Annotated in this window: 51 protein-coding genes and 1 pseudogene; 31 read left to right on the top strand and 21 right to left on the bottom strand. The window is 62.2% G+C overall.

Annotation, left to right across the window (positions count from 1 at the left end; translation table 11 throughout):
* The 4 genes from VBE63_RS09300 to queE form a co-directional block, all read left to right on the top strand.
* Positions 1-1,146: phosphoglycerate kinase (locus tag VBE63_RS09300; protein WP_323682736.1), on the top strand; the 1,146-nt coding region annotated here is incomplete at its 5' end.
* An 87-nt stretch (positions 1,147-1,233) separates the two neighbouring features.
* Positions 1,234-2,682, top strand: coding sequence for a pyruvate kinase (pyk, locus tag VBE63_RS09295; protein WP_323682735.1), 1,449 nt, complete (start codon positions 1,234-1,236; stop codon positions 2,680-2,682).
* Between the two features lie 81 nt (positions 2,683-2,763).
* Positions 2,764-3,828, top strand: a complete 1,065-nt coding sequence (gene fba, locus VBE63_RS09290; RefSeq protein ID WP_323682734.1) for a class II fructose-bisphosphate aldolase — start codon at positions 2,764-2,766, stop codon at positions 3,826-3,828.
* A 107-nt stretch (positions 3,829-3,935) separates the two neighbouring features.
* Positions 3,936-4,589: a 7-carboxy-7-deazaguanine synthase gene (queE, locus tag VBE63_RS09285; RefSeq protein ID WP_323682733.1), complete on the top strand. Its 654-nt coding sequence runs from the start codon at positions 3,936-3,938 to the stop codon at positions 4,587-4,589.
* Positions 4,590-4,651: 62 nt separating this feature from the next.
* Here the strand turns inward: queE and VBE63_RS09280 are convergent, their stop codons facing one another.
* The gene (locus VBE63_RS09280; RefSeq protein WP_323682732.1) at positions 4,652-5,758 is read right to left on the bottom strand and encodes a transglycosylase SLT domain-containing protein; all 1,107 of its coding nucleotides are present in this window, start codon (positions 5,756-5,758) and stop codon (positions 4,652-4,654) included.
* A gap of 139 nt (positions 5,759-5,897) precedes the next feature.
* Between VBE63_RS09280 and VBE63_RS09275 the strand changes: the two genes are divergently transcribed.
* Genes VBE63_RS09275 through dnaQ form a run of 3 tightly spaced genes read left to right on the top strand, consistent with a single transcriptional unit; the run spans position 5,898 to position 7,924 of the window.
* Positions 5,898-6,665: a class I SAM-dependent methyltransferase gene (locus tag VBE63_RS09275; protein WP_323682731.1), complete on the top strand. Its 768-nt coding sequence runs from the start codon at positions 5,898-5,900 to the stop codon at positions 6,663-6,665.
* The gene (gene rnhA / locus VBE63_RS09270; protein ID WP_323682730.1) at positions 6,655-7,134 is read left to right on the top strand and encodes a ribonuclease HI; all 480 of its coding nucleotides are present in this window, start codon (positions 6,655-6,657) and stop codon (positions 7,132-7,134) included. Before VBE63_RS09275 ends, rnhA begins: the two co-directional genes overlap by 11 nt.
* A 46-nt stretch (positions 7,135-7,180) precedes the next feature.
* Positions 7,181-7,924, top strand: a complete 744-nt coding sequence (gene dnaQ, locus VBE63_RS09265) for a DNA polymerase III subunit epsilon (protein ID WP_323682729.1) — start codon at positions 7,181-7,183, stop codon at positions 7,922-7,924.
* Between the two features lie 111 nt (positions 7,925-8,035).
* On the opposite strand, the gene fnr is transcribed toward dnaQ, so the two are convergent.
* Complete coding sequence (gene fnr, locus VBE63_RS09260) at positions 8,036-8,794, bottom strand: fumarate/nitrate reduction transcriptional regulator Fnr (RefSeq protein WP_323682728.1); 759 nt, start codon at positions 8,792-8,794, stop codon at positions 8,036-8,038.
* Between the two features lie 300 nt (positions 8,795-9,094).
* A complete protein-coding gene (locus VBE63_RS09255; RefSeq protein ID WP_323682727.1) occupies positions 9,095-9,496 on the bottom strand; it encodes a sulfur globule family protein in 402 nt (133 codons plus the stop codon).
* Between the two features lie 257 nt (positions 9,497-9,753).
* On the opposite strand from VBE63_RS09255, the gene VBE63_RS09250 reads away from it, so the two are divergent.
* The 7 genes from VBE63_RS09250 (at position 9,754) to truD (ending at position 16,374) form a co-directional block, all read left to right on the top strand.
* On the top strand, positions 9,754-11,448 hold the full coding sequence (locus VBE63_RS09250) for a CTP synthase (protein ID WP_323682726.1): 1,695 nt from the start codon (positions 9,754-9,756) through the stop codon (positions 11,446-11,448).
* Positions 11,448-12,281: a 3-deoxy-8-phosphooctulonate synthase gene (gene kdsA / locus VBE63_RS09245; RefSeq protein WP_323682725.1), complete on the top strand. Its 834-nt coding sequence runs from the start codon at positions 11,448-11,450 to the stop codon at positions 12,279-12,281. The genes VBE63_RS09250 and kdsA overlap by 1 nt, the downstream gene beginning before the upstream one ends.
* A gap of 77 nt (positions 12,282-12,358) precedes the next feature.
* A complete protein-coding gene (eno, locus tag VBE63_RS09240) occupies positions 12,359-13,639 on the top strand; it encodes a phosphopyruvate hydratase (RefSeq protein WP_323682724.1) in 1,281 nt (426 codons plus the stop codon).
* A gap of 75 nt (positions 13,640-13,714) precedes the next feature.
* Positions 13,715-14,008: a cell division protein FtsB gene (gene ftsB / locus VBE63_RS09235; RefSeq protein WP_323682723.1), complete on the top strand. Its 294-nt coding sequence runs from the start codon at positions 13,715-13,717 to the stop codon at positions 14,006-14,008.
* A complete protein-coding gene (gene ispD / locus VBE63_RS09230) occupies positions 14,005-14,736 on the top strand; it encodes a 2-C-methyl-D-erythritol 4-phosphate cytidylyltransferase (protein ID WP_323682722.1) in 732 nt (243 codons plus the stop codon). Before ftsB ends, ispD begins: the two co-directional genes overlap by 4 nt.
* Before the next feature lie 67 nt (positions 14,737-14,803).
* The gene (ispF, locus tag VBE63_RS09225; RefSeq protein WP_323682721.1) at positions 14,804-15,295 is read left to right on the top strand and encodes a 2-C-methyl-D-erythritol 2,4-cyclodiphosphate synthase; all 492 of its coding nucleotides are present in this window, start codon (positions 14,804-14,806) and stop codon (positions 15,293-15,295) included.
* Positions 15,292-16,374 carry a tRNA pseudouridine(13) synthase TruD gene (truD, locus tag VBE63_RS09220; RefSeq protein ID WP_323682720.1) on the top strand — a complete coding sequence of 361 codons (1,083 nt, stop codon included), beginning with the start codon at positions 15,292-15,294 and terminating at the stop codon, positions 16,372-16,374. Before ispF ends, truD begins: the two co-directional genes overlap by 4 nt.
* A 75-nt stretch (positions 16,375-16,449) precedes the next feature.
* Here truD and nhaD read toward each other — a convergent pair whose 3' ends face one another.
* From nhaD to VBE63_RS09175, 9 genes are all read right to left on the bottom strand, one after another.
* Positions 16,450-17,871, bottom strand: a complete 1,422-nt coding sequence (gene nhaD, locus VBE63_RS09215; protein ID WP_323682719.1) for a sodium:proton antiporter NhaD — start codon at positions 17,869-17,871, stop codon at positions 16,450-16,452.
* 28 nt (positions 17,872-17,899) lie between these two features.
* Entirely contained in the window at positions 17,900-19,279 is a 1,380-nt protein-coding gene (locus tag VBE63_RS09210) for a V-type ATP synthase subunit B (protein WP_323682718.1), read from the bottom strand.
* 185 nt (positions 19,280-19,464) lie between these two features.
* Entirely contained in the window at positions 19,465-21,306 is a 1,842-nt protein-coding gene (locus VBE63_RS09205) for a V-type ATP synthase subunit A (RefSeq protein ID WP_323682717.1), read from the bottom strand.
* Positions 21,307-21,311: 5 nt separating this feature from the next.
* Positions 21,312-21,956 carry a V-type ATP synthase subunit E gene (locus tag VBE63_RS09200; RefSeq protein WP_323682716.1) on the bottom strand — a complete coding sequence of 215 codons (645 nt, stop codon included), beginning with the start codon at positions 21,954-21,956 and terminating at the stop codon, positions 21,312-21,314.
* A gap of 167 nt (positions 21,957-22,123) precedes the next feature.
* Positions 22,124-22,423, bottom strand: a complete 300-nt coding sequence (locus tag VBE63_RS09195; RefSeq protein ID WP_323682740.1) for a V-type ATP synthase subunit F — start codon at positions 22,421-22,423, stop codon at positions 22,124-22,126.
* A gap of 136 nt (positions 22,424-22,559) precedes the next feature.
* On the bottom strand, positions 22,560-23,018 hold the full coding sequence (locus tag VBE63_RS09190) for an ATP synthase subunit C (RefSeq protein WP_323682715.1): 459 nt from the start codon (positions 23,016-23,018) through the stop codon (positions 22,560-22,562).
* Positions 23,019-23,114: 96 nt separating this feature from the next.
* Entirely contained in the window at positions 23,115-25,349 is a 2,235-nt protein-coding gene (locus VBE63_RS09185) for a V-type ATP synthase subunit I (RefSeq protein WP_416274530.1), read from the bottom strand.
* A 51-nt stretch (positions 25,350-25,400) separates the two neighbouring features.
* Positions 25,401-26,450 carry a V-type ATPase subunit gene (locus VBE63_RS09180; protein ID WP_323682714.1) on the bottom strand — a complete coding sequence of 350 codons (1,050 nt, stop codon included), beginning with the start codon at positions 26,448-26,450 and terminating at the stop codon, positions 25,401-25,403.
* Between the two features lie 23 nt (positions 26,451-26,473).
* Complete coding sequence (locus VBE63_RS09175) at positions 26,474-26,791, bottom strand: ATPase (protein WP_323682713.1); 318 nt, start codon at positions 26,789-26,791, stop codon at positions 26,474-26,476.
* A gap of 401 nt (positions 26,792-27,192) precedes the next feature.
* Here VBE63_RS09175 and VBE63_RS09170 point away from each other — a divergent pair, with 401 nt between their 5' ends.
* The gene (locus tag VBE63_RS09170) at positions 27,193-28,167 is read left to right on the top strand and encodes a 5-bromo-4-chloroindolyl phosphate hydrolysis family protein (RefSeq protein WP_323682712.1); all 975 of its coding nucleotides are present in this window, start codon (positions 27,193-27,195) and stop codon (positions 28,165-28,167) included.
* A gap of 42 nt (positions 28,168-28,209) precedes the next feature.
* Here the strand turns inward: VBE63_RS09170 and VBE63_RS09165 are convergent, their stop codons facing one another.
* Positions 28,210-28,539 carry a hypothetical protein gene (locus VBE63_RS09165; RefSeq protein WP_323682711.1) on the bottom strand — a complete coding sequence of 110 codons (330 nt, stop codon included), beginning with the start codon at positions 28,537-28,539 and terminating at the stop codon, positions 28,210-28,212.
* A 248-nt stretch (positions 28,540-28,787) separates the two neighbouring features.
* Between VBE63_RS09165 and VBE63_RS09160 the strand changes: the two genes are divergently transcribed.
* A complete protein-coding gene (locus VBE63_RS09160) occupies positions 28,788-29,939 on the top strand; it encodes a toxic anion resistance protein (RefSeq protein ID WP_323682710.1) in 1,152 nt (383 codons plus the stop codon).
* 21 nt (positions 29,940-29,960) lie between these two features.
* Here VBE63_RS09160 and VBE63_RS09155 read toward each other — a convergent pair whose 3' ends face one another.
* Both VBE63_RS09155 and uvrB read right to left on the bottom strand, forming a co-directional pair.
* On the bottom strand, positions 29,961-31,127 hold the full coding sequence (locus tag VBE63_RS09155; RefSeq protein WP_323682709.1) for an ATP-binding protein: 1,167 nt from the start codon (positions 31,125-31,127) through the stop codon (positions 29,961-29,963).
* Positions 31,128-31,425: 298 nt separating this feature from the next.
* Complete coding sequence (uvrB, locus tag VBE63_RS09150) at positions 31,426-33,432, bottom strand: excinuclease ABC subunit UvrB (protein ID WP_323682708.1); 2,007 nt, start codon at positions 33,430-33,432, stop codon at positions 31,426-31,428.
* A gap of 218 nt (positions 33,433-33,650) precedes the next feature.
* On the opposite strand from uvrB, the gene VBE63_RS09145 reads away from it, so the two are divergent.
* Positions 33,651-34,847, top strand: a complete 1,197-nt coding sequence (locus VBE63_RS09145) for a pyridoxal phosphate-dependent aminotransferase (RefSeq protein ID WP_323682707.1) — start codon at positions 33,651-33,653, stop codon at positions 34,845-34,847.
* 144 nt (positions 34,848-34,991) lie between these two features.
* Here the strand turns inward: VBE63_RS09145 and VBE63_RS09140 are convergent, their stop codons facing one another.
* The 3 genes from VBE63_RS09140 to VBE63_RS09130 form a co-directional block, all read right to left on the bottom strand.
* Positions 34,992-36,089 (bottom strand): ABC transporter ATP-binding protein, encoded by a 1,098-nt coding sequence (locus VBE63_RS09140; protein ID WP_323682706.1) that lies wholly within the window; start codon positions 36,087-36,089, stop codon positions 34,992-34,994.
* A gap of 52 nt (positions 36,090-36,141) precedes the next feature.
* Entirely contained in the window at positions 36,142-37,779 is a 1,638-nt protein-coding gene (locus VBE63_RS09135) for an iron ABC transporter permease (protein WP_323682738.1), read from the bottom strand.
* Positions 37,780-37,844: 65 nt separating this feature from the next.
* On the bottom strand, positions 37,845-38,921 hold the full coding sequence (locus tag VBE63_RS09130) for a Fe(3+) ABC transporter substrate-binding protein (protein WP_416274529.1): 1,077 nt from the start codon (positions 38,919-38,921) through the stop codon (positions 37,845-37,847).
* Positions 38,922-39,227: 306 nt separating this feature from the next.
* On the opposite strand from VBE63_RS09130, the gene sufB reads away from it, so the two are divergent.
* The 4 genes from sufB to VBE63_RS09110 all read left to right on the top strand — a co-directional run bounded on the left by sufB (position 39,228) and on the right by VBE63_RS09110 (position 43,460).
* On the top strand, positions 39,228-40,712 hold the full coding sequence (sufB, locus tag VBE63_RS09125; RefSeq protein WP_323682705.1) for a Fe-S cluster assembly protein SufB: 1,485 nt from the start codon (positions 39,228-39,230) through the stop codon (positions 40,710-40,712).
* Positions 40,713-40,861: 149 nt separating this feature from the next.
* A complete protein-coding gene (sufC, locus tag VBE63_RS09120; RefSeq protein WP_323682704.1) occupies positions 40,862-41,614 on the top strand; it encodes a Fe-S cluster assembly ATPase SufC in 753 nt (250 codons plus the stop codon).
* Positions 41,611-42,981, top strand: a complete 1,371-nt coding sequence (gene sufD, locus VBE63_RS09115; protein WP_323682703.1) for a Fe-S cluster assembly protein SufD — start codon at positions 41,611-41,613, stop codon at positions 42,979-42,981. The genes sufC and sufD overlap by 4 nt, the downstream gene beginning before the upstream one ends.
* Positions 42,982-43,019: 38 nt before the next feature.
* Complete coding sequence (locus VBE63_RS09110) at positions 43,020-43,460, top strand: SUF system Fe-S cluster assembly protein (RefSeq protein WP_323682702.1); 441 nt, start codon at positions 43,020-43,022, stop codon at positions 43,458-43,460.
* Between the two features lie 42 nt (positions 43,461-43,502).
* Here the strand turns inward: VBE63_RS09110 and VBE63_RS09105 are convergent, their stop codons facing one another.
* On the bottom strand, positions 43,503-44,711 hold the full coding sequence (locus VBE63_RS09105; protein ID WP_323682701.1) for an AI-2E family transporter: 1,209 nt from the start codon (positions 44,709-44,711) through the stop codon (positions 43,503-43,505).
* 164 nt (positions 44,712-44,875) lie between these two features.
* Between VBE63_RS09105 and VBE63_RS09100 the strand changes: the two genes are divergently transcribed.
* Positions 44,876-45,301, top strand: coding sequence for a hypothetical protein (locus VBE63_RS09100; RefSeq protein ID WP_323682700.1), 426 nt, complete (start codon positions 44,876-44,878; stop codon positions 45,299-45,301).
* 11 nt (positions 45,302-45,312) lie between these two features.
* Here VBE63_RS09100 and VBE63_RS09095 read toward each other — a convergent pair.
* Both VBE63_RS09095 and ettA read right to left on the bottom strand, forming a co-directional pair.
* Positions 45,313-45,497 (bottom strand): annotated as a pseudogene (locus VBE63_RS09095) (DUF815 domain-containing protein); the annotation flags it as partial.
* A gap of 96 nt (positions 45,498-45,593) precedes the next feature.
* Positions 45,594-47,261, bottom strand: coding sequence for an energy-dependent translational throttle protein EttA (ettA, locus tag VBE63_RS09090; RefSeq protein WP_323682698.1), 1,668 nt, complete (start codon positions 47,259-47,261; stop codon positions 45,594-45,596).
* A gap of 215 nt (positions 47,262-47,476) precedes the next feature.
* On the opposite strand from ettA, the gene mobB reads away from it, so the two are divergent.
* The 9 genes from mobB (at position 47,477) to VBE63_RS09045 (ending at position 55,916) form a co-directional block, all read left to right on the top strand.
* Complete coding sequence (gene mobB / locus VBE63_RS09085) at positions 47,477-48,577, top strand: molybdopterin-guanine dinucleotide biosynthesis protein B (protein ID WP_323682697.1); 1,101 nt, start codon at positions 47,477-47,479, stop codon at positions 48,575-48,577.
* Between the two features lie 339 nt (positions 48,578-48,916).
* Entirely contained in the window at positions 48,917-50,362 is a 1,446-nt protein-coding gene (locus VBE63_RS09080) for a Na(+)-translocating NADH-quinone reductase subunit A (RefSeq protein WP_323682696.1), read from the top strand.
* A gap of 81 nt (positions 50,363-50,443) precedes the next feature.
* Positions 50,444-51,664, top strand: a complete 1,221-nt coding sequence (locus tag VBE63_RS09075; protein ID WP_323682695.1) for an NADH:ubiquinone reductase (Na(+)-transporting) subunit B — start codon at positions 50,444-50,446, stop codon at positions 51,662-51,664.
* Positions 51,654-52,502 carry a Na(+)-translocating NADH-quinone reductase subunit C gene (locus VBE63_RS09070; RefSeq protein ID WP_323682694.1) on the top strand — a complete coding sequence of 283 codons (849 nt, stop codon included), beginning with the start codon at positions 51,654-51,656 and terminating at the stop codon, positions 52,500-52,502. The genes VBE63_RS09075 and VBE63_RS09070 overlap by 11 nt, the downstream gene beginning before the upstream one ends.
* Before the next feature lie 65 nt (positions 52,503-52,567).
* Complete coding sequence (locus VBE63_RS09065; protein ID WP_323682693.1) at positions 52,568-53,230, top strand: NADH:ubiquinone reductase (Na(+)-transporting) subunit D; 663 nt, start codon at positions 52,568-52,570, stop codon at positions 53,228-53,230.
* Positions 53,230-53,838, top strand: a complete 609-nt coding sequence (gene nqrE, locus VBE63_RS09060) for an NADH:ubiquinone reductase (Na(+)-transporting) subunit E (RefSeq protein WP_323682692.1) — start codon at positions 53,230-53,232, stop codon at positions 53,836-53,838. The genes VBE63_RS09065 and nqrE overlap by 1 nt, the downstream gene beginning before the upstream one ends.
* Before the next feature lie 85 nt (positions 53,839-53,923).
* Positions 53,924-55,144 carry an NADH:ubiquinone reductase (Na(+)-transporting) subunit F gene (nqrF, locus tag VBE63_RS09055; RefSeq protein ID WP_323682691.1) on the top strand — a complete coding sequence of 407 codons (1,221 nt, stop codon included), beginning with the start codon at positions 53,924-53,926 and terminating at the stop codon, positions 55,142-55,144.
* A gap of 67 nt (positions 55,145-55,211) precedes the next feature.
* Positions 55,212-55,412, top strand: a complete 201-nt coding sequence (locus VBE63_RS09050; RefSeq protein ID WP_323682690.1) for a hypothetical protein — start codon at positions 55,212-55,214, stop codon at positions 55,410-55,412.
* A gap of 87 nt (positions 55,413-55,499) precedes the next feature.
* Positions 55,500-55,916: a CBS domain-containing protein gene (locus VBE63_RS09045; RefSeq protein ID WP_323682689.1), complete on the top strand. Its 417-nt coding sequence runs from the start codon at positions 55,500-55,502 to the stop codon at positions 55,914-55,916.
* Positions 55,917-56,073 lie beyond the last annotated feature (157 nt).

Raw genomic sequence — 56,073 nt, 5'->3', positions numbered from 1 at the left:
GGCAAGCGGGTTCTGATCCGCTCCGATCTCAACGTCCCGGTCAAGAACGGCAAGGTCACCTCCGATGCGCGGATCACCGCGTCGCTGCCGACCTTCGAGCACTGCCTCAAGGCCGGCGCTAAGGTCATGGTGATGTCACATCTGGGGCGTCCGGAAGAGGGTGTCTACTCGGAGGAAAACTCGCTGGCGCCGGTCGCCGCCGATCTTGGCGCGAAGCTGGGCCGCGAGGTGCGCCTGGTCAAGGAGTATCTGGAGACTGCCCCTGAGGTCGCCGACGGCGAGTTGGTGCTGCTCGAGAACGTGCGCTTCAACAAAGGTGAGAAGAAGGACGATGAGGCGCTCTCAAAGCAGTATGCCGCGCTCTGTGATGTCTATGTGATGGACGCCTTCGGCACCGCCCACCGCGCCCAGGCCTCGACCCACGGCGCTGGCAAGTTCGCCCCCACCGCTTGTGCGGGCTTGCTGCTGGCCGAGGAGCTGGACGCGCTGCAAAAGGCGCTGGCCGAGCCCAAGCGGCCGATGGTTGCGATCGTCGGCGGCTCCAAGGTCTCGACCAAGCTGACCGTGCTCGAGGCGCTGTCGACCAAGGTTGACCAGCTGGTGGTCGGCGGCGGTATCGCCAATACCTTCATCAAGGCCGCTGGACATGAGGTCGGCAAGTCGCTCTGCGAGGACGACCTGGTCGAGACCGCCAAGGCGCTGATGGAGAAGATGACCGCCAACAACGCCACCATCCCGATCGCGACCGACGTGGTCTGTGGCAAACAGTTTGATGAGAACGAGCCGGCGGTGACCAAGCCGGTGGCCGAGGTTGCCGCTGACGATATGATCTTCGACATCGGCCCGGATAGCGCCAAGGCGCTCGCCGAGGTCATCAAGAACGCCGGCACCGTGGTCTGGAACGGCCCGGTTGGCGTGTTCGAGTTCGATCAGTTTGGCGAGGGCACCAAGACCATCTCGATGGCGATCGCCGAGACCGATGCCTTTACCTTGGCTGGCGGTGGCGACACCATCGCGGCAATCCAGAAGTACGACATCTATGATCGCGTGTCGTACATCTCCACCGCTGGCGGCGCCTTCCTCGAATATCTCGAAGGCAAGACCCTGCCGGCCGTGGCGATGCTCGAAGCACGCGCGAAGGACTAACCAACCTAGATTATCGCTCGATCCTCGTCATCGCTGAATCTTCGCGTCTGCGCAGAGCGCGATCTTTCTGAGTGAAACAAACACACTATGCCAAGACGTACCAAGATCGTTGCGACCTTCGGCCCTGCTACCGATGCGCCTGGTGTGCTCGAAGCCATGATGGATGCGGGCCTCAATGTGGTGCGGCTGAATATGTCGCACGATTCGCATGATCGCCATCTGGAGCGCGCGCGTAGGGTTCGTGAGGCGGCGAAGGCGAAAGGACATCCACTGGGACTGCTCATCGACTTGCAGGGGCCCAAGATCCGCATTGGCCGCTTTGTCGATGGCGCGGTCGAGCTTGCGGATGGCGCTGCCTTTGCGATCGACGCTGAATGCCCGCTGGATGCTGGTGACCGTACGCGCGTCGGGACCACCTTGCCGAGCATGATCAAGGATGTCGCCCCAGGAGACGTCCTATTGCTTGATGACGGGGCTATTGAGCTGCGGGTCGAGTCTGTATCCGGGTCTCGGATCGACTGTACCGTCATGTTCGGCGGCCGTCTGTCGAACAACAAGGGCATTAATAAGAAGGGCGGCGGGCTTTCGGCTCCGGCGCTGACCGAGAAGGATCAGGCCGACATCCTCTTTGCCGCCGAGGTGGAGGCCGATTACCTGGCCGTTTCCTTCGTCTCCAATGGCGACGATATTCGGCTCGCGCGGCAACTGCTCGAGGAGGCGGGCGGCAAGGGCGGGATTGTTGCCAAGATCGAGCGCGCGGAGGCGCTGAACGCACTCGAGGATATTATCGACGCCTCGGATGCGGTGATGGTGGCTCGCGGCGATCTCGGGGTCGAGATCGGCGATGCCGAGCTGCCGGCAGTGCAGAAACGACTGATCAGCATGGCCCGTGATCGCAATAGTGTGGTGATCACCGCCACGCAGATGATGCAGTCGATGATCGAGAACCCGATCCCGACTCGGGCCGAGGTCTTCGACGTCGCTAACGCGGTGCTCGACGGCACTGACGCCGTCATGCTGTCGGCCGAGACGTCCGTGGGCAAGAACCCGGCCAAGGTGGTCGAGTCGATGTCACGCATCTGCGCCGAGGCCGAGAAGGAGCGCCTAGTTCGGCGGTCCAGCCATCGGCTCGACACGGTCTTCGGGCGCGTCGATGAGGCCATCGCGATGGCGACCATGTATACCGCCAATCATCTTGGCGTGAAGGCCATCGCGGCGTTGACCGAGTCCGGCTCCACGGTCAAATGGATGTCGCGCATCAGCTCCGGCATCCCCATCTACGCGATGACCCGCCAGGTGCCAACCCGCCGAAAAGTGACCCTTTTCCGAGGCGTCTATCCGGTAAGATTCGATGTCTCGAGCACCAACATCCATGAGGTCAACAAGGAGGTCATCGAAGAATTGCTGCGTCATGGTACCGTCCAAGAAGGCGATCTAGTGCTCATTACCAAGGGCGATCGCAGCGGGGTCGAGGGACAGACCAATATCATGAAGATCATGCGCGTCGGCGAGCATCGGTTGCTCGCCGGCGAGTGATGAATCGGCCTCCAGCTGATTGATCGGCAGCCGACTGTTTTTAAGCCAACCGCCTATTTTCAACGACAGAGGAGAACCGCAATGGCCCTTATTTCGCTTCGCCAATTGCTAGACCACGCCGCTGAGTATCAGTATGGCGTTCCAGCCTTCAACGTGAACAACCTCGAGCAGATGCGGGCCATTATGGAGGCGGCCGACGAGACCGATTCTCCAGTGATCTGCCAGGCTTCTGCGGGTGCCCGCAAGTATGCTGGCGCCCCCTTCCTACGCCACCTGATCTTGGCCGCGACCGAGGAGTTTCCACATATTCCCGTCGTCATGCATCAGGATCATGGCTCGTCGCCAGCGGTTTGCATCCGTTCGATCCAGCTGGGCTTTAGCTCGGTGATGATGGATGGCTCGCTCGGCGAAGACATGAAGACGCCGATGGACTACGACTACAACGCGAGCACCACCCGCCAGGTGGTCGATATGGCGCATGCCTGCGGTGTCTCGGTTGAGGGTGAGCTTGGCTGCCTCGGCTCACTCGAGTCTGGCATGGCTGGCGAAGAAGACGGCTCCGGTGCCGAGGGCGTGCTGGATCACAGCCAGCTGCTGACCGATCCGGAAGAGGCGGCCAAGTTTGTTGCCGATACCAAGGTTGACGCCCTGGCGATCGCCATCGGTACCAGCCATGGCGCCTACAAGTTCACCCGTCCGCCGACCGGCGACATCCTGGCCATCGAGCGCATCAAGGAGATCCATGCCCGCATCCCAGATACCCATTTGGTCATGCACGGCTCCTCATCGGTGCCGCAGGAGTGGCTGAAGATCATCGACCAGTTCGGTGGCGCCATGGGCGAGACCTACGGCGTGCCGGTCGATGAGATCGCCGAGGGCATCAAGAACGGCGTGCGTAAGGTCAACATCGACACCGACCTGCGCATGGCCTCGACCGGCGCCATTCGCCAGCATCTGGCCGAGAACCCGAAGAACTTCGACCCGCGCAAGTATCTTGCGGCCTCAACCAAGGCCATGAAGGAGATCTGCCGGGCGCGTTATGAGGCCTTTGGCACCGCTGGCAACGCGAGCAAGATTCGTGCACTCTCACTCGAGGCCATGACCGCGCGTTACGCGAGCGGTGAGCTTGACCCCAAGGTCAACTGATCCTAGGTCGCGTTCTTGGCGATCGCAAAGGGCGCTTCGGCGCCCTTTTTGCTGCTGGCCATGCAATGACAAGCAACCTTACCAACACCGGCTCGGCGAGTGAAGCCATGGCTGCTGTCTACCAGGTCAAAGAGGTGTTCCATACCTTGCAGGGTGAGGGCGCGCGCGCTGGCCGCGCGGCGGTGTTTTGCCGCTTTTCGGGCTGTAACCTCTGGTCTGGACTAGAGCCTGACCGGGCGAGCGCAACCTGTCGCTTTTGCGATACCGATTTTCGCGGCACCGATGGCCCTAGCGGCGGGCGGTTCGCCGACGCCGAGGCACTCGCCGACCATATCCAGGCGCAGTGGCAGGCTGTTGCCGGAGGCCGGGCCCGGGAAGCTCGCTACGTCGTCTGCACCGGCGGTGAGCCGCTACTGCAGCTCGACGCGGCCTTGCTTGCCGCCCTCCATGAACGCGACTTCGAGGTTGCGGTCGAGACCAACGGTACGCGGCTTGCGCCATCTGGCATCGATTGGCTCTGCGTCAGTCCAAAGGCGGATGCACCGCTGGCGCTGAGCTCCGGGGATGAGCTGAAATTGGTGTTTCCGCAGCCTGAAGCACCGCCGGAGCGCTTTGTGGATTTCGATTTCGCGCATTTCTTCCTGCAACCCATGGATGGACCGCAGCGGGTCGAGTACACCCAGCGCGCGATCGACTATTGCAGACGTCATCCACAGTGGCGTCTAAGCCTGCAGCTACACAAGCTGCTCGGTATCCCCTAGCAGAGAGGGTCTGAATGGCTGGGTGTTCTGTCGGTTGCTGAGATCAAGCCCAATGCTGGCCGTTAGCTGCCACCGGCGCGCTGCGCTGCCGATGGCTCGTTTGTCGCCGCCAAGTTCGGTGCCTTGAGCGTACCGCCCTGCGCCAATGCGCTGCGGAGTCTGTCACCGGTACCCGCAGGGACTAAGACCAGGTGTGGGCCGTTTGGCAACGTCTTGCCGCGCTTCAGTCCAGGGTTGAGTCGTTTTAGCTGGGTCAGGGTGACGCCGCAGGCATGCGCGGCCTCAGCGAGATCGATCTGTTGCCCGGACTCGACCACCTCGACCAGCGGTCGATTGGCGATTGCTGGCATGGAAAGCCCGAGCGCATCATGTTCGCGCACGAGCTTCGCGATCGCGAGTAGCTTGGGCACGTAGTTCTCCGTCTCGGTCGGCAGGTCGAGGGACCAGAAATCAACCGGCTTGCCGGCTGCTTTATTGGCCCGCTGCGCCGCCCGAACGCGCGCGGGACCAGCGTTGTAACCGGCCAGTGCGAGCGCCCAGTCGCCGCCGAGCTCGCGATGCAGTTGCTGTAGATAGGCGATGGCCCCTCGCGTCGAGGCCAAGATATCGTTGCGGCCGTCGTACCAGCTGTTTTGTCTGAGGCCCATCTCGACGCCGGTATAGGGCATGAACTGCCACATGCCGGTCGCGCTTTTAGGCGAGACTGCGTGCGGGTTATAGCGGCTCTCGACCTCGGGCAGCAGGGCTAGTTCGGCCGGCAGACCATGGCGCTCGAGCTCTTCAATGATCAGGTGCAGATAGGGCTGCGCCCGCTTGCTCAGATCCGTGAGATAATGGCTGTTCTGCTTGAGTGTGCGCACCGCCCGCTCGACGCGCTCATGATGGTGGATCCCAAGGCGTTCGCCATGACGGACGCGATCCCAGAGATCGCCGCCCGCTCCGCGATCGACATAGCGATGTCGGCTCCTAGTCTTGCCGTCGTCGCGACCGATGACCCGGACGTCGATCGCGGGGCGAACATAGCCGTACTCTCGAGCTGAGACCGAAAAGGTCTGGCCACTACTGGCGATGGTATCCTCGGGCGGCTGGTGGCTGGCGCAGCCGATGAGCTGGAGCGGAAGGCCGATCGCGACGCAGGCAAGCAGGGAGGTTCGAGCAGCACTTTGCATAAAAGACCGAGCAGCGACTGGAGAAAAAGATGCGCTTCGTTCTTGTTTTGTCGCGCTTCGCGGCTCAAATATACGGGAAAACCCGGAGGCTTTCCAGCGCACTTTCCAGCGCAAGGTGCGATCCATGTCGAGCCCTTCAATGATGTCCCGCCAGCAGGACGACAGCGCGGCTCTGGATGACCTTGCTGAGTGGTTCAAGACGCCAATTGGCCGCGAGGTCGTTCAGCTTGAGCGTGAATGTATCGAACGGATGATCGAGAATTCCTTTGGCCATTTTCTGGTGCAGGTCGGCTGCATGAGCGACTTCCGTGGCGCCTTCGAGCATAGCCGTATCCGGTCGCATGTGGTGCTCAGCGAACCCCCCTGCTCGGACTGGTCAGGCTCGCCCCTGCGCGCGAAACCGGCTGAGCTTCCATTAGCGCCGGTGAGTGTTGATGCCTTGCTGCTGCCGCACACGCTCGATTTCGCCTTGCAGCCGCAACGCGTGCTGCGCGAGGCCGAGCGTGTTCTGATCCCGGAGGGGCGTATCCTGATCATCGGCTTCAATCCATTGAGTCCTTGGGGCCTGATGCGTGGGGCGCTGCGCCATCGGCAAGCACCCTGGGGTGGCAATCAGTTAACCTCATCCCGCCTCATCGACTGGCTCGACCTGCTGGGCTTTCAGTTGGAGGTGCGACACTGGTTATTATTTCGGCCACCTCTGCGGTCCGCCTTTAGCCAGCGCCTCAATTGGCTCGAAGAAGCCGGTACACGCTGGTGGCCCCTGTTTGGTGGCATCTATGTGGTGCGCGCGGTCAAGCGCGTGAGCCTTTCCACTCCGCTGCGACCGCGCTGGAGACAACGCCCAGCATTTCTGCCCAGCGGCGCCGTGAAGCCAACCGCCCGTGAAGGTCATCATGTCCGCTAGTCAGTTGTCTGCCGCAAAGGCGCAGAATGAACGCCCAACGGCCGTTGAGGTCTTCACCGATGGCGCCTGTAAGGGGAATCCGGGGCCCGGTGGTTGGGGGGCGTTGATGCGTTATGGCGCACACGAGAAGGAGCTCTTCGGAGGTGAGTCGCAGACCACGAATAACCGGATGGAATTGATGGCAGTGATTCAAGCACTTGAGACCCTCAAGCGGCAGAGCAGCGTGATACTGACCGTCGATTCGCGCTATGTACAGGATGGGGTCGAGCGCTGGATGGCGCGTTGGAAGCGCAATGGCTGGATGACCAAGCAGGGGAGTCCGGTGAAGAACCAGGATCTCTGGCAACGTCTCGATCAGGCACTGGCTGGCCATCGCGTGAGCTGGCGTTGGGTCCGCGGCCACAGTGGACATGCGGAGAATGAGCGTGCCGACCAACTCGCCAACCGGGGCATCCCAAAGCGGGCCTGATCCCCAGGCTCAGATCTCCCAGGCTAAACAGTTTAGGAAGGGTGTGATGCGACAGCTTGTTGTCGATACGGAAACCACCGGGCTTGAGCCCAGCGAAGGGCATCGGGTCATCGAGATCGGCTGTGTCGAGGTGGTTGAGCGCCAGCTGACCAAGGCCAACTTTCACCGCTATCTTCAACCGGATCGCGAGATCGATGCCGGAGCAGTTGCGGTGCATGGGATCTCGAATGCCTTCCTCGCCGACAAACCGCGCTTTGCCGAGATCGCCGAAGAGTTGATTGACTATCTGCGTGGCGCCGAGCTGATCATCCACAATGCCGCGTTTGATGTCGGATTTTTGAATCATGAGCTGAGCCAATGGCGTCCAAATGCCCCCCGCATCGAGGATTTATGCACGGTTGTCGACACCCTCGCATTAGCGCGGCAGCGGCATCCTGGGCAACGCAACAGCCTTGATGCGCTCTGTCGGCGCTACGAGATTGATAACAGTCGCCGCGATTTGCACGGGGCCTTGCTTGACGCCGAGATCCTTGCCGACGTCTATCTGGCGATGACCGGCGGTCAGGTCGCGCTGGCGCTCGGCAGCGAGTCCACCCCTGATCATCACGGCGGGCAGGCCGAGGCTGGGGTCTTACCGAGACGGGTGCGGAAGGACAGGCCGCCACTGCGCATCCTGCGTGCGACAGATCTTGAACGCTCTGCACACCTCGCCCGTCTCCAGGCGATCAACGCTGCGAGCGACGGCGGCTGTGTCTGGATGTCGTTGTCGGGCAAGACCAGAGCACCCTAGGCCCATCGTCCATGCCGGAGTCTTACCTACCTGGGTTCGGCAAACAGACTCCGGTGTGCCGAGGGGCTTGAACCCGGCAAGGCGTTTGAATCTGGCAGGACGGTGCCGCGGTCAATTCGAGCGCTGTTTATGGGCACTGGATGGCGGTGCACCGGCCATCATCTCGAGCGCGCTCAGGTTGAGTACCTCGACGTGCTTGCGATCGACACGGAGCATGCCGTCTTCTTGGAAACGGGTGAAGAGCCGGCTGACGGTTTCGACCGCGAGACCAAGATAGCTGCCGATCTCATGCCTGGACATGCTCAGGTAGAAGTCGGTTGGCGACAAACCACGCTTGCTGAGTCGGCTCGACATGCTGGTGAGGAAGGCCGCGAGTCGCTCCTCGGCATTCTTCTTGCCGAGCAGCAGCAGCATATCGGCGTCCTGCCCGATCTCCTTGCTCAACAGACGATACATCTGGTGCTGCAGCGAGGGGATCGAGGCCGCGAGCTCCTCGAAGCGTTGGAAAGGCACCTCGCAGATCGCTGAGGTCTCGAGCACCTTGGCAGAGCAGGCATGGCAAGACTTGTCGATCGCATCCAGGCCGATGATCTCACCGGGAAGATGGAAACCAAGCACCTGCTCGCCGCCTTCCTCACTCGGCGCATAGGTCTTCACCGAGCCCGTCTTGACGACATAGAGGGAGCGGAAACGCTCGCCACCTCGGAACAGGTGGTCGCCGCGATGCAGTGGGCGAGAGCGTTTGATGATGGAGTCGAGGCGATCGACATCTTCCGGCGCGAGTCCCATCGGCAGACAGAGCTGCGATAGTGAGCAATTCTTGCAGGCGACTCGGATCGTGTCGAACGAGATAACTTTTCGCTGAGTCAAAGCAAGCTTCCAGTGTGTGGTTTAACCGTATTCTGCAACTCAAGTTGACATGCATCAAGCGTCAATCTGATTTGCATACACGCGCGTTGCGTATTGAAATTAACGGTCAGGATTTCGCGGGGCACACGCAAACGCTGTCGCGAGGGGCGGCAAGCGTGACGATGAGGGCGTTACAGTCCGGTGCTCGCTTCCGATCAGGGCCATCTGCGCGCTCGCTGACAGCCCTTGGGCACGGCCGGCGGAAAATAGAAAAAGCCGCGCCGAGGCGCGGCTTGGGCAGAAACGGTAATGAGCCGTTACTTACTTGGCCTCAGGAGCAGCCGGGGCGGCTGGAGCCATCGGCGCGCCGTAAGGCATGCCATAAGGGGCGCCGTAGCCGTAAGGGGCACCATAGCCGTAACCTGGATAGCCGTAGCCATAGCCGGGGTAGCCATAGCCGTAACCGTCGCCATAGCCGCGACCATAGCCATAGCCGCGCCCGCGGCCATAACCCCGGCCACCACCGCTCATGCTCATGTTGAAGTCGCCGTAGCCGTCACCCAACATGTCGCTGAACATGTCGCCCATGCCGTCGCCCCAACCGTTGCCGTAGCCAGGACCACCGTAGCCGGGGCCGCCCCACCATGCCTGGGCAGCGCTCATCGAGAAGGCAGCGCTGGTGGCAATGGCGGCAATGCCCATGACCTTTGCAAACTTGTTCATTGTGATGCTCCGTAAGGGTGGTAAATCGATCCGCCGCAGCCCCTGCGATCTGTGTGGGTCAGCTCCGCGTCGAGCTGCGATGGAGGTCCGCAGAGAACGAACGCCGCGGAGTATACGTGCAGCGGATACTGCTTGTGAAGTCCATGATCGACGCCATGGCATCGGACCTTTCTCGGTCGGAATTGTGAGGTCGCAGCCAATTTGCTACCTTGAGAGGGGTATCCTATCCAGACCCAAGTCGTCTGCCTCCACAGGTCATGCCCAAGTTTATTTTCGTTACCGGCGGCGTTGTCTCGTCGCTCGGCAAAGGTATTGCGTCCGCGTCCCTGGCTGCGCTGCTCGAAGCGCGCGGTCTCAAGGTGACGATGATCAAGCTCGATCCCTACATCAATGTCGATCCGGGCACCATGAGTCCGTTTCAGCATGGTGAGGTTTATGTCACCGATGATGGTGCCGAGACTGATCTTGATCTCGGACACTATGAGCGCTTCCTCCGCACACGGATGGGGCGCAACAACAACTTCACCACCGGCCAGATCTACGAGAGCGTGATCCGCAAGGAGCGCCGGGGCGACTACCTCGGTCGTACCGTGCAGGTGATCCCGCACATCACCGACGAGATCAAGGCGTCGATCCGCCTCGGTGCCGACGAGACCGATGTCGCCATCGTTGAGATCGGTGGCACTGTCGGCGACATCGAATCGCTGCCCTTTTTGGAGGCGATCAGGCAGATGCGGGTCGAGGTCGGCGTCGAGAACGCGCTGTTCATGCACCTCACCCTGGTGCCGTTCATCCCGGCCGCCGGCGAGATCAAGACCAAGCCGACTCAGCACTCGGTCAAGGAGCTGCGCTCGATCGGTATCCAGCCGGACATCCTGCTCTGCCGCGCCGAACGCGACCTGCCAGATGAGGAACGGCGTAAGATCGCGCTCTTCACCAATGTTCCGGAGCGGGCGGTGATCTCAGCGATCGATGCCGATCATATCTACCGCATTCCAATGCTGTTGCACGCGCAGGAGCTCGATGCGCTGGTGGTCAACCAATTCCGCCTCGAGGTTCCGGAGGCCGATCTGTCCGAGTGGCAGCGGGTGCTCAAGGGGCTCGAGCATCCGCAAGAGCGGGTCACCATCGGCATGGTCGGCAAGTACATGGGGCTGACCGAGGCCTATAAGTCGCTCTCTGAGGCCCTGATCCATGCCGGCGTGCAGACCAGCACCCGGGTCAATATCCGTTATCTCGACGCGGAGGAGATCGAGACCAAGGGGCCGGGCTGCCTCGATGGGCTTGACGCGGTGTTGGTTCCAGGCGGCTTTGGCGAGCGTGGCATCGAGGGTAAGATCGGCGCGGTGAGCTATGCGCGCAAGCAGCGCATCCCCTATCTGGGAATCTGCCTTGGCATGCAGGTCGCCGTCATTGAGTACGCGCGCAATGTGGCCAAGCTGGAGGGCGCCCATAGCACCGAGTTCCAGCAAGAGACGCCGCATCCCGTGATCGCCTTGATTACCGAGTGGCAAACCGAACAGGGCAAGCGCGAGACGCGCAATGCGGAATCCGATAAGGGCGGCACCATGCGCCTTGGCGGGCAGAACTGCCGGTTGGAGCCGGGAAGCCTGGCGCGCGCAACCTACGGCACCCCCCAGGTGCGCGAGCGGCACCGGCATCGCTATGAGTTCAACAACCGCTATTGTGATGTCTTGAAAGACGCTGGGCTGCGCTTCTCTGGCTGGTCGTTGGACTCGAAACTGGTCGAGATCGTTGAGATCCCCGATCATCCCTGGTTCGTCGGCTGTCAGTTCCATCCTGAGTTCACCTCGACTCCGCGTGACGGCCATCCGCTGTTCCGTGGGTTCATCGAAGCGGCCTTGGCGTATCAACAGCGCAAGGGCCGCGAGCTGACCGGCACCCATGCCAGTGCATCGCGGCCACTTAAAGGGCCGAAGGAGCTGGTCTGATGCAACTCTGCGGCTACGAGGTCGGCCTTGAACATCCGCTATTCCTGATCGCCGGTCCCTGCGTGATCGAGAGCGAGACGTTGGCGCAGGAGACCGCCGGGCGACTGCAAGAGATGACCCAGGCCTTGGGGATGGCATTCATCTTCAAGTCCTCCTTCGATAAGGCCAATCGTTCATCGATCGACGGTTTTCGCGGCTTAGGTGTCGAGAATGGACTGAAGATCCTTGAGGGGGTTCGCGAGCGCATCGGTGTTCCGGTGCTGACAGATGTGCACGAAGAGACGCCGCTAGCTGAGGTCGCCGCCGTCGTCGATGTATTGCAGACGCCGGCATTCCTCTGTCGTCAGACCAACTTCATCCTGGCGGTCGCCTCGCAAGGACGGCCGGTGAACATCAAGAAGGGCCAATTCCTGGCGCCTTGGGATATGGCGCTTGTGGTCGAAAAGGCGCGTTCAACTGGCAACCAGGAACTGATGGTCTGTGAGCGCGGGGTCAGCTTCGGCTATAACAACCTGGTCTCGGACATGCGCTCGCTGGCGGTGATGCGCGAGACAGCCTGTCCGGTCGTGTTCGATGCGACACACTCGGTGCAGCTGCCGGGTGGCCAAGGGCGCAGCTCGGGCGGCCAGCGCGAGTTCGTGCCTGTCTTGGCGCGCGCTGCTGTAGCGGCGGGCGTTGCCGGCCTCTTCATGGAGACCCATCCGAATCCGGACCAGGCAAAGAGTGATGGACCCAATGCCTGGCCACTAGATCGGATGGCCGAGCTCTTGGGAACCCTTGCGGAGCTTGATCGGCTGGTTAAGATCCATGGATTTCCGGAGCAACGGCTCTAACAGACCCAATCGCGAATCGAGCGTCGCGCTGGTCCCTGAGCTACACCCTTTTTTGCGCTTTCAAAGAGGTTCACCCCATGTCTGAAATCGTTGATGTCCGCGCCCGTGAGATCCTGGATTCGCGCGGTAACCCCACTGTTGAGGTGGATGTGATCACGGCCGAAGGTGCCCTCGGTCGGGCCGCGGTGCCGTCCGGCGCCTCGACCGGTTCGCGCGAGGCCCTTGAGCTACGAGATGGTGATCAATCGCGCTATCTTGGCAAAGGCGTGTTGACTGCCTGTGCCAATGTGAATGGCGAGCTGCGTGATGTGGTCGCAGGCCTTGAAGTGACCCATCAGGAGGCGCTGGATCGGGCCATGATCGAGCTCGATGGCACCGAGAATAAGGCGCGGCTCGGAGCCAACGCCATCCTTGGCGTGTCCATGGCCGCGGCCCACGCGGCCGCGCAAGAAAAGGCTGTGCCACTCTATCAATCCCTGGGTAACGGCGATTATCGCCTCCCGGTGCCAATGATGAACATCATCAACGGCGGTGAGCACGCCGATAACAGCGTCGACTTCCAAGAGTTCATGATCTTACCAGTTGGCGCACCGAGCCTGCGTGAGGCCGTGCGCTGGGGCGCCGAGGTCTTCCATGCACTGAAAGCCGTGCTGAATGGGCGCGGACTGGCCACGGCCGTGGGTGATGAAGGGGGATTTGCGCCAGACCTGCCGAGCAACGAGGCCGCGATCGAGGTCATCCTTGAGGCCATCGAGAAGGCTGGCTATAAGGCGGGGCAGGACATCTACTTAGGCATGGATGTCGCCGCCTCCGAGTTCTACGAGGACGGTGTCTACAATCTGAAGGGCGAGGGCCGCAAGCTCGACGCTGCCGGCATGACCGATCTGCTACTGGACTGGGTTGGCAAGTATCCGATCATCAGTATCGAGGACGGCCTAGCCGAGGGTGATTGGGATGGCTGGAAGGATCATACCGAGCGGCTCGGCGGCAAGGTGCAGCTGGTTGGCGACGATCTTTTCGTTACCAACACCAAGATCCTGAAAGAAGGGATCGACAAGGGGATTGCCAACTCGATCCTGATCAAGGTCAACCAGATCGGCTCCTTGACTGAGACCCTAGAAGCCATTCAGATGGCGCAGAAGGCCGGCTACACCGCCGTTGTCTCGCATCGCTCGGGCGAGACCGAGGACACCACCATTGCCGATCTGGTCGTCGCTGCGGCAACGGGTCAGATCAAGACCGGCTCGCTCTCGCGCACCGATCGGGTGGCAAAATACAACCAGCTGATGCGGATCGAGGATCAGCTTGCGGATGCCGCCTTGTATGCTGGCCGCGATGCCTTCAAGCAACCCTTATGACGCTGAAGGCGCGGCAGCGATGCGGCCGCGCCTGCTGTGGTTCTGTAAAGCTATCGAAGCAGAGGATGTGACTCGATGCGCTGGCTCCTGTTGGTCATGGTGGTCCTCCTCGGGCTCCTTCAGTTTCGCCTCTGGGTAGGCGATGGCAGCCTTGCCGAACTGCATGAGCTGCGCGGGCTGATTGCTGAGACCGAGCAGGAACTGCGTCATTTACAGGCCCGCAACTATGCGCTCGCGGCAGAGGTCGAGGACCTGAAGACCGGCCTTGATGCGATCGAGGAGCGGGCACGCAGTGAGCTCGGCATGATCCAATCCGGTGAGGTCTTTTTGCAGGTGGTTGAGAAGCCGGTCGAGGGCAAGTCACCATGACAGCAGCCCGGCAACATTGGGTTGTGCTCCCGGCGGCTGGCGCGGGCCGTCGTTTTGGCGGCCCAATCCCTAAACAGTATTTGCCCCTGGGGGGTCGCCGCGTGATCGAGCACAGCCTGGCTGTCTTCGTTCAGCATCCGCTGATGGCAGGTTGTGCAGTGGCGTTGAGTCCTGAAGATGAGTGGTGGCAAGAGACGGCTTATGCGCATCATCCGGCAGTCAAGCGCGTGGCCGGTGGCGCTGAACGGTCCGATTCGGTTGCGCATGCCCTTGCTGCCTTGGCGGATCAGGCGTCGGATGATGATTGGATCTTGGTGCATGATGCGGCCAGGCCCTGTTTGACGACCGGGGATCTCGATCGGCTACTTGCGGCCTTGCTGGACGAGCCCGTCGGCGCCCTGTTGGCGGTGCCGATGCATGATACGGTCAAGGCCGCCGAGGACGCCTTTGGCGCTCGGGTCGAGCGTACGCTGCCGCGCCAACAGTTGTGGCGCGCCTATACGCCGCAAGCCTTTCGGCTCGGACAGCTCCGCGAGGCACTGGCCTATTGCCGAGCACAGGGTATTGCCATCACCGATGATGCCAGCGCCATGGAGCAGCTTGGGCTTCGCCCGCTACTGGTCGAAGGCCGCGCTGACAACATCAAGATCACCCGGCCCGAGGACCTTCCCTTGGCCGAGTTCTTCCTTGAACAAGCGCGCCACCGGAAGCGCGACCAGGAGCGATGATGAAACAGATAGACCCCATGTGGGATCGGCTGACCGATACCGATGCGCAGATGCTTGGTGCGAGCCGATGCTAATCGGCCAGGGCATCGATGCCCATCGCTTCGCTCCCCATCGCCGGCTGATCTTGGGTGGTATCGAGGTTCCGCATCCCCTCGGGCTCGAGGCCCACTCGGACGGTGATGTCGTGCTGCATGCGCTCTGCGATGCGCTGCTCGGTGCTGCCGGCCTGGGTGATATCGGTCACCACTTCCCTGATTCTGATGATGCCTTTAAGGATATCGATAGCCGCGTCTTATTGCGACGTGTGGTGCAGGCACTTGCTGAGCGCGATCTGCGCGTCCATAACGCGGACCTGACCGTCGTTGCGCAGGCGCCCAAGCTGGCCGCTTATATCGACGCGATGCGCGAGTGCATCGCCGCTGACCTCGACTTGCCAGGGGCGCGTGTGAACATCAAGGCGACGACCAGCGAGCGTATGGGCTTTACTGGCAGGGGTGAAGGGATCGCGGCCTTCGCCGTGGTTCTGCTCGACGACTCCGAGGCCGCGATAGCGCTGTGAGCACAGCGCCGAGTCCGACCATCGATTCGACCAAACCATGGCGCTCGTTTTCCGAGCTGCCCTATGCCTTCGGCGGACCCCGTCTCAGTGCTCAGCTGCGCACCGAGCCAGCCGATTTTATCGTCGATGAGATCCTCGCCTTCGGTCCTGACGGCGATGGGGAACATGCGCTGCTGCGTATTCGCAAGACCTCGGCCAATACCGACTGGGTCGCTCGACGCATTGCCTCGTTAGCCGGGGTGTCGGTCAAGATGGTTGGCTACGCCGGACTCAAAGACCGGCATGCAGTGACCACGCAGTGGTTCTCGGTGCACCTCGGCAACGCGCCAGAGCCACGCTGGCGATTGCTCGCCGAAGATGGCATCGAGGTCTTGGAGCAGCATCGGCACCGGCGCAAGCTCAAGCGTGGCTCCTTGGCTGGAAATCAGTTCCGCATCCGGCTGCGTGAGATTCGCGGTGAGCTCGATGCAGCAGCGGTACAGCTCGATCTGATGGCAACGACCGGCGTACCCAACTATTTTGGGCCGCAGCGTTTCGGACGCAGTGAGGGTAATTTGCTCAGGGCTCAGGCCCTGTTTGCCGGCGTTGCGCAGCGGGCGAGTCGACATCAGCGTGGGCTATGGCTCTCGGCAGCGCGCTCGCAGCTGTTCAACGAACTGCTTGCGCGTCGAGTCGAACGCGGCGACTGGACAAGCGCCTTGGTCGGTGATCGCCTTCAGCTGCGCGGTAGTCATTCGCACTTCCTCGTCGACAGCATCGATGAGCGCATCTCGGAGCGTCTGGATGCTGGCGATCTGATCCCAACCGGCCCACTATTCGGCGATGGTGAGCCGCTGACTGATCACCTGGTGCGGGAACTCGAAGAGCAGGTGGCTGCGGATTACAAGGACTGGCTAGCAGGTTTGGTGGATGCCGGGCTCAAGCAAGAGCGACGCGCCCTAAGGCTGGATATCGAGCAGCTTGAGCTCGAACAGCTTGCGCCGACCGAAGCCATCATGACCTTCACCTTACCTGCTGGTAGCTATGCGACCAGTGTCTTGCGCGAATTCACCACATGGACGGAGCCGAGCCCAGGCTAAAACTGCGTTCCCAGGCTCGTTGACATGACTAAGCCGGTGGGCAAGACACCGGCTCCGATTCCAGCCTCTTGCCCCTCAACTGCTGACTGGGATCGAGAAGGTCCAGAAGTTGACGATGAAGTGGGCGACGATACTGGCAAAGTAGCCAAGCGCGATGTATTTGGTCCAGCGCAGATGCTCGAAAAAGGTGTAGACACCTTTTGCCTGGCCCATCAGCGCAACGCCGGCAGCTGAGCCGATCGACAACAGGCTGCCACCGACACCAGCGGTCAACGTGACCAGCAACCAGTGTCCCTGCGTCATCTCCGGATTCATCGTCAATACCGCGAACATGACCGGAATGTTATCGACCAGCGCCGATAGGATGCCCACCATGGTATTGGCAAAGACCGGACCGACATCGATGTAGGCGAACGCAGATAGCAATTCGAGGTAGCCGATAAAGCCGAGGCCGCCGACGCAGAGAATGACGCCATAGAAGAACAGCAGCGTATCCCATTCCGCGCGGGCAATCTTGTTGAAGATATCGAACGGCATGGTGTCTTCCAGCGAGCCCGCCTTCACCGTTGCCAGCTCACCGCTCATGTAGAGGTAGTAGCTGAAGAACTTGAGATAGGCCAGGCCGGTCATCATGCCGAGCACGGGCGGCAGGTGGAAGAAGTTGTGTACGCTCACCGCCGTGGCGATGGTGAGCAGGAACAAAAAGACGATGCGCTTGGCCCCGCGCTTGGTCTTGACCACCTCGTCACTCGGGGGCGGGATCTCGTCGGGGATCGCCTGATGCATGAAGTAGGCGGGCACCAGATAGTTGACCAGCGCCGGGATGAACAGCAAGAAGAAGGTCTGGAACGGCAAGATGCCCTTCTGCCAGACCATCAGGGTGGTGATATCACCAAAGGGGCTGAAGGCACCGCCGGCATTGGCAGCGATGACGATGTTGATGCAACCGAGGGCGACGAACCGGGGTTTGTCGGCACCAACCGCCATCACCACAGCACACATCAACAGCGCTGTGGTCAGATTGTCCGCGACTGGGGAGATGAAGAAGGCGAGAAAGCCGGTCATCCAGAACAGCTTACGGTAGCTGAAGCCGCTGCGGATCAGCCAGGCGCGCAGCGACTCGAAGACGAGGCGCTCCTCCATGGCGTTGATATAGGTCATGGCTGCGAGCAGGAAGAGGAACAGCTCGGCAAATTCCATGATGTTGTGGTGTACCGCGTCGGCCACGGCGTGCGGGTCACCGCCATGACCGGTGTAGAAGAAGGCGATGAACACCCAGATCAAGCCAGCCGCCAACACCACTGGTTTCGACTTGCGCAGATGGGTGAATTCCTCGGCCATGACCAGCGCGTAGGCGATGACGAAGATCAGGATTGCGGTGTAGCCGACCCAGTGGCCGGTCAGGTCAATGTGCTGTCCGCCATCAGACGCCAATGCGAACGATGAGAGTGAGAGCAGGAACAGGCCAAACGCGACCTTGAGAGCGGGATGGTGCATGGAGAGACTCCTTAACGGCTGAGTCGCGTCAGTCGTGACCCTGATAGTACTTCGCCAGCTCGGTCTCCGAGAGGCGGGTGAGGCTGTCGCGCGGAAAGGCGCTCATTAATTCCCAGGCCAGGTTAAGCGTGGCCTCGATACTGCGGTCCTCGGCCTCGCCTTGGCCGACAAAGCGACGATCAAAGTCGTCGGCAAACTTGAGATAGCGGCGGTCACGCTCGGAGAGTTCATCGGCGCCGATGATACTAGCCAGGTTGCGGGTCTCGAGCGCGCGGGCATAGAGCGCATAGAGCTGGGCCGCGACCTTGGGATGATCCTCGCGCGTGTCGTCCTTGCCGATGCCGTCCTTCATCAGCCGCGAGAGGCTCGGCGAGATATGCACCGGCGGATAGATACCCTGGTTGTGCAACTCGCGCGAGAGGACGATCTGACCCTCGGTGATGTAACCGGTCAGATCGGGGATTGGATGGGTGATGTCGTCGGACGGCATCGAGACCACCGGCATCATGGTGATCGAGCCATGGCGCTCATGGATGCGCCCGCAGCGCTCGTAGATCTCGGCGAGGTCCGAGTAGAGGTAGCCGGGATAGCCCTTGCGCGCGGGCACGTCGCCTTTGGCGGTGGCGACCTCGCGCAGCGCCTCGGCGTAGTAGGTCATGTCGGTCATCACCACCAGCACATGGCGATCGAGATCATAGGCCAGGTACTCGGCGACGGTGAGCGCGGTACGCGGCAGGGTCAGGCGCTCGACCGGCGGATCATCGGCCAGGTTGACGAACATCACCACGTTGCGCAGCACACCGGAGCTGGCGAACTCGTCGCGAAAGAACTTGGCATCGGCATAGCTGACGCCCATCGCCGCGAACACGATCGAGAAGCTCGAATCCTCATCCTTGAGCTTGGCCTGACGCACGATCTGCGCCGCCAGCCGGTTGTGCGGCAGGCCGGAGCCGGAGAAGATCGGCAGCTTCTGCCCGCGCACCAGCGAGTTGAGCCCATCGATGGTCGAGATGCCGGTCTGGATGAACTCGCGCGGATAGCTGCGCGCGGCCGGGTTGATGGCCGAGCCGCCGACCGCGCGGCGGGTGTTGGAGAGGATCGGTGGGCGCCCATCGCGTGGCTCACCGAGGCCGTTGAACTCGCGGCCGAGGATCTCAGGCGAGAGGGCGATCTCGACCGGCTCGTCGAGGAAGCGGACCCAGACCGCTTCCAGGTCGAGATCATCGGTGCCCTCGAACACCAGGATCATCACCTCCTCGTTGGAGGCGCGAATCACCTGGCCATCGCGGCTGCCGCCACGGCCATCGGAGATCCGCACCCGATCGCCAAAGGCGACCCCCGGCGTATCGCGGACCAGGATCAGCCCGCCGCGAACCTCGCTGGCGGTTCGGTATTCTTTGATGCTCATGACAGGCGATTCATGCTGCTAGGGGCTGGAGTCCAAAAAGAGAGGGCGCGGCTTATCGTGAATCTCAGGCGATTCATTCTCGCGGGTGGCGCCGCGCCTTGAGCGTTAGCAACTGTCCATCAACCGCTTCCCGACGTGATGCCCCTTGTTGGGCCATGATCGAGAAATAGAACATGGATAGCCACTTAGTCATCGCTGTGCTGCTTCGCATACTGGAGCCGGATGGCCTCGAAGGCGTCCTCGATCTCGCGGCCGAGGTCGGTGATGCTCGCGACCTGATCGCTGTTGTAGATCGATTTGCAGCGCCGGACCTTGGCCAGCTGCGGCAAGTCCTGCAGATGGCTGACCGGCACGCCCAGCTCGATCAGGGTCATGCCCTTGTCGTAGATCGAGAGGGCCAGATCGAGCAGGGCGAATTGCTTCTGCGGTGAGCAGAAGGTGTCGACCTCATCGAGCGCACTCTGCTGCAGCACGCCCTCCTTGATCAGCGAGGCACCTTCCAGCTGCCAGCGCTGGGCATCGGAGAGGGCCTCGGGGCCGACCAGGTTGACGATGCGCGAGAGTTCGGCATCGCGCGCCAGCAGTGCCAGCGCCTGGGTGCGGCGGGCCTCCCAACGGCGATCAACCTCCTTGTGCCACCACTCGGCCGCAGCATGGACATGGGCCGAGAAGCTGGTCACCCAGTCGATACTCGGGTAATGCCGCGCGTCGGCCAACTCCTTGGACAGCGCCCAGAAGGTCTCGATGATGTCCTTGGTATGGCTGGTCACCGGTTCCGAGAAGTCACCACCGGGCGGCGAGACGGCGCCGATCAGGGTCACCGAGCCAGGGCCGGCATCATAGGTCTCGACCCGACCGGCGCGCTCATAGACCGCCGCCAGGCGTGAGGACAGATAGGCCGGATAGCCTTCCTCGACCGGCATCTGCCCGAGTCGACCGGACACCTCGCGCAGCGCCTCGGCCCAGCGGCTGGTCGAGTCGGCGAGCATGACCACGTCGTAGCCCATGTCGCGATAGTACTCGGCCATGGTCAGGCCGACGTAGACCGAGGCCTCGCGCGCCACCACCGGCATGTTGGAGGTATTGGCCACCAGCAGCGTCTTCTCCATCAGCTTGCGGCCGGTATAGGGGTCTTCGAGCTGCGGGAAGGTCTCGAGCACATCGACCAGCTCGTTGCCGCGCTCGCCGCAGCCGACGTAGATGACGATCTCGGCATTCGACCAGCGTGCGATCTGCTGCTGCACCACGGTCTTGCCCGCACCAAAGGGGCCAGGGACCGCGCCCTTGCCGCCCTTGAGCTGCGGGAAGAAGCTGTCGATGACGCGCTGACCGGTGATCAGCGGCGAGATGCCATCATCGCGCTTGCGATAAGGGCGCGGCTTGCGCACCGGCCAGCGGTGAAACAGCTTCAGTCGATGACTATGGCCCTGCTTGTCGCGCAGATGGCCGATGGTGGCCTCGATGTTGTACTCGCCATTCGGCGCCAGCTCGGTCAGCTCACCCTCAAGCCCCGGTGGCACCAGGATCTTGTGCAGCACGGTCTCGGTCTCTTGCACTGTGCCGAGCACCGTGCCGGGACCGATCTGCTTGCCTGGCTCCAGCTCCGGATTGGGCTCAAATTCCCATTCCCGCTCGCGATCCAGACCGGGCAGGCTCAAGCCGCGGCGAATGTAATCGCCCGACTGCAGTGCGATCTTCTCCAGCGGCCGCTGAATGCCATCGAAGATGCCGCCCAGTAGTCCAGGTCCCAGCTCGACCGACAGCGGCCAGCCGAGGCCCTCGGCCGGTTCGCCAGGCCGCACGCCATCGGTGCTTTCATAGGTCTGCACCGTCGCCTCGCGGCCATTCAGCGAGATCACCTCGCCGACCAGCCCCAGCTCGCCGATCTTGACCTGCTCACCACTGCGGATACCGGGCAGATCGATGGTGACGATCGGGCCGTTGATCTCGCGGATGAAGCCGAGGTTATTGCGCTCGGACTGATCGCGCCCGGAATGACCGCGCTCAGAATTGTTTCGCTCACTCATCGTGATCATCCCCCGAAGATGCTGCCGGTCTCGAAGCCGCTCGGCACCAGCCGCTCCAGGATGACTTGCTGCAGCCGTGCCTGCAGCCGCGTGACGCGCCCCTCAAAGGTATTGTCGACGCGAATCCGGCCATCGTTGCTCTCGATCATGACCCCGCCAAGGGTCTCGATCGGCTCCTCACTCAGCTTGACCTGGGTTCCGCTCGGTAGCCTGCTAACGAGGTCGGCCCAGTGCGTTTTCAGCAGTTTCCGATCGGCGTTGTTGGCGCGCACCGCGACCTCATCGTGCTCGATCTCAGCCAGGGCCGCCTCGATGAAGCCGGTGAGGGTCTGCAGATAGGCCGCGCTGTCCTTGGCATAGGCGAGCATCTGCTCGGCTAGGCGGCCCTCGACCTCGCGTACCAGGTTCCAGCGCACCAGATCCAAATGGCTCTGTAGCTTGAGCTCCTCGGCCTGGACCTGCTGGCGGTAGGCGCGATCGCCAAGGGTCTTGGCGATCGCCTCCTCGCGTTGCTCGCGCAGGCGCAGCTTCTCCGCTGCCTCGCGCAGGATGCTGTCGCGCGAGCGTTGGGCGCGCTCGCGATATTCTTTGGCCAGGCGCTCGGCGCGGGCCAGGATGGCGTTCTCGAGCTGATCTGCTTGGGTCGTCACGTCGAGTCCTAGATGGCGGTCGGTTGTCTATCGTTCAGTTGCTGACGTTCGGTTTCATGGCGCTTGGGCGCAGGGCGCTTTGGCACAGGGCACTTGGGCTCAGGGCATTCGGGCGCAGGGCATTTGGATGCGCGGCGGTCGCTAGCATGGTCCGCGGCAGCATGAGACTAAAGGCCGGCGCCGAACATGCTGGCGAGCCGATCGGCGACCTCGCTGCCGAGCTTCGGCGGCGCGGCCAACGGCGGCACGGCGACGACGACGATGCGGCCGCCTTCGCGACGGACACGCTTGAGGTGTTCGACATCCATCTGCATCACCTCTTCATCGACGATCACAAAGGCCTGATCGCGTGCCGCGAGCAGCTCGCGAAAAACCCGATCGACATCGGCTGGAGCCGGATTCGGATGCGTCTCGAAGCCGATCACGCTGAAGCCCTCGGCGAGGCTATCCTCGCCGAGGAATAGCATCCGCGTCGGCGGGGCTTGCGCGCTGGACGCTGCGCTGGTGGCTGCGCTGGAGGCCAAGGTAGAAGCCGCCGGGCTGTCGCTGGGTCTGTGCTCGCTCATCAGGGCTCAGGGCTTTGCAGCGGTTCGGTGCAGCGGCTCAAATGCGATTCAACAGCAGGATCGAGATGACCAGACCGTAGATCGCGATACCCTCGGCCAGACCCAAATAGATCAGCGTGCGGCCAAGGTTCTCTGGTTTTTCGGTGATTGCGGCGAGTGAGGCGGCGCCAATGGGGCCAACAGCGATGCCCGCCGCGATGGTCGAAAAGGCGGTTGGGATGCCTGCACCGAGGATGGCCAAACCCATGCCGACCGACATCTCCCGCAGGGTCTCGTTGACCACGACCTCTGTCGTCGACTCAGCAAAGGCCTCGCTGATACCGAAGCTCAATAGCGCGATCTGGGCGCCGACGAAGACCACGAGTTGGACCCCCATGGCTGGGGTGGCCCAGGTTGGTAGACGCAGCAATGGTTTTGCTGGGCGCAGTTCGAGCGCAAGGCCGGTCAGGATGAGACCGATGATGGCGAAGGACATCAGGGCAACGAGCCAATACATGGGGGACTCCGTGGATGCTGAATGGGGATGAGATGGCAGGACAGGGTTCAAACTGGGTTGATGTCAGGCGCGCGCGTCGGTGCCTCTGGTCAACGCTCACTGAGTGGTTGTGCTCGCGGTTGAGGTTTGTGCCGTGCGCAGGCGCAGTGGCGTGAACTCATGGCCGTCGCCAGAGAAGTAGCGCGAGAAGCCCTCGTAGTACTGCAAGCGCATGACCTGGATGGCGACGATCGCACCCTCGAGCACCAGCACGAACAGATTGCCGAGGATCACGGTGATCAGATGGCCGGTGGCACCCATCATCGCGGCGAGGGTCAGCACAGCGATCGAGAGCGCAGCGTGATTGAGGCTGAAGGCCGCGACGCGCAGGAACGAAAGGGTATTAGAGATATAGCCGATCACAGTTTCGAGGGTTTCAATGAACACCACGAGGATCTTCTCGCCGATCGGCGCCTTCATGTGCGACCAGGCGTAGCCGGCGAGGACCAGTAAGCTGCCGATCACCAGCGCCAAGGGGAGGGTTCCAAAACGGCTGCTGGTGGCGATGCCAACGGCGCCCCAGATCAGCGCCAGATAAAAGATCAGATTGACCAGGCCATGATGGCCGAACACCGCAGCGGCAAGATCCTTGACCGCCATCCGGTTGTAGATCGCCAGTCCGCAGGCGATGGCGATGAACAGCACCCCGTAGCCGAGGGCGATCTGCAGCATCAGGATCGGATGGTGGATCGGACTCATCCAGAGCGCGGGCAGGATCTCCTCGTAGCCAAAGAGGCTGCCATAGAGGACGCCAAAGAACATCGATGAGAGGCCAGCCATGATGCCGAAGCGATAGAAGCGTCCGAGCTTGGCGCGGAACGCCCAGGCAACGCCGGCGATGACGGCACCTTGGCCGATATCGCCGAACATCGAGCCGAACATTAGCAGGAAGGTCACCGCGAACAGCGGCGTTGGGTCGACCTCCCCGTATTGCGGGATGCCATACTGCTTCACCAGCATCGAGAAGGGCGCGAGAAAGCGATTGTTGGTCGCCACCGTCGGCACTAGGGGGCGCTCGGCCGGCCTGGGATCACGGCTCTCGAGCTCAAAGGGGAGGGCCAGGCTGGCGCGCAGGCGCGCCTCTAGTTTGTTGAGCTTGCGTGCGGGCACCCAACCGCAGACGACGGCGAGATGTCCGGCACTGCGGATTGATGGATCGAGGGTGACGAACGGGGCGGCCATCTGTAGGGCCTGCCGCGCTGAGCGGAAAAACCCGCGATGCCGCTGCTCCCAGGCATCCACCTCGGTACTCAGGGCGCTGCGCTCGGCTTGCAACTGTTCGCGCTTGGTTTCAAGCTCATCCCGCTTTTGCTCGGGACTGGCATCCTCGAGTCCCGCTGGGATCGGCAAGGGTTGAAAACTGGCGGAACTGAGCACGGAGGCCAACTGACTCTCTTGCTCACCACGCGGTCCGACGATCACCACATGGGTGCTTTGGTCGCGCTCCAGATAGGTGAAGAGCAGATGGTCGGCGAGGGTCACCGCACCCTGCAAGCGGCTGACGTTCTCACGTGGGACGACGCCGACATAGAAGTCGAGGAAGCGAGTCTTATTGCGCAGCGCGCCCAGGTCGATCTTGAGGTTACTGAAGTTCTCCAGCGCGGCCTGTTGCTCGCGCAGAAAGCGATCTTGCTCATCGATGCGCCGAAATCCCTCCTCGAAGCGCGAGGCCTCGGCCCAACGCTCGGTCAGCTGTTCGTTGATCCTGCGCAGCTCGTCCGGCTCGATCACCCGCACATCATCGAGATCGGGTGCTGCATCGACGGCGACCACCTTGGCGATCTTCTCGAGCCGGCCATGGGCCTGCTGATAGATCTCGCGGTAGTCACGTCCGGGGATGCCGCTCAGCAGTTGCTCCTGGGGTGGGCGGGTGTCTGGGTGGAAGCTCTCGGTCTCGGCCAAGGTCAGCGAGGCTTGCGGGAGATCGTCGGTGATGACTAAGAGCCGGACATGCTTCATCGGCAACGGGCGCAGTCTGATCTCACGCCAACTGTCCGGTGACCGCAACGCTCGCCAGACCTGGCCGATCAGGGTGGCGGCTTGACGCAAGGCAGGGCCAGCCTTAGCGGCGATGGCCCGGATTTGAGGCTCAACCTTGGCGGCGATGGCTCGGAGCTGCGGCTCAACCTTGGCAGCAATGGCTCGGATCTGCGGTTCAGCCTTGGCAGTAATGGCCCGGATCTGCGGCTTGGCCTCTGCCAGCAGCTTCGCCCAAAACCCACGCAGCAGAGCCCATAGCGACAGCAGGTGTTGCTGGATGGCTGACAGGCGCTGTTGTGTGTTGGCTGACATATGGGCTCAATGGTGATCGGCTTTGCGAGGCGGGGCGAGCGTGATCAGTGATCAGGCAGCGGACGGCAAGGGCAACGCACAATCCGGTGGATGCGCCTCGACGGCGATTTCCACGAGGTCGCGCGGTAGGCCAAGCAGTTGCCCTTGCACCAAGGCGAACAGCATGAGCACGCCATGCTCGCGCAAAATTAAATAGGCGAGGCTGCGGGCGACACCGGAGTGGCCTCGCGAGAGCAGGCGCCGGGCCTCTTGGGTGACATAGCCGCCAAGGCGTTGCTGGACCTCGATGAGGCTCTGACTGCCGGCAAGCGCGCTGTTCAAGGGCTCCGGTAGCGCGGCGACAATCTCCTCGAGGCTGTCGAGGTTAACCAGCGTCAGCAGTCGGTCGCGATGCAGCAGGCTCACCGAGGGCACCAGCTGGTAGAAGGTCTCACTCGGCGAGAGCGCATACGAGAAGCGAAAGCGTAACAACCACATCAGCGCAACACGATCGAGCACCGCGCCGAGCAGTTGTTTCAGCTCGGGCTGGCTGCTGTCGTGCACCTGCTGCAGCCGACGCGCCATTTCGGTGTAGTAGCGTTGATCGATGGCGGCTTCGAGGGCGAAGGGATCGCGTTTCTGCTCGAAGACCTCGCGTCCCTGTTTCGCGATCAGGCTGTAGGGGCCTTGCTCTAGCTTACGCAGTAGCTCCAGCACACCTTCAGCTTGGAACAGGTCCTGTTGAGGCAGGCGCACATGCTCTGGCAATTCGTAGAGGTTGGCGCGGATCTCGGCTTGGTTTAAGTCGTAGAGCTTGCCGCGCAGTAGGGTCTTGAGGTTGAAGAGGGCGTACTTACGGCCCCATGCCAACACTAAACCGGCCTCCGCTGCCGCCATTGGGCGGATCAGGATGCGCAGTTCGTTCAGAAGGGTATTGATCAGCGCCTGCTTGACGCTCCGGCTCTTGGCGCGGCGATCGGGCGATGCGTCTAGCAAGCCATCAAGCCCGAACCGCTGGGCAAGCTCTGGCAGTGAGAGTCCGCACAGGACCGTCACCTCATCAGGATCGATCAGGTGTTCGGCCATCGCCGAGACACGGGTGTTGAGGTAAGGCTCGCGCATACGGCTACTGCGATCAGGAGCGCTTAACGTCGCGTATCGAGGAGGAGGGCGAAGGCGGCATCGAGGGCCTCCTGTTCGCGCGCCTCCGCGGATTCACGAAGATGCACATGGCGTTCTTCGTAACGGCGTTTGAGCTCGGCGACGGTCTGCTCTGCGCGCTCCTCAGCCTTGTTGATGAAGCCTCGGTGCAAGTCCGGGATACGCGCGGTGAAGCGCTCATCTTCCGCGCGGGCATCACGCAAGGCGGCTTGGATGATGCGCTCTTGCTCTTGCTCGGCCTGTTGAGCGAGGCTTTCAGCCTTCATCTCGGCATCAAGGAGGCGTTTCAGCGTATCGTCCATCAGTGCCTGAGGATCTCGTCAGTGGGTGGGCGCGGGGTTCGTCCGCGTTGGCGGGGTGCAGGGTAACCCATTCTGGCGGGTTGCTGCCCATGCTTCGCAACGCCTGTTGCCTTGCTAATATTCACATGCTGAGCGCCAACTGCCAAGCCTGACCGATTCATCGCCTCTTACCGGGCCATGCGATTGATCAACGAGATCGTCCAACGAGATTGCCGATGCCAAACAGTCCCACCAACAGTCCCGCCGTTATTGAGACCCCGCCGCAACTGCCGTCGCGACCTAGCCTTGGCTCCCGTCTCCTAGGCGCCTTTTTACTGTTCTGGAGCTTGGGCTTCGTCTCCTGCCAGTCTTTGTTTTTTCTGTGACGATAATCTTTACTGTAACGATCTTCATCTGCAATCATGCGTGACGTGCAACAAGACCAGCAAGACCTGCAAGCACAGCTCAATCGGCTTGGCGTGACCGGTCCTGCTGCGCAGTGGTTGATGGCGAAACGCCAGGCCATGGCGTCAACGACAGCGGACCCCGCCGTTGCTTCAGTGTCCCATGCGGCAGTAAGGCGTCCGCGCCCCGTGCGTGCTTGGCTGCTCTGGCTGTTCTCATCACCGCTGATACTCGCCACCTTGAGTGCGCTAGTCGCCGGGCGTCTCGACGGCTTCATCGCCGACGCTGCGGCCTGGGGCTTGGTGGCCTTGGCCGCCTTGCTGACAAGGCGGGCGTCGCTCCAGCCTGCTGCTGAGGCCGAACAGCGGCGTTTCAGCCAACTTGGGCAGCGCTGGCAGTTTCCACTGCGCAATCAGGCAGCGGTCTCTTTGGCAGCCGGTACCTGCATTGCTGCGGTCTATGGCGTTGGCCATCCGCTCGGGGTCGGCTTGGGCTTCGCCGCGGTCGCCGTGCTGGCCTACCACCTGATCTACCGGCTAGAGCCGTTGCGAGTGGGTAGGCCGCTGACGGCCCAGGACAAGGAATCGCGGGCAGTGATCGAGGCGCTGGCCGAGGCCGAGGATCGACTCATCACCATCGAGCGCGCCGCTGCCGCGATCGGCAATCGCGAGCTGAGCCAGCGGCTGGCGCGCATCGCCGAGCTGGGGCGGGGCATCCTGGCGCAGATTGCCGAGCGTCCCTCCGATCTACGCCGCGCTCGGCGTTTCTTGACGGTTTTTCTGGAAGGCGCCGAGCAGGTATCCGACGGCTATGCGCGCACCCATCGGCATGCCGATTCGGCCGAGCTCGAGCAAAGCTTTCGCACCGTGCTGATCACCATCGAAGAGCAGTTCCAACGCCAACGCGAGCGCTTACGCGAGGCCGATGTGCTCGACCTCGATGTGCAGATCGAGGTGTTGAAGAAGCAGCTCGATCAAGAAGGCATTGGCTAGTGTTTCCATGCCCCTGGCGGTTCGAGGTGCGCTTGGCTGGGCCTATTCGACGAGGCCGATCACGCAGTCGATCGCGGCTTGATTGTTGCCCGAGGGGTAGAAGCTATTGATGTCGCTGGCATAGGTCTCGGCATCGATGGTGCCGGCGCCGAGCTTTGCCGTTTCATCCATAAAGGTGGTGTCATCGCTGCTCATATCGAGCAGATAGCCGATCGGCTGTGAGCCGACGCTGAGCTTGCCACAGCGCGCATCCACCTGGTTTAGAAAGGCATTCGAGGCCGGGCCTTCGGGAGCAACGAGGCTACCGCTGCATCCACCGAGCAGCAGCGCGGCGCTCGCGAGTGTGGCGAAGGTGACTACATGCGGCATCATGGCATCCTGAGTGTTGCGGGTTGAGGATTGCGGGTAACTAAGGTGGCTCAGTGTCTGATCGCGGCTTGGAGGCGTCAAGAGATCATTCTGGCGCGTGTGAACCTACAGACTGTTGAGGCCGAACTCGAGTCGTCCGAGCGATGTCGGGCGTTTAGAATCACCGGCTCGGTCGCCTTTTGCTCCGCTAGTCTGAGGATGACCGCGATACCCGAGGCCCCAGCCCCCATTCGATGCAGGAGTACCAAAAGATGAGCGATAACCCCCAAGCCCCCGCCGCAGCCGAGCCGCTTGCAATGGCGAAGGCGAAGGCGCCAGCACCGACGGCGAATCAAGCGATCGTCGGGCTCGCTGAAGCGCCACCCGCCGAGCAGACGCAGATCAAGGCCCTGCTGGCCGAGCTCGACCTCACCGACAGTAGCGCCATCATGCACTTCGGCGCCAAGGCGCAGCAGCAGCTCACCACTGTGTCGGATCAGATGCTCGAGGGCGTGCGGAGTAAGGACACCGGCGGCGCCGGGCAGACCCTCAGCGAGATGGTTGGGACTCTGCGCGGCTTCGACGTCGATGCGCTTGATCCCAACGCCAAGCCGGGCTTTTTCAAGCGGTTGTTCGGCGCCGGCAAGCCGATCATGCGCTTCCTGCAGGAATACGAGGCGGTACGCGATCATATCGATCGCATCACCATCGATCTCGAGCGCCACAAGACCCGCTTGCTGACCGATGTGACCTCGCTGGATCGGCTCTATGACGCCAACCTCGACTATTTCCGCGAGCTCGAGCACTACATCGCGGCCGGCGATGCCAAGCTCGCTGAGCTCGACCAGGAGACGATTCCGGCGCTGGCGGCCAAGGTCGAGCAGGCCGAAGACATGGTACAGGCGCAGAACCTGCGCGATTTGCGCAGCGCGCGCGATGACCTCGAACGGCGTGTGCACGACCTGCGCCTGACGCGCCAGGTGGCGATGCAGGCCTTGCCGAGCATTCGATTAGTGCAAGAGAACGACAAGGGTCTGATCAACAAGATCAACTCGACCCTGGTCAACACGGTACCGCTGTGGCGCCAGCAGCTAGCGCAAGCGGTGACCATCTACCGCTCCGGCCGTGCCGCGGAGACAGTCAAAGCCGCGACCGATCTGACCAACGATCTGCTCAAGGCCAATGCGACTAACCTCAAGACCGCCAATGCCGAGGCGCGGCGTCAGATCGAGCGCGGGGTGTTCGACATCGAGACCGTCAAAGAGGCCAATCGCGCCCTGATCGAGACCATCGAAGAGAGCCTGCAGATCGCCGACGAGGGTAAACGTGCCCGAGCCGCCGCCGGTGTCGAGCTGCAGCAGATGGAGACTGAGCTGCGCAAGACGTTGGCGGCTGCGAGCGCGCCGCCTCCGCGCGGTGCCTGATCAAGGGAGCGCTTGCATCCTTTATGCGAAACCGAACAGCTCATCGACCGAACGGTAATCCATCGCTTGCACGCCGTCTTCAAAACGCCAGGGTTTGCCGCGATAGATGACAGCTTGGCGATGCAAGGGGTGGAGTGTTGCAGAAAAACGCTGCAGGCTGGCCTTGAAGACGGTGTGCCAGGTCTCTGCCGCCTTGATTTCAACGCCCGTCATCTCGCCGCCGCTCTTGTGCAGCAGATCGATCTCATTGCCGTGGCTGTCGCGAAAAAAATAGAGATTGGCAGTTCGGCCCCGGTGAAAACGCGCCTTGAGTGCTTCGACGACGACCAGATTCTCAAACAGGCTCCCCAGTAGGGGGTCGCGCGCGATCTGCTCCGGTTTTTCGATATCCAGCAGATAGACCAGCAGGCCAGGCTCGATGAAATAGTACTTGGGGGACTTGATGACGCGCTTGCCGAAGTTCTCGAAATAGGGCGAGAGTTTGAAGATGACAAAGGAGGCTTCCAGAATCGATAGCCAGTCCTTGATGGTTTTGCCGTCGACGCCGACATCATTGGCCAGCGACTGATGATTCATGATCTGGCCGACACGCCCCGCTAGCAATTTGATGAATTTCTCAAACAGGCCGGCATCCTTGAGCTTGATCAACTGCCGCACATCGCGTTCGACATAGGTTTGATAGTAGTTGGCGTAAGCGGTGCGCGGCCGCTGCGACTGGTCATGAATGCGCGGCAGAAAGCCGTTGAAGGCATAGTGCTCGAAGCTGTCGAACCTGATGCCACCGCCGGACAATTCGGCAATCGACAGCGGCAACAGATGCAACAGACCGGTGCGACCGGCCAGCGACTGGCTGATGGCCGCGCGCAGTTCCAATTGATGTGAGCCGGTCAAGACAAAGCGACCCGTGCGGTTGTCGGCATCCACGATGCTCTGCAGGTAGCTCAACAGGTGCGGGGCGCGCTGAATCTCATCGAAAATGACAGGATCAGGATACGCCTTGAGGAAGGCACGGGGATCTTCCGCCGCGAGTTGCCGATTGTCCGGATCTTCCAGACTGATGTAGTCGTAGTCCGGCAGCGCCAGGCGCACCAGTGTGGTCTTGCCCGCCTGTCGTGGTCCAAGCACAGTGACGATCGGATATTCGTTGAGCTGAGCGAGCAGCTCGTCTTGCAGGAGTCGTGGGATCATGCGCCCCATCATAGTTTGTGCAATATCGGAGTTCAACTCCAATATTGCACAATCCAGCGCCTGCTCCATGTGGCGCTCGAACGCCTGATACTGCTAGAAGTGGAAATGACCGCCGAGATCCCAGGTGAACCCCTGATCGTCGACCGATGCCATGCATTGGCTTGGTAATCTGCATGCGGGTGGTGTAGGAGTAGAGAAAGATGAGCCGAAGGCCATTGAATCGATCAAAACGGCCGCGGCGCATGGCCACCTGATTGCAAGACGGCAGGTGGAAGCACTGGGGCTTTAGCGAATGATGTCAGGCCGCCAAGCCACGCGCGCGCAGCGTTTTGATCTGATCCCGCAGCGCGGCCGCCTTCTCGAACTCCAGATCCTTCGCGGCCTTGTACATCGCCTTCTCCAGGCTCTTGACCTTCTTCGCCATCTGCACCGGGCTCAGGTCTGCGTACTCGGCCATCTCGTCGGCGACCTTGGCGAAGTCGCGCGGCTTCATCGGCGCGCCGGGCACATGCGCCTCCATGATATCGGCGACCGCCTTCTTGATCGTCTGCGGGGTGATGCCGTGTGCCGCGTTGTGGGCGATCTGCTTGGCGCGACGGCGGTCGGTCTCGTCGATCGCGCGGCGCATCGAGCCGGTGATCTGGTCGGCGTAGAGGATCGCCTTGCCGTTGGCGTTGCGCGCGGCGCGGCCGATGGTCTGGATCAGCGAGCCCTCGGAGCGCAGAAAGCCCTCCTTGTCGGCATCCAGGATGGCGACCAGTGAGACCTCGGGCATGTCCAGCCCCTCGCGCAGCAGGTTGATGCCGACCAGCACGTCGAACTCGCCGAGCCGCAAATCCCGGATGATCTCGACCCGCTCGACGGTGTCGATGTCCGAGTGCAGATAGCGCACGCGGATGCCGTGCTCGCCCAGATAATCGGTTAGATCCTCGGCCATGCGCTTGGTCAGGGTGGTCGCCAGCACACGCTCATGATGGGCCGTGCGCAGTCCGATCTCGGAGAGCAGATCGTCGACCTGGGTGCGTGCCGGGCGCACCTCGACCTCGGGGTCGATCAGGCCGGTCGGACGCACCACCTGCTCGATGACCGCGCCGGAGTGGTCGAGCTCGTATTGACGCGGGGTCGCCGAGACAAAAATGGCCTGCGGCCGGCGCGCCTCGAACTCCTCGAAGCGCAGCGGTCGATTATCCAGCGCCGAGGGCAGCCGGAAGCCGTAGTCGACCAGGTTCTCCTTGCGCGAGCGGTCGCCGCGGTACATGCCGCCGAGCTGCGGCACCGTCACATGGCTCTCGTCGATGACGATGAGGGCGTCTTTGGGCAGATAGTCGAATAGCGTCGGTGGCGGCTCGCCGGGACCGCGACCGGAGAGATAGCGGCTGTAGTTCTCGATCCCCGAGCAATAGCCGACCTCGACCATCATCTCCAGGTCAAAGATGGTGCGCTGCTCCAGGCGCTGCGCTTCGACCAGTTTGTGATTGTCACGCAGCCAGTGTAGACGCTCCTTGAGCTCGACCTTGATCTGCTCGACGGCGTTGAGGATGACCTCGCGCGGGGTCGCGTAATGGGTCTTCGGGAATACCGTGTAGCGCGGCACCTTGCGCTTGGTCTCGCCGGTGAGCGGGTCGAACAGCGCCAGCGCCTCGATCTCGTCGTCGAACAGCTCGACGCGGATCGCCTCATCGTCCGACTCGGCTGGGTAGATGTCGATCACATCGCCGCGCACCCGATAGCAGCCGCGCGAGAGCTCGATCTCGTTGCGCCGGTACTGCAGCGCGGATAGTCGGCGCAGGATCGCGCGCTGATCGATCAAATCGCCGCGCGACAGGTGCAGCACCATCTTCAGGTAGGCCTCGGGGTCGCCGAGGCCATAGATACTGGAGACGGTGGCGACCAGGATGACGTCGGGGCGTTCGAGCAGGGCCTTGGTCGCCGACAGGCGCATCTGCTCGATGTGCTCGTTGATCGAGGCGTCCTTCTCGATGTAGGTATCAGAGGCCGGCACGTAGGCCTCGGGCTGGTAGTAGTCGTAGTAGGAGACGAAGTACTCAACCGCGTTGTGCGGGAAGAACTCGCGCATCTCGCCATAGAGTTGAGCGGCGAGGGTCTTGTTCGGCGCCAGGATCAGCGTCGGGCGTTGCACCCGGTCGATGACGTTGGCGATGCTGAAGGTCTTGCCGGAGCCGGTGACGCCAAGCAGGGTCATGCCGGCCTCGCCGTCGTTGAGCCCCTCGACCAACCGGCGGATGGCCTCGGGCTGATCGCCGGCGGGCTGAAAGGGGGAGACGAGCTCAAAAGCGCGGGTCATAAGCGGCGGGTCCAAGGACAAATGGAGATCAACAGGATGAGAGGAGATCAGATCGCGACCTGCGTCGGCATCGCGCGGGTTGATGCGATTCGCTATGATCGGGATGCTGCTGCTGGATGCCAATAAGATCCGCCTGCGAGACCGACTTGCAGCGCCTGGCCCCGCCCCAAGGCGCTGTCTTTGACATCATTCCTTGCGCTATCCGGAACCGACAACCGATGACCATCAAGCTCTCCAACCGCGTTCAATCCGTCAAGCCATCGGCCACGCTGGCCATCACCGCGCGCGCGAAGGAACTGCGTGCAGCAGGTAAAGATGTGATCGGCCTCGGCGCGGGCGAGCCGGATTTCGATACGCCCGATCACATCAAGCAAGCGGCCATTGAGGCCATCCATGCCGGCTTCACCAAGTACACCGCGGTTGATGGTACGCCTGAGCTCAAGCGCGCGATCATCGCCAAGTTCAACCGCGACAACGGTATCGACTACGCACCCGAGCAGATCCTGGTCTCCTGCGGCGGCAAGCAGAGCTTCTATAACCTGGCTCAGGCAGTGCTTGACCCAGGCGACGAGGTCGTGATCCCTACGCCGTACTGGGTGTCTTATCCCGATATGGTGCTGCTTGCTGGAGCTGCACCAGTGCTGGTCCACGCCGGTGCCGAGCAGCGATTCAAGATCACGCCGAATCAGCTGCGCGGCGCGATGAACGAGATGACGCGCTTGGTGGTCATCAACAGTCCATCAAACCCAACCGGCATGGCTTACACGTCCGATGAGCTGAGGGCACTGGGCGAGGTGCTGCGAGACTTCCCGCGCGCACTGATCGCCACCGACGATATGTATGAGCATATCCTTTGGCCCGAGCGCGCGCCCTTCGTCAATATCGTCAACGTCTGCCCGGATCTGTTGCCACGCACCCTAGTGCTCAATGGCGTCTCCAAGGCCTATTCGATGACCGGCTGGCGCATCGGCTACGCCGGCGGTCCCGAGCCGGTCATCAAGGCGATGAAGAAGATCCAGTCACAGAGCACCTCGAACCCGACCTCAATCTCCCAGGTCGCGGCGCAAGCTGCCCTCGAGGGACCACAGGACTGTATCGTCGAGATGCTCACCGCGTTCAAAGCACGCCACGACCTCGTCGTCGAGCAGCTCAATACCCTGCCTGGCGTCGAGTGCCTGCCCGCCGACGGCACATTCTATGTCTTCCCAAAGGTGCAGGGATTGATCGAAACGCTCGACGGTGTGCGCGATGACCTAGAGCTTGCCGAATATCTGATCGAGCAGGCCGGTGTCGCCCTGGTCCCAGGCTCCGCATTCGGTTCGCCCGGCTACGTGCGGATCTCCATTGCCACCAGCCAGCAGAATCTCGAGCAAGCATTGGAGCGCATTGCTCGAGTGGCAAACAAGAGCGCCTAACCCCCTCGAGACTAGGCCATGACTGAGCACAGCGAAGCCTGATCCTATGAATACCTGCGAGCGATCCGCGTCACCATGAAATGCATCCGCTCGGTGACTTTATGGTGAATCGACGCAAGCAACCTGGAGCCTGATTTGTCAACATCAAGGCGAGCCAGAGCAAGGGCAGGCGAAGACCACGAGGTGGTCGGCCTCGAGGCGAATACCGATGCGCTCACCGACCGCATGCCGATGATGGCTTGGCACCAGGCAGAGCACCTCTGATCCACTGTCGAGCTGGAGCGTGTAGAGGAACTCGGCGCCTCTGAAGGCGCGCTCGACAATGGTGGCCCGGCGCGGACTGGACTCGTCGTACAGGATGTCATCCGGGCGGATCAGCACCTCCGCCGCGATGCCGGGCTCAAGTCCATGCGGCTGTGGGCTGCTGATCCGGCCGAGCTCGGTCCGAACCTGGAGGCTATCCAGTACGCTTGCCGGCAGGAGCACGCCTTGGCCGATGAAGTCGGCGACGAAGCGGTTCGCCGGCTCATGATAGAGCCCGAAACCCGTCCCCCATTGATGCACGGTCCCCTCATTCAGTACCCCGATCATGTCCGCCATCGCGAACGCCTCGAGCTGATCGTGGGTCACGAGAATGGCGGTGACCTCTTCGCGTTTCAGCAACGCGCGCACCTCGCGCGCCAGTTGCTCGCGCAGCTCGGCATCCATGCTGGAGAAGGGCTCATCGAGTAACAGGATGTCTGGGCGCGGGGCCATGGCTCTTGCGAGGGCCACACGCTGCTGCATGCCACCTGAGAGCTCGTGGGGGAACAGCTCCGCGGCCTGACTCAGCCCGACCAGCTCCAGCAACTCGCCGACGCGCTCCTGGCGTTGTTGGCTGCTCATTGCATGCAGGCCAGAGCGTAGGCCAAAGCCGACGTTGCGCGCGACCGTCAGATGCGGGAACAGGGCGAAATCTTGAAACACCATGCCGATGTGCCGACGCTCGGGCGGCAGCACCCAGCCCGGCTTGGCAACGGGCTGGCCGCGGATCAGGATCTCGCCCTGGCTCACCGGCTCGAAACCGGCGATGGCGCGCAGCAAGGTGGTCTTGCCGCAGCCGCTGGGGCCGAGCAGGCAACCGATGGTGCCAGTCTCGAGCATGAAGCTCACCTGATTCACGACGGTGGTGTCGCCGTATGCGACATCGACCTCGCGCACCTCTAAGCGAACCGTCGGCCTTGGCTGCAGGCTCTCTGTCATGTCTGTTTGTTGTCGGTGCCTGTGTGCGGTCGGTCTGCTCAAGTCGGTCTGCTCAAACACTGGCGCGCGAGCGGGTGATTGAACGGCTCAGGATGATCACCGGGATGAGACCGGCGGCGACGATGGTCAGTGCCGCTGGCCCGGAATCAGCCAGGCGCTCGTCAGAGGCCAGCTCATAGGCACGCACCGCGAGGGTGTTGAAATTGAACGGGCGCAGGATCAGCGTGGCTGGGAGTTCTTTCAGTACATCGACGAAGACCAGCAGCAGCGCCGTCAGCAGGCTGCCTTGCAGCATCGGCATGTGGATGCGGCGCAGTACCTGAGCTGGCCGCAGCCCCATCGAGCGCCCGGCCTCGTCCATCGAAGGGCGGATCTTACCCAATCCAGACTCGACCGTGTGGAGTGAGACGGCTAGGAAGCGTACCAGATAGGCAAAGATCAGCGCAGCCAATGAGCCGCTGAGCAGCAAGCCAGTCGAGAGGCCGAAGGTCGCGCGCATCCAGCTATCGAGGCTGTTGTCGATCCAGGCGAAGGGGATCATGACGCCGACCGCGATGACGGTTCCAGGGACGGCATAGCCCATGCCGGCGGTGCGCACCGCGGCCTGGACCCAGCGCGTCGGCAGCAGTCGACGCCCGTAGCCGAGCAACAGCGCGAGCGCGAGCGCGAGTACTGCAGCGCCTGCGGCAAGACCAAGGCTATTGAGGGCAAGCCGGGTGAATTCCGCATCCAGGCGTTGGTCAGCGACAGTCATGGACCAGACCGTCAGTTGACCGGCAGGCAGCAGAAAACCGAGGCTCAGCGGCGCCAGGCAAAAGGCGAAAGCGGCCAGTGCGCGCCAGCCGGTCAGCTTCAGTCGCCGGATCGATTGTCGGCGCTGGCCGGTGTCGTGGTAGCGCGCCTGACCCCTTGAGGTCTGCTCGAGCAGGATGAGCGCGAACACGACACCGAGCAGCAGCGCTGAAAGCTGAGCGGCCGCGGCCGGATTGCCAAGCCCGAACCAGGTTCTAAAGATACCGGTGGTGAAGGTCGAGACACCGAAGTATTCAACGGTGCCATAGTCCGCGAGTGTCTCCATCAATGCCAGTGAGAGACCAGCGACGATGGCCGGTCGGGCAAGCGGCAGCGCAACCGTGAAAAAGGTACGCCAGGGGCCGTTGCCGAGGGTTCGGCTGACGTCGAGCACGCATAGGGACTGACTCAGGAACGCCGCTCGCGACAGCAAATAGACATAGGGATAGAGCACCAGCGACAGCATCACCGCGGCGCCGGGCAGCGAGCGGATCTGCGGAAACCAATACTCACCCCAGCCCCAGCCGCTGAGGTCGCGGATCAGGGTCTGCACCGGGCCGGCGAAGTCGAGCATGCCGGTATAGGTATAGGCGATGATGTAGGCCGGCATCGCCATCGGCAGCAGTAGCGCCCATTCGAAGATCCCGCGACCTGGGAACCGGCACATGCTTGTCAGCCAGGCGGTGCCAACGCCACCAATCACGGTGCCGATCGAAACGCCGAGCATGAGCAACAACGAATTCGAGACGTAGTCGACCAAGACGGTGTCGACCAAGTGCCTCCAGACCTCGCCAGCGGGCACGAAAACGAAGCCGATCACCACCAGGATCGGTAAGGCCAACAGGGCGGCCACCAGGACCACCAAGCCAGGCCAAGCGCGGAGCCGAGCAGGGGTCATGAGGGCGAGGCGCCCGGAGAGGGCAGGCGAAGAAGCGGTCATGGAGGCGGTGCGAAAGCCTGTGGTTATTTCCAGCCGGCGCGGTCCATCAGCATCAGGGCGGCGCCGTTCAGCTCGCCGAGCTCGATCAGATCGAGATCGTCGGCCTCAAAGCGGCCCCATTCAGCCAGTACGGGGCTGATTTCAACCCCTTCGCGGACCGGATATTCGCCGTTGACCTCTGCGTACCAAGCCTGGGATTCAGGGCTGACAAGGAATTCGATCAGCTTGACCGCGGCTTCCTTGTTCTTGGCCGCGGCGGTGATGGCGGCGCCGCTCACGTTGACATGGGTGCCGCGGCCGTCACCGGCGCCAGGCTGGTTCGGCCAGAACACCGCGACCTGTTCGGCAGGTGCTTTCTCGCCTGGGTCGTCAGAGCTGAGCATTCCAGCCAGATAATAGGTGTTTGCGATTGCGATATCGCATTGACCCGCAGCAGCAGCCTTGATTTGGTCGCGATCTCCGCCCTTGGGTGGACGCGCCATATTGGCGACAATGGCCTCAGCCCAGGCTTGGGCCGCCTCGGTGCCGTCGGCAGCGATGATCGAGGCGACCAGCGACTGATTATAGACATTGCTCGATGAGCGGATGCAGATACGGCCCTTCCATTGGGGGTCGGCAAGCGCTTCGTAGGTCGAGAGCTCGGACGGGTCGACCTTGCCCTTGACGTACAGGATCGGGCGCGCGCGCAGCGAGAGTCCGACCCAATGGCCGTTGGGGTCGCGGTAGGTCGAGGCCACCGCGTTCTCGACAACCTCCGAGCTAAAGGGCTGCGTGAGCTGGTCTGCCTTGGCGCGGTGCAGATTGCCGGCGTCGACCGTCAGCAGGAGATCAGCGGGGCTATTGGCACCTTCGGTCTTGAGGCGTTGCAGCAGGGCATCGGCCTTGCCGGTGACCAGGTTGACTTGAATGCCAGTCTCCTCGGTAAAGCGATCGAGCAGCGGCTTGATCAAGGCCTCTTTGCGCGCCGAGTAGAGGTTGACCTCTTCGTCAGCTGCGGCGAGCGTGGGCACTAGAGTGAGCGCCAAGGCGAGCATCAAGCAGACCGCAGCGAGCGGAGTGCGCAACGAGAAGAGGTACAGGCGAGGGTGGATCGGTATCATGGATCGTGAAGGCTCCAAGTAATCGGATGACGAGAGCGTGGCGCCTCAGCCCGAAGACCTGCGCGCCAGTGCCTAGTCTGTATGCAGCGAGCAAAAATAACAAGAGGGATGAGAATAGTTGCGATTGACAAAACAAATCAATGCGGTCTGATGCTTGAAACGACCGTCTTCTGCAATAATCTCTGCGCCCGAGCAGCCAGCTTTGCGCGGTCGGATTTCCTCAAAACGATGACAGAGGGTCTTGAAACCCTGCAGAGTCGTCGTACTATAACCTAGTAAACTACTCAGGTATCGGAGCGGACACCCATGAGTGCGATTCCAGCAGAGGCCGTCACGGCCGAGAGCAAGGCCGACAGTACCGGCCAGTACGATGATCTTGTGAACGCCGGCTATGAGCACGGCTTCATCACCGAGATCGAATCCGACACCCTGCCACCAGGCCTTGATGAGGATGTGGTGCGGGCTATCTCCGCGCGTAAGGGCGAGCCCGAGTGGATGACCGAATGGCGTCTCGCGGCCTATCGCAAATGGCTTGAGATGCCAACCCCAACCTGGGCCTCGGTCCATTATCCGCCGATCGATTACCAGGCGATCTCCTACTTTTCAGCTCCGAAGAAGAAGGACGGACCAAAAAGTCTTGACGAGGTCGATCCCATCCTGCTCGAGACCTACGAGAAGCTCGGCATCCCGATCGAAGAGCAAAAGGCCCTTGCTGGGGTGGCGGTCGATGCGGTGTTCGATAGTGTGTCGGTGGCCACCACCTTCCGCGAGAAACTACACGAAGCGGGCGTGATCTTCTGCTCGATCTCAGAGGCGGTGCAGGAATACCCGGAGCTGGTGCAAAAGTACCTGGGTACCGTGGTGCCGCCGACCGATAACTTCTACACCGGGCTGAATTCCGCTGTGTTCACTGATGGCACCTTCGTCTATGTGCCGAAGCACACCCGCTGCCCGATGGAGCTGAGCACCTACTTCCGGATCAATACGGCCAATACAGGGCAGTTCGAGCGCACCCTGATCGTCGCCGACGAAGGCAGCTATGTCAGCTACCTGGAAGGCTGCACCGCGCCGCAGCGCGACGAGAACCAGCTCCACGCCGCAGTGGTTGAGCTGATCGCCCTCGATGATGCCGAGATCAAGTATTCAACGGTACAGAACTGGTATCCGGGCGACGAGAACGGCAAGGGCGGCATCTACAACTTCGTCACCAAGCGTGGCGACTGCCGCGGCCATCGCTCGAAGATCAGCTGGACCCAGGTCGAGACCGGCTCAGCCATCACCTGGAAGTATCCGAGCTGCATCCTGCGCGGCGACGATTCGGTCGGCGAGTTTTACTCGGTGGCGGTGACCAAAGGCCGCCAGCAGGCGGACACCGGCACCAAGATGATCCACCTCGGCAAGAACACCCGCTCGAATATCGTCAGCAAGGGCATCAGCGCGCAGCACGGCCAGCAAGCCTACCGCGGACTTGTGCGTATCGCAGGGCGCGCCGAAGGTGCACGCAATCATACCCAATGCGATTCGCTGTTGATCGGGGACAAGTGCAGCGCGCACACCTTCCCCTACATCGAGGTGAAGAACCCGAGCGCGAAGATGGAGCACGAGGCAACCACCTCGAAGATCAGCGACGATCAGCTCTTCTATTGCCGCTCACGCGGGCTGTCGGAGGAAGACGCCGTTTCGATGATCGTCAACGGCTTCTGCAAAGAGGTCTTCAACGAGCTGCCGATGGAGTTCGCGGTCGAGGCGCAGAAGCTGCTCAGCATTAGCCTCGAAGGCGCCGTGGGTTGAGCCTAGGGGTTCCCGGTCGCGCAAGACCGGGCGAGCCGGGATCAGCGCCTCAATGCTCTGGCCCCGATCTGATCGAAGACATCTCTCAAGGGCGTGATGCGGTTTGAACAGCATTCGCCGCAGCGCCCCTCATGACTAGGAGTATCCGCATGCTGTCTGTGAAAGGCCTGAAGGCTAACGTCGGCGATAAAGAGATCTTGCGTGGTCTCGACCTCGAGGTCGGACCCGGTGAAATACACGCGATCATGGGGCCGAATGGCTCTGGCAAAAGCACCTTCGCCCATGTCCTTTCAGGGCGTGAGGGCTATGAGGTCACCGCCGGCAGCGCCGAGCTTGATGGAGCCAATCTGTTCGAGCTCGACGCCGAAGAGCGCGCACGCCTAGGCCTATTCCTCGCCTTTCAGTACCCGGTCGAACTGCCCGGGGTCAATAACATGTACTTCCTCAAGGCGGCGCTGAATGCGATCCGCAAGTCACGCGGCGAGGATGAATTCGACGCCGTCTCCTTCATGCGGCTGATGAAAGAGAAGTTGAAGGTGTTGCACCTGGATGACAGCCTGCTCAAACGTCCGGTCAACTTCGGCTTCTCCGGTGGCGAGAAGAAGCGTAACGAGATCTTTCAGATGGCCATGCTGGAGCCGAAGCTGGCGATCCTCGATGAGACCGACTCAGGACTCGACATCGACGCCCTGCGCATTGTTGCCGATGGCGTCAACGCACTGCGCAGCCCCGAGCGCTCGATGATCGTGGTGACCCACTATCAGCGCCTGCTCGATTACATCGAGCCCGACCATGTGCATGTACTGGCCAAGGGCCGCATCATCCGCTCGGGCGGCAAGGATCTGGCGCTGGAGCTCGAAGAGAAGGGCTACGGCTGGATCGTCGACGCGGAGGCAGCATGAGCGCAGTCACCCCAAGTAACCGACCCCAGATCGATGCCGCCGAGGCTTTTGCTGGTTGGCTCCAAGGGCTTAGCGAGGGTACCGCGGCCCCAGCCTCCAGCGCTGGATCGGTCCCGGCCTGGCTCACCGCTGAGCGCCAACAGGCCGCTGAGCGTGTACGCACCCAGCGCGTACCGACCGGCAAGTCCGAGGGCTGGCGGTATACCGGCCTGCGCTCGCTGATCGATCAAGGTTTCATCGATGTTGATGAACTGGTCACCGCGGTGACGCCAGGCGACCTCGATGAAGTGCTCGTGCCCGGGCTTGATGCGCATCGGGCAGTGTTGGTCAACGGCCGCTACTCCGAGGCGCTCTCCAGGCTCGGCGATCTGCCGCGCGGTGTACGCATCGGCAGCCTGCGTGGCATGCTGGCATCCGACCCCGACGCGGTACAGGGCATGCTGACGCGCATTGCCGGCGAGGGCAGTCATCTGTTCGCCACGCTGAACACCGCCGCGATGCAGGATGGGCTGGTGGTCCTGCTCGAGCGCGCCGCGTTGCTGGAGCGCCCGATCGAGATCATCCATCTCTCGGTGGGCATGGATGAGCCGCGGGTAGCGCAACCCCGGCATCTCATCAGTCTTGGCGATGGCGCCCAGGCACAGGTGATCGAACGCTATGTCAGCCTTGGCGACGCGCTCTATTGCACCAACTCGGTGCTCGAGGTCTCGGTTGGGCGTGATGCCCTGCTGCACCATTCGCGGGTGCAGCAAGAGAGCCCGAACGCCTTTCACATCACCGGCCTATATCTCAGCCAAGATGCTAATAGTCGCTATACGGGCGTCAACATCGGTCTCGGCAGTACCTGGGCGCGCACCGATCTGGTGGTCCGCTTCAGCGGCGAGCACGCCGAGTGCGATCTGCACGGGCTCTACCTAGCGGGTGATCAGCAGTTGATCGACTATCACATGGACGTCCGTCACGGCTTGCCGAACTGCAGCAGCCGCGAGCGCTTCAAGGGCATTCTCTACGGCAAGGGACGGGCGGTGTTCGACGGTCTGGTCTATGTCGCGCGCGACGCACAGAAGACCGATGCCGACATGTCCAACCGCAATCTGATTCTGTCGGCCAATGCTGAGGTGGATACCAAGCCGCAGCTCGAGATCTATGCCGACGACGTTAAGTGCAGCCATGGCACCACGGTGGGGCAGATCGAGCCCGAGATGCTGTTCTACCTTCGCTCGCGGGGTATCTCGGCGCCGCTTGCCCGGCGTATGCTCTGCCTCGGCTTTGCCGGTGAGATCATCGATGCGCTGGGCTCAGAGGCACTGCGTGACTACGTCACCGAGCAAGTTGGTGTACGGCTTGAGCAGGCGCCGCTGGATTAAATGCAGCAACAACCCTTTGCAGTCGAGGTAACGTTCTGATGAACAGGTTAGCCAGATTCGCCGGCTTTGGCTCGGATGACGCTGGACAGGTCGACCGGGACGATGTCATCGCGGCCGCGGCAGTGGCAGCCGACCACAGCCCGTCGGACGCGTCAGCGCAGATGCTAGGCGATCCCGAAGCGCTGCGCGAGCCGATCATCGCCGCGCTGCGCCAAGTCCACGACCCGGAGATTCCGGTCAATATCTATGATCTTGGCCTCATCTATAAGATCGACATCGCGGACAACGGCAATGTCGATGTCGACATGACCCTCACCGCGCCGGCCTGTCCGGTCGCTGGCTTGATGCCGGTGATGGTCAAGGATGCGGTGAAGCGGGTCGAAGGGGTCGGCGAGGTCGCCGTGGAGCTAGTCTGGGACCCACCTTGGAGCCCAGACACCATGTCCGATGAGGCTAAGCTGACGCTCGGCATGCTGTGATCGACTGGCTGCGACCGACTGACTAGCTGCGACCGACTCCCCTCATGCGCGCTCCGCTTCCTCACCCTGACCATCCTTGTGTTCCGTTTCCAACCCTCGGGCGCCCGACCCTCGGGCGTTATCGCTAGGCTCTTTGAAGAGAAAGGCTGCTTCATCGGCCGCCGAAGTGGCGGTTGACGCCGGCGGGGTGTTGGAGTGGACCTCTGGCAAGCTGTCTTTGAAGGCCTCACCATAGATTTCCCAAATGGTGATGAAGAGCGACGCGATCAGCGGACCAATCAGGAGTCCGGCCATGCCAAAGGTGAAGAGGCCACCGAGCGTGCCGAAAAAGATCATCAGCTCATGCATGTCGGTGTGCTGACCGACCAGGATCGGGCGCAAGACGTTATCGATACTGCCAACCACGAGTGTGCAGAACAAGATAAGGCCAAGACCGGCGCCCAAGGAGCCCTGGACGATCAGCACGATGGAAGCAGGCACCCAGACCAGCGCTGAGCCGACGCCTGGGATGATCGACAGCACTGCCATCAGGGTGCCCCAGAAGACCGCGTTCGGGACCCCCGTGATGGCGAAGGCGACGCCGGCCAGTGCGCCCTGCAAGATGCCAATGAGGAGGGTGCCGATCATCATCGCCTGCGTCACGGTCGTAAATTTGCGCAGCATCAGCCGCTCGTCATGATCCTGCAGTGGCAGGTAATACAAGATGGCATTGATGACCTTGTTGCCATCGATGAGGAAGAAGAAGAAGGTGTAAGAAAACACCACGGTTAGGAAGAGGAATTGAACCGCGCCGAGCGCGATACTTGAGATCTTATTGACCAGCAGTCTGCCGAACCCCTCGACAGCACCAGCGATCTGCGTCGTCATTTGGTTTTCATAGGCGCTGAGTGCCTCGTAGAAGGGCAATTGCTCCAGAAGCGTATGGAAGCTACCAGGCTCCTTGAGGAAATTGACAATCACCGGCGTCACGGAGTGGCCAACGTTGATGGCCTGCCCGACGAAGACCATGGTCAAGAGCACGATCGGCAGCAGCACCACCGTCAGCAGCAACAGCAGGCTGATCAGAGAGGCTAGATAGCGGCGGCCGCCGAGCCACTGGTTGAGCTTGGCGTAAGCGGGATGGGTCATGGCCGCGAAGACGGCGGCCATGAAGATCGCCACCAGAAAATGCTGCACCATGGTCAGGAACAGCACCGAGATCAGGCCAACCAAGCCTAGTAACACCGCTTTGTTGATGGTTTCCTGCTTCATCGGCGAACGCCTAGGGAATACTTGACTATTTTCATGGAGAACGATTCCTGTTTGCGAGATCCTGTCGAACAATTCAAACAGCCGGAGTTGTAGCTGCAGTCGCACCCACAGCCATGGCTGTCCGACTCAAATCAGCCGACTCTAATCAAGAGAGTGATGCATCGATGGATAAGTTTACTCGCAATTACAGTATCGTTCTGGGGGTGATCCTGGTGGCCCTGCTCGCCTGGTGGATCAACGCCAGCTGGCAACCCGAGGTCTGGAAGATTAACGAGATGCTCGATGCCGACCCCGAGCTTGCTGACTATCCTTACCAATTCCGCGTCAAGCGCTTGGAAGAGGGGGTCGCAATCCTCTCGACGCCAAGGAACTTCCAGGTCCCAGCGATCCGCTTTCTTGAGGTCATCCATCCCGAGCTTGCCGGACTGGCGCAGGACGATCCCAAAATGATCGCCGCCCAGCAAGGTCTGATCGATCATCAAAAGCGGACGCAGGGGCTGGTGCTGTCACAACCCGGCGTAGAGCGTGTCGACTGGGAGCTTGATGTGAAATGGCTCTCGGATCACGGCGTCCAAGTCAACGGCGGTTAGGGGCACCTGGCACGATCGGAGAGCGAGATCTTCTCTCAACGCCTTCGCCCTGATGGATCTCGCCGTCGATCATCTGCGCCTCCTGGTTCCAGCGCTGGTACTCGGGTAGCAGGTGGCGGCGGTTAGAAGTCGCGTAGATCAACAGATTCTCGGGCGGGGCGCTGAGCGAGCCATCCAGTGCCGCCTTCAGCGCCTTGATCAGCGACGACTTGCCGAATCAGGGACTGATCGAGTGTTGCGGCCATAACGATGCAAGAACGTGAGCCACAGTTTCACGCAATCTGAGCCCGCGTTAGGCCGTCAACGGCCGGTAACGGATGCGATGCGGCTGATCGGCCTCGGTGCCTAGCCGGCGATGGCGATCTTCCTCATAATCGGCATAGTTGCCTTCGAACCAGGTCACCTTGGAATCACCCTCGAAGGCCAGGATGTGGGTCGCGATCCGATCCAGGAACCAGCGATCATGGCTGATCACCACCACGCAGCCGGGGAAGTTCAGCACCGCCTCCTCAAGCGCGCGCAGGGTCTCGACATCGAGATCGTTGGTCGGCTCATCGAGCAGCAGCAGATTGCCGCCGCTCTTCAACAGCTTGGCCAGATGCACCCGGTTGCGCTCACCGCCGGAGAGGTCGCCGATGCGCTTCTGCTGATCCGAACCCCGGAAGTTGAACCGGCTGACATAGGCGCGCGAGGGCATCTCGTACTTGCCGACCACCAGGATATCCTGACCGTCCGAGATCTCCTCCCAGACCGTCTTCTTGCCGTCGAGCGCATCCCGGCTCTGATCGACATAGGCGATCTCGACCGTCTCGCCGACCCGCAGTTCGCCGGCGTCCGGCTCCTCCTGGCCAGTGATGATGCGGAACATCGTCGTCTTGCCGGCGCCGTTCGGGCCGATCACGCCGACGATGCCACCCTTGGGCAGGTTGAACGAGAGGTCGTCATAGAGCAGTCGATCGCCATATCCCTTGCGCAGCCCGTTGGCTTCGATGACCAGGTCGCCAAGCCTGGGGCCAGGCGGGATGTAGATCTCGTTGGTCTCGTTGCGGCTCTGGAACTCCTGCGATTGCAGCTCTTCGAACCGGGCTAGGCGGGCCTTGCTCTTCGACTGCCGGCCCTTGGGATTGGTGCGTACCCATTCCAGCTCGTGCTTCATCGCCTTGATGCGTGCCTGCTCGGACTTCTCCTCCTGCTCCAGGCGCTTCTCCTTCTGCTCCAGCCAGCTCGAGTAATTGCCCTGCCAGGGGATACCGTGACCGCGGTCGAGCTCGAGAATCCAGCCGGCGACGTTATCGAGGAAGTAGCGATCATGGGTCACCGCGACCACGGTGCCGCTGTAATCCTTGAGGAAGCGCTCGAGCCAGGCCACCGACTCGGCGTCGAGATGGTTGGTTGGCTCATCGAGCAGCAGCATGTCCGGCTTCGAGAGCAGCAAGCGGCAGAGCGCGACGCGTCGGCGCTCGCCGCCCGAGAGCCTGCTCACGTCGGCATCCCAAGGCGGCAGCCGGAGTGCGTCGGCGGCCTGATCCAGGGTGCGATCGAGATTGTGGCCATCGGTGGCCTCGATCAGATCTTCCAGCTCCGCCTGCTCCTTGGCCAGGGCGTCGAAGTCGGCGTCTTCCTCGGCATAGGCGGCATAGACCGCGTCTAGCCGCTCCAGCGCCTGCTTGATCGGCGCGACCGCTTCCTCGACGTTGCCGCGCACATCCTTGGTCTCATCGAGCTGCGGCTCCTGCGACAGATAGCCGATCTTGATGCCCGGCTGCGGCCGCGCCTCGCCCTCGATCTCGGTGTCGAGGCCGGCCATGATGCGCAGCAGCGTCGACTTGCCCGAGCCATTGAGACCGAGCACGCCGATCTTGGCGCCGGGGAAGAACGACAGCGAGATGTCGCGGAGGATCACGCGCTTCGGCGGCACGACCTTGCCGACACGGTTCATGGTGTAGATGTATTGCGCCATCTCGATTGGGTCTTTGGTTAGGCCAGCAGGGGCGCGGCTCGAGGCTCGTCGAACCCTATTGGCGAGGTTTCAGGGCTGAGTCATCGGCGCTGGGTGGCGACTAAGCGAGCGCCGATGTGATGCTCAAAGCAAGACCGCGATTCTGCCCCCTCTCCACTAGAATGTCCAAGGCGACCGCCGCCAGCGGCGTCAACAACACCTGCGCGAGGGCAGCGATGATGGATGCAGCACAGATTCCAGCGATCGGTTTTGTCGCACCCAGCGGCAGCGGCAAGACGACCTTATTGCGCAAGCTGGTGCCCCTGCTGCGCCAGCGCGGGCTGCGCATCGGCTATCTCAAGCATGCCCATCATGGCTTCGCGCTCGATCGCCCGGGCAAGGATAGCTACGAGGTGGCCGCCGCCGGTGCGCGCCAGGTGATGCTGGTCTCCGGCGAGCACTGGGCGCTGCTCAGTCGCACCAATGAGCGCGCCGAGGATCATCCCGCCGGTCTCGACAGCCTGCGCGCCCGCTTCGATGCCGAGAGTCTCGATCTGCTCCTGATCGAGGGCTTTCGCGCCGCCGCCGTGCCCAAGATCGAGGTCTTTCGCACCGTCACCGGCAAGGCACCGCTGTACCCGGATGATCCGGGCATCGTCGCCGTGGTCAGCGATGATCCGCTACCCGTCGAGCCGCATCCGAGGCAACTGCCGTTGTCTGAGTTGGGTGCCTTGGTCGACTTCATCGCCGAGTTGGCGCGCACCGGTGCCGGGATCAGCGCTGATCCACGCGCCGAACTGCTCGCGGCTCTGCAACGCTGGCAGGGTGGCTGGGCCAATGCCGCCGCCTTTGGCAACGCCTCGGTGCGCGCGGGCGGGCAGTTTTGGATCACCCCGAGCGGTTGGGTCAGCCCAAACGGCCGGCCCGGCGATCTGGGTCAAGCGGATGCGTTGATCCCCTGCGGGCTCGATGCGCCACTGCCGGAAGCGGTCTGCGCGGACGCTGGGTTGTCTTTGGATGCTGAGTTGTATCGCGAGGTCTATCGCCAGCGGCCCGAGATCAATGCCATCCTGCGCACCCAGGGACCACAGGTGGTGGCGTTGAGTTTGCGGCTAGGCTCACACCAGGGCTTGTTCGAGCCACTCGATGAGCAAGGCCGCAGCCTGTTTGGCCGAGTGCCAGTGCTGGCGCCACCTCAGCTCGCCGCAGCGCTGGCCCAAAATCCGCTCTGCCTGGTCGTGGGGCAGGGCGTCTATGCGGCGGCGGCAGACATCAATGAGGCCTATCGGCTCAGCCTGGCGCTGGAACTCTCCGCGCAGATTGCGCTGCTGAGCTAACTCCCAGGGCCGCTGCTGTTCCTCGTCTCTGTTCCAGGCCCCCAGCCCGGCAGCCTTCGCACCCGCCTCATCCCGGCTGCAGCAACCGGCTGTCGCAAACGGTAGGAATTGTAGCGCCGATACCACCGCAACTTGTCCGGCTTTGATCATGGCGCGGTTGAGGCATGGCGCGGTTGAGGACCGTGCCAATCGCCGGGTCGCTGACCTCAGCGACCTTGCGCCTATAGCGATCGGTGTCGTGGACCGAGCCCAGAGCGTTGCAGCCCCTTGACGCATGGCCACCGGCAAGGGATCGTATAGGACATCTGATCCTCACCTCAGCAAGGCGTTTCGATCGCAGTGGCAGTACTCCGACCGCCTTCGGGCAAGGGCCGACCCAATCCAGGCGGCCGTCTGAAGTTTCGACTCAAGAAAGGTCTCGATATCCCGCTCGCTGGGGCGCCGAGCAGCGAGATCGACGCCAGCCCGGTGGTCAGCCGTGTCGCGCATATCGGTTACGATTGCGTCGGCGTCAAGCGCTTGCCGTCGCTCGAGATCGAGATCGGTGATCGGGTCCGTCTCGGCCAGCCGATCTCGCGCCGCAAGGCCTATCGCGAGGTTGCGGCAACGGCACCGGCCAGCGGCGTGGTCGAGGCCATCCACCGTGGCCCGCGACGCGTGCTGGAGAGTATCGTCATCCGCCTCGACCAGCCGCGCGATGGCAATGACCCGCTGCCGCCGCTCGATGAGCAGGAAACCTTCAACGCCTATGCCGCGGATGAGCTTGATGACCTGAACCGCGATCAGGTGCGCGAGAATCTGCTGGCAGCAGGCGCCTGGCTCGGCTTCCGCACGCGTCCGTTCAGCATGATCCCGCCGCCGGATAGCACGCCGGCGGCGCTCTTCGTCACCGCCATCGACAGCCATCCGCTGGCGCCAGATCCCCAGCGGATCATCGATGATGCCGGCGATGCCTTCGCCGATGGCCTGCGCGTGATCAGCAAGCTCACCGATGGTCCCTGTTACTGCTGTCAGCGCCCGGACGCGGGCTTGTCGGTTCCCTCGTCTTCGGGCTTCCAGGCCGTCGAATTTGTTGGACCGCACCCGGCAGGTCTGGCGGGAACCCATATCCACTGTCTGATGCCGGTCAGCTTGGAGCGGACGGTCTGGACGATCGGTTATCAGGACGTGATCGCCATCGGCCGACTGTTTCGCACCGGCTGCATCGATCCAACCCGGATCATCTCGCTCGCCGGGCCGATGGTTGCCAATCCGCGGCTGATCCGCACGCGACTCGGCGCCAGCACCAATGACTTGGTCAAAGGCGAGCTGAGTGGCCGCCAGGAAGCGCGTGTGATCTCGGGCTCAGTGCTCAGTGGCCGGCAAGCGGTCGGCACCAGTGCCTTCCTGGGTCGCTTCCACAATCAGATCACGGTGCTAGCCGAAGAGCGTGAGCGCGAATGGTTCGGTTGGCTCAAGCCCGGGCGGGGGCGTTACTCGGCCTTGAATCTATTCTTGTCCGGCCGCGCCAAGGGCGAGACGCTGCCGCTGGGCACCTCGCTGCACGGCAGCCCGCGCGCGATGGTGCCGATCGGCGCCTACGAACGGGTGATGCCGTTGGATCTGCTGCCGACGCAACTGCTGCGCGCGCTCTTGGTCGACGATATTGAGACCGCCGAAAAGCTCGGCGCGCTCGAGCTCGATGAGGAAGACTTGGCCCTCTGCAGCTTCGTCGACTGCGGCAAACATGACTTCGGCCCCGTGCTGCGGCGTAACCTGAATAAGATTTGGCATGAGAATCACTGAACCGATGTTCACTCTCGCCGCAATGGCCGAGCGTTCCACCGAGCGTTCCGCCGAGCATTCGGGCTGCATCCGGGGGCACGCATGATCAAGGCGCTGCGCAAATTTCTGGATCGCCAAGAGCGCCACTTCTTGCCTGGCGGTCGCTATGAGCGCTTCGGCGCCCTGTTCGAGCTGGTCGATACCTTCCTCTATACGCCTTCGACGGTCACCGCCGGCACCCCGCATCTGCGCGATGGCATCGACCTCAAGCGGGTGATGATCTTCGTCTGGATCGCGGTCCTGCCCGCCGCCCTGTTCGGCATGGTCAATATCGGCCTGCAGGCCAACAGCGCTATGACAGCGATGGGCCTAGAGCAGGTCGAGGGCTGGCGCGGCGGGCTGCTCTGGCTGCTCGGCGCCGGCGGCCATGATGCCAGCAGCCTCTGGGACAACTTCTGGCATGGCGCGGTCTATTTCCTGCCGATCTACATCGTCACCATGGCCGCCGGCGGCTTCTGGGAGATTCTGTTCGCCACCGTGCGCAACCACGAGGTCAACGAGGGCTTCTTCGTCACCTCGATCCTGTTCGCGCTGACCCTGCCGCCGGATATCCCGCTCTGGCAGGTGGCGCTCGGTATCTCGTTCGGCATCGTCATCGGCAAAGAGGTCTTCGGCGGCACCGGCAAGAATTTCCTCAATCCGGCGCTGACCGGCCGCGCCTTTCTGTTCTTCGCCTACCCGAGCGAGATCTCCGGCGATGCGGTCTGGACCGCGGTCGACGGCTTCAGCGGTGCAACCCCCTTGATGCTGGCCGCCGAGGGTGGTGTGACCGCCATCCAGGCCACGGGGCTCACCTGGTGGGACGCCTTCTTCGGCACCGTGCAAGGCTCGATCGGCTCGACCTCGACCCTGCTGATCATCCTCGGTGCGATCTTCCTGCTCTACACCGGTGTCGCCTCCTGGCGCATCATGGCCGGCGTGCTGATCGGCGTCATCGGCACCGCGCTGCTGTTCAACGGCATTGGCAGCGAGACCAACCCGGCCTTCGCAGTGCCCTGGCACTGGCACCTGGTGCTCGGCGGGCTCGCGTTCGGGCTGGTGTTCATGGCCACCGATCCGGTCTCGGCCTCGATGACCGAGGCCGGCAAATGGTTCTACGGCGCGCTGATCGGCTTCATGACGGTGATGATCCGGGTGCTCAATCCGGCCTATCCGGAAGGGGTGATGCTGGCGATCCTGTTCGCCAACCTCTTCGCGCCGTTGATCGACTGGTTCGTGGTCCAGGCTAATATCCGCAGGAGGGCGCGGCGTCATGTCGGCTGACTCGCATCCACAGGCTCAATCCCAGCACACTGGCGGTCTACTGGCGTCCCTGAAGACGGTCTTTCGGCTGCCCAACGATGATCCGCGCAAGACCATCGCGGTCGCGCTGGTGCTCTGCCTGGCCTGCTCAGTGGTGGTCTCGGCGACGGCGGTGAGCCTGCGCCCGCTGCAGGAGCGCAATGCCGCGCGCGCGCTCAAGTCGGAAGTGGTCAAGGTGGCAGGGCTCGACAGCGCGGGGATGAGTCTGGATCAAGCTTTCGAGCGCATCGAGCAACGCCTAGTCGATCTGGAGACGGGCGAGCTCATCGCGGATGCGAATCCGATGACCTATTCCTATCGCGATGCGGCCAAGAATCCAACCATGAGCAGTGCACTCGATGAGGCTGGCCGCGCCGGCTTGCAGCGCCGCCCCGATCGCATGCCGGTCTATCTGGTCCGCCAGGATGGGCAGCTCGAGACCATCATCCTGCCGGTCTATGGCGCCGGTCTCTGGTCGACCATGCACGGGCTGCTGGCACTAGCGCCGGACGGGCGCACCGCCAAGGCGCTCACCTTCTACGAGCAGCGCGAGACCGCCGGCCTCGGCAGCGAGGTCGCCGGCGAGCGTTGGCTCTCCGAATGGCCCGGTAAGGTGCTGATCGATCAGGCTGGCCAGCCGGTGATCGAGGTCGTCAAGGGCAGCGTCGATCCGGGTGCCCCCAACGCCGAGCACCGCGTCGATGGGCTCTCCGGCGCCACGCTCACCAGCAATGGGGTCACCAACTTGATGCGCTTCTGGCTGGGCGAGCAGGGCTACGGGCCCTTCCTGAACCGGCTTCGCGACAATCATCGCGGCTGACCGTCCGAGCCGAATTCGAGCCAAACAGGCCGAGCAGGCCGAACAGGAACAGGGGAATACGCAGCATGGCCACCCAATCCGCGCGGCTCCTACTCGAGCCGATCGTCGATAACAACCCGATCACCCTGCAGATCCTCGGCATCTGCTCGGCCTTGGCGGTGACCACCAAGTTGGCGCCGGCCATCACCATGAGCATCGCGCTGACGGTGGTGATCGTCGGCGCTAGCGTCATCATCAGCCTGATCCGGCATCAGATGCCGTCAAGCATCCGCATCATCATCCAGATGACCATCATCGCCTCGCTGGTGATCCTGGTCGATCAGGTGCTGCAAGCCTTCGCTTATGAGCTCTCCAAACAGCTCTCGGTGTTCGTCGGGCTGATCATCACCAACTGCATCGTGCTCGGTCGCGCCGAGGCCTTCGCCTCCAAGAACCCGCCCTGGCCGAGCTTCCTCGACGCCCTCGGTCATGGGCTCGGCTACAGCCTGATCCTGATCAGCGTCGCCGCGATCCGCGAACTGCTCGGCTCCGGCAGCCTGCTCGATGTGCAGGTCTTGCCGCTGGTAAAGGAGGGCGGCTGGTACGAGCCCAATGGCTTGATGCTGCTCGCGCCCGGCGCCTTCTTCATCATCGGGCTGATGATCTGGGGCATCCGCAGTTGGAAGCCCGCGCAGCTCGAAAAGCCTGAATACCGGATCAATGTCGTGCACCGCACGGAGTCGCTTTGATGGAGCACTACCTGTCCCTGCTGTTCAAGGCGGTCTTCGTCGAGAACCTGGCGCTCGCCTTCTTCCTCGGCATGTGCACCTTCCTTGCCGTCTCGAAGCGCATCGAGACCGCGATCGGGCTGGGCATTGCGGTCATCGTGGTGCAGACCATCACCGTGCCGGTCAACAGCCTGATCCATCAGTATCTGCTGCAGGAAGGTGCCCTGGCCTGGCTCGGGCTGCCGGAGCTGGATCTCTCGTTCCTCGGGCTGATCACCTATATCGGCGTCATCGCCGCCATGGTGCAGATCCTGGAGATGTTGCTCGATCGCTACTTCCCGGCGCTCTATCAGGCGCTCGGCATCTTTCTGCCGCTGATCACCGTCAACTGCGCCATCCTGGGCGGATCGCTGTTCATGGTCGAGCGGGGCTACAACCTCGGCGAGAGCACCGTCTATGGCTTCGGCACCGGGCTTGGCTGGGCGCTGGCGCTGGTGCTGCTGGCCGGTATCCGCGAGAAGCTCAAGTACAGTGATGTGCCGGACGGGCTGCAGGGCCTTGGCATCACCTTCATCACCACCGGGCTGATGGCGATGGCCTTCATGTCGTTCTCGGGGATTCAGTTGTGATCGGTTCCATCTTCAATGCAGTCCGATTGATCAAGCCGGTGCTCCAGGCTGGGATTCAGTCAGGGCAAGAGGCAGGGGGCGCCACGTGCTCGATCTAACCTTTGGCATCCTGGTCTTCACCGGTGTGGTGCTGGCGCTGGTGTTCGTCATTCTCAACGCGCGGCGCCTGCTGGTGCCCAGCGGCGATGTCCATATCGATATCAACGAAGAGCGCGATATGGTCACCACGGCCGGTCGCAAGCTGCTCGGGGCGCTGGCCGATGCCGAGATCTTCGTGCCCTCGGCCTGCGGTGGCGGCGGCACCTGCGGCCAGTGCCGGGTCAAGGTGCTCGAGGGCGGCGGCCAGCTACTACCGACTGAGGCCAGCCTGATCAACCGTCGCGAGGCCAGCGAGGGCTACCGGCTCGCCTGCCAGGTCGCGGTCAAGGACGACTTGCGCATCGAGGTGCCGCGCGAGATCTTCGGTGTGCGGCGCTGGACCTGCCGGGTGCGCTCCAATCGCAGCGTCTCGACCTTCATCAAGGAGCTGATCCTGGAACTGCCTCCGGGGGAAGACGTTGCCTTTCGCGCCGGCGGCTATATCCAGATCGAGTGCCCGCCTTACCAGCTTGATTACGCCGATATCGAGATCCCTGATCATCTGCGCGCCGACTGGGATCAATACGATCTTTGGAAGTACAAGGCCGGTACCAAGCATCCGGTGACTCGGGCCTATTCGATGGCCAATTATCCAGGCGAGGCGGGCATCATCATGCTCAATGTACGCATCGCCACGCCACCGCCAGATCACCCCGATGTGCCGCCCGGCATCATGTCGAGCTACATCTTCGGCCTCAAGCCTGGCGACGAGGTCACCATCTCTGGCCCCTTCGGTGAGTTCTTCGCCAAGGAGACCCAAGCCGAGATGATCTTTGTCGGTGGCGGTGCGGGCATGGCGCCCATGCGCAGCCATATCTTCGATCAGCTCAAGCGCTTGAACACCCAGCGCAAGATCTCCTACTGGTATGGCGCGCGCAGCAAGCGTGAGATCTTCTACCAGGAGGATTTCGACGCGCTCGCCCGCGAGCACGAGAACTTCAGCTGGCATATCGCACTCTCATCACCACAGCCCGAGGATGAGTGGCAAGGAGAGGTCGGCTTCATCCACAGCGTCCTCTACGAGCGCTACCTAAAGGACCATCCGGCACCCGAGGATTGCGAGTTCTATATGTGTGGCCCGCCGATGATGACAGCGGCAGTGATCGGCATGCTGCACAGCCTGGGGGTCGAGAACGACAACATTCTGCTCGACGATTTCGGCGGTTGAGCAGCCGTCAGTCAGCCGTCGCCCTGATGTTGATGCGGCGAACAGCATCTGACCGGAGGCCACCTCGATGCTCGAATTTGGTTTTGCACTGTTGCTCTTCTCGCTCGCCTTCCTTGGCCTTGCGCTTGGCGTGCTCAATGGCCGTGCCGCGCTCAAGGGCAGTTGCGGCGGGCTCAATCAGATCCCTGGACTCAGCTCGGACTGCGGCGGCGCTTGCCAGCGCGGACAATCCTGTCCGAATCGCTCTGACGGCGCCTCGCTGGACTAGACTCCTAACCTGAGCAATCGACTGAGCGCGCGCTCAAGCGACCTAAGCGAGCGCTCAAGTACCCTAAGGCTTTGCGAGGAAGTCCCGATGAAAGAGAGCAAGACGGCAAAGAAGGCCATGTCGCGCGGGCCAGTGACCCTAACGCCCGACATGGATGTGCTCGAAGCGCTGCGTATCCTGGTCGAGCAGCGTCTCTCCGGCGCCCCGGTCGTCGACCAGATCGGTAATCTGATCGGCATGCTCACCGAGCGCGATTGTATGCAGATCGCACTCGGTGCCGGCTACCACAGCGAAGATGGCGGTCGCGTTGAGAACTTCATGACGCCATCGGTGGTCACTGTGGATGCCAACACGCCGATCACCGAGGTGGCCGAACTGTTCGCGACCAGCCACTTCCGCCGCCTGCCCGTGATGGAGCAGGGACGTCTCATCGGCATCATCAGCCGTCGCGATGTGCTCAAACAGCTCGAAGCCGGCTGGCAGCCTGATCGGCATCGGATCTGAAACAGCATCAGAACCGCGTTATACTGAGCGGCTTTTGACTTCTGGGAGTGTTCCTAATGTTCGACGCCAGCATGCAGATCACCGGCTACGATGACGAGCTCGCACAGGCCATCCGCGACGAGGAGCGCCGCCAAGAAGAGCATGTCGAGCTGATCGC

The sequence above is a fragment of the Lamprobacter sp. genome, from assembly GCF_034860625.1.
Taxonomy (GTDB): domain Bacteria; phylum Pseudomonadota; class Gammaproteobacteria; order Chromatiales; family Chromatiaceae; genus Lamprobacter.
Note: the sequence above shows the minus strand (reverse complement) of the source record. Positions and strands in the feature narration are given on the sequence as shown.

What these genes read in the sequence shown, in the direction of transcription:
- VBE63_RS09155 (WP_323682709.1), bottom strand. Translation starts at nt 31,127, where the DNA reads ATGATCCCACGACTCCTGCAAGACGAGCTGCTCGCTCAGCTCAACGAA.
- VBE63_RS09190 (WP_323682715.1), bottom strand. Translation starts at nt 23,018, where the DNA reads ATGTATTGGCTCGTTGCCCTGATGTCCTTCGCCATCATCGGTCTCATC.
- VBE63_RS09180 (WP_323682714.1), bottom strand. Translation starts at nt 26,450, where the DNA reads ATGCGCGAGCCTTACCTCAACACCCGTGTCTCGGCGATGGCCGAACAC.
- VBE63_RS09170 (WP_323682712.1), top strand. Translation starts at nt 27,193, where the DNA reads ATGCGTGACGTGCAACAAGACCAGCAAGACCTGCAAGCACAGCTCAAT.
- VBE63_RS09045 (WP_323682689.1), top strand. Translation starts at nt 55,500, where the DNA reads ATGAAAGAGAGCAAGACGGCAAAGAAGGCCATGTCGCGCGGGCCAGTG.
- VBE63_RS09145 (WP_323682707.1), top strand. Translation starts at nt 33,651, where the DNA reads ATGACCATCAAGCTCTCCAACCGCGTTCAATCCGTCAAGCCATCGGCC.
- nqrE (WP_323682692.1), top strand. Translation starts at nt 53,230, where the DNA reads ATGGAGCACTACCTGTCCCTGCTGTTCAAGGCGGTCTTCGTCGAGAAC.
- VBE63_RS09070 (WP_323682694.1), top strand. Translation starts at nt 51,654, where the DNA reads ATGTCGGCTGACTCGCATCCACAGGCTCAATCCCAGCACACTGGCGGT.
- VBE63_RS09140 (WP_323682706.1), bottom strand. Translation starts at nt 36,089, where the DNA reads ATGACAGAGAGCCTGCAGCCAAGGCCGACGGTTCGCTTAGAGGTGCGC.
- VBE63_RS09110 (WP_323682702.1), top strand. Translation starts at nt 43,020, where the DNA reads ATGAACAGGTTAGCCAGATTCGCCGGCTTTGGCTCGGATGACGCTGGA.
- rnhA (WP_323682730.1), top strand. Translation starts at nt 6,655, where the DNA reads ATGTCCGCTAGTCAGTTGTCTGCCGCAAAGGCGCAGAATGAACGCCCA.
- VBE63_RS09205 (WP_323682717.1), bottom strand. Translation starts at nt 21,306, where the DNA reads ATGAGTGAGCGAAACAATTCTGAGCGCGGTCATTCCGGGCGCGATCAG.
- VBE63_RS09250 (WP_323682726.1), top strand. Translation starts at nt 9,754, where the DNA reads ATGCCCAAGTTTATTTTCGTTACCGGCGGCGTTGTCTCGTCGCTCGGC.
- fba (WP_323682734.1), top strand. Translation starts at nt 2,764, where the DNA reads ATGGCCCTTATTTCGCTTCGCCAATTGCTAGACCACGCCGCTGAGTAT.
- ettA (WP_323682698.1), bottom strand. Translation starts at nt 47,261, where the DNA reads ATGGCGCAATACATCTACACCATGAACCGTGTCGGCAAGGTCGTGCCG.
- ispD (WP_323682722.1), top strand. Translation starts at nt 14,005, where the DNA reads ATGACAGCAGCCCGGCAACATTGGGTTGTGCTCCCGGCGGCTGGCGCG.
- VBE63_RS09130 (WP_416274529.1), bottom strand. Translation starts at nt 38,921, where the DNA reads ATGATACCGATCCACCCTCGCCTGTACCTCTTCTCGTTGCGCACTCCG.
- VBE63_RS09210 (WP_323682718.1), bottom strand. Translation starts at nt 19,279, where the DNA reads ATGAGCATCAAAGAATACCGAACCGCCAGCGAGGTTCGCGGCGGGCTG.
- VBE63_RS09105 (WP_323682701.1), bottom strand. Translation starts at nt 44,711, where the DNA reads ATGAAGCAGGAAACCATCAACAAAGCGGTGTTACTAGGCTTGGTTGGC.
- sufB (WP_323682705.1), top strand. Translation starts at nt 39,228, where the DNA reads ATGAGTGCGATTCCAGCAGAGGCCGTCACGGCCGAGAGCAAGGCCGAC.
- VBE63_RS09165 (WP_323682711.1), bottom strand. Translation starts at nt 28,539, where the DNA reads ATGATGCCGCATGTAGTCACCTTCGCCACACTCGCGAGCGCCGCGCTG.
- ispF (WP_323682721.1), top strand. Translation starts at nt 14,804, where the DNA reads ATGCTAATCGGCCAGGGCATCGATGCCCATCGCTTCGCTCCCCATCGC.
- sufD (WP_323682703.1), top strand. Translation starts at nt 41,611, where the DNA reads ATGAGCGCAGTCACCCCAAGTAACCGACCCCAGATCGATGCCGCCGAG.
- kdsA (WP_323682725.1), top strand. Translation starts at nt 11,448, where the DNA reads ATGCAACTCTGCGGCTACGAGGTCGGCCTTGAACATCCGCTATTCCTG.
- VBE63_RS09050 (WP_323682690.1), top strand. Translation starts at nt 55,212, where the DNA reads ATGCTCGAATTTGGTTTTGCACTGTTGCTCTTCTCGCTCGCCTTCCTT.
- ftsB (WP_323682723.1), top strand. Translation starts at nt 13,715, where the DNA reads ATGCGCTGGCTCCTGTTGGTCATGGTGGTCCTCCTCGGGCTCCTTCAG.
- VBE63_RS09100 (WP_323682700.1), top strand. Translation starts at nt 44,876, where the DNA reads ATGGATAAGTTTACTCGCAATTACAGTATCGTTCTGGGGGTGATCCTG.
- VBE63_RS09135 (WP_323682738.1), bottom strand. Translation starts at nt 37,779, where the DNA reads ATGACCCCTGCTCGGCTCCGCGCTTGGCCTGGCTTGGTGGTCCTGGTG.
- VBE63_RS09255 (WP_323682727.1), bottom strand. Translation starts at nt 9,496, where the DNA reads ATGAACAAGTTTGCAAAGGTCATGGGCATTGCCGCCATTGCCACCAGC.
- sufC (WP_323682704.1), top strand. Translation starts at nt 40,862, where the DNA reads ATGCTGTCTGTGAAAGGCCTGAAGGCTAACGTCGGCGATAAAGAGATC.
- VBE63_RS09185 (WP_416274530.1), bottom strand. Translation starts at nt 25,349, where the DNA reads ATGTCAGCCAACACACAACAGCGCCTGTCAGCCATCCAGCAACACCTG.
- queE (WP_323682733.1), top strand. Translation starts at nt 3,936, where the DNA reads ATGGCTGCTGTCTACCAGGTCAAAGAGGTGTTCCATACCTTGCAGGGT.
- mobB (WP_323682697.1), top strand. Translation starts at nt 47,477, where the DNA reads ATGATGGATGCAGCACAGATTCCAGCGATCGGTTTTGTCGCACCCAGC.
- eno (WP_323682724.1), top strand. Translation starts at nt 12,359, where the DNA reads ATGTCTGAAATCGTTGATGTCCGCGCCCGTGAGATCCTGGATTCGCGC.
- VBE63_RS09065 (WP_323682693.1), top strand. Translation starts at nt 52,568, where the DNA reads ATGGCCACCCAATCCGCGCGGCTCCTACTCGAGCCGATCGTCGATAAC.
- VBE63_RS09075 (WP_323682695.1), top strand. Translation starts at nt 50,444, where the DNA reads ATGATCAAGGCGCTGCGCAAATTTCTGGATCGCCAAGAGCGCCACTTC.
- VBE63_RS09275 (WP_323682731.1), top strand. Translation starts at nt 5,898, where the DNA reads ATGATGTCCCGCCAGCAGGACGACAGCGCGGCTCTGGATGACCTTGCT.
- pyk (WP_323682735.1), top strand. Translation starts at nt 1,234, where the DNA reads ATGCCAAGACGTACCAAGATCGTTGCGACCTTCGGCCCTGCTACCGAT.
- dnaQ (WP_323682729.1), top strand. Translation starts at nt 7,181, where the DNA reads ATGCGACAGCTTGTTGTCGATACGGAAACCACCGGGCTTGAGCCCAGC.
- VBE63_RS09280 (WP_323682732.1), bottom strand. Translation starts at nt 5,758, where the DNA reads ATGCAAAGTGCTGCTCGAACCTCCCTGCTTGCCTGCGTCGCGATCGGC.
- VBE63_RS09160 (WP_323682710.1), top strand. Translation starts at nt 28,788, where the DNA reads ATGAGCGATAACCCCCAAGCCCCCGCCGCAGCCGAGCCGCTTGCAATG.
- uvrB (WP_323682708.1), bottom strand. Translation starts at nt 33,432, where the DNA reads ATGACCCGCGCTTTTGAGCTCGTCTCCCCCTTTCAGCCCGCCGGCGAT.
- nhaD (WP_323682719.1), bottom strand. Translation starts at nt 17,871, where the DNA reads ATGCACCATCCCGCTCTCAAGGTCGCGTTTGGCCTGTTCCTGCTCTCA.
- VBE63_RS09195 (WP_323682740.1), bottom strand. Translation starts at nt 22,423, where the DNA reads ATGCTATTCCTCGGCGAGGATAGCCTCGCCGAGGGCTTCAGCGTGATC.
- VBE63_RS09175 (WP_323682713.1), bottom strand. Translation starts at nt 26,791, where the DNA reads ATGGACGATACGCTGAAACGCCTCCTTGATGCCGAGATGAAGGCTGAA.